Source organism: Streptomyces sp. NPDC048671 (assembly GCF_055587045.1).
The window spans coordinates 336,596-393,404 of sequence record NZ_JBVJHB010000009.1 but is presented as its reverse complement, the minus strand read 5'-3'; the positions used below and the strand labels follow the sequence as shown (position 1 = coordinate 393,404).

Below are 56,809 nucleotides of genomic sequence, written 5' to 3'. Positions count from 1 at the left end.
ATCAGGAGCACGGCGAGGGTCGCGGTGCCGGTACCGGGCTCGGCGGGCGGTGCGGGCAGCGGTACGGGCCCGCCGGGCGGCAGCTGGATGTGCCCGGTGGTCTCCCTGGAGACCGGCGCGGGCGCCTGGTGCGGTGCGGGCCCGCTCCAGCCCTGGTTCTGCCCCTGCCGGGCGGGCGGGGCCTGGAGCGGTGCGACGGGGTGGCCGGCGGGGGGCGGCGGGGCGGGACGGTTCGACGGGGGCGGGCCCGGGGGGCCGGCCGGGGGTGGGACCGGCGGGCCGGGATGGCCGGGGTGCTGGGCCTGGGGCGGCCGGCCGCCGGGCCCGTTTCCGGGTCCCTGGGGCGGCGGCAGCGGTGCCCCCACTGCGTGCTGCATCCGGTGGCACTCCGTCTCGTACAGGCAACTGGCGCTGGTGGAACGCCAACCGTACCGTCCCCGGCCGCCGCAGAGAGAACGGCCGGGGGCGGTGCGCAGTGCCCCGTCGGCCAAGTCGGCCGTCCGGTGCGACGGTTCGTCAGTCCGTCAGCTCGTCCGCGAGAGCGCGCAGGGCGAGCCGGTAGGAACCGATGCCGAATCCGGCCACGGTCCCGGTGGCGACCGGTGCGACCACGGAGTTGTGGCGGAATTCCTCCCGCGCGTACGGGTTCGAGATGTGCACCTCGATCAGCGGGGCGGTGCGCTGGGCGGCCGCGTCCCGCATTCCGTACGAATAGTGCGTGAAGGCACCCGGGTTGAGAACGACCGGAATTGAACCGTCCGCGGCCTCGTGGAGCCAGCGGATCAGCTCCCCCTCGTCGTTGGTCTCCCGGACGTCGACATCGAAGCCGAGCTCCTTGCCGAGGGTGCGGCAGGTGTCGACGAGTCCGGCGTACGAGGTGGCTCCGTAGACATCGGGCTCGCGGGAGCCCAGCCTGCCGAGGTTCGGCCCGTTGAGCACGAGGACCCGGCGGGTCACGCGGAGACCTCCCCGAAGGCGGCGAGCAGAACGGCCGGGTCGGGCCCCTCGAGGACGGTGGGCTTGCCGAGGGCGTCCAGGACGATGAAGCGCAGCAGGTCGCCGCGGGACTTCTTGTCGACCTTCATGTTCTCCAGCAGCTTGGGCCACTGGTCGCCGCGGTAGGTGAGCGGCAGTCCGACGGACTCCAGGACGGCGCGGTGCCGGTCGGCGGTCGCGTCGTCCAGGCGTCCGGCGAGCCGGCCCAGTTCGGCGGCGAAGACCATGCCGACCGAGACGGCCGCGCCGTGCCGCCACTTGTAGCGCTCGTTCTTCTCGATCGCGTGGGCCAGTGTGTGGCCGTAGTTGAGGATCTCGCGCAGCCCGGACTCCTTGAGGTCGCTGGAGACGACCTCGGCCTTGACCCGGATGGCGCGCTCGATCAGCTCGGAGGTGTGCGGTCCGGCGGGCGTGCGGGCGCCCTGCGGGTCCGCCTCGACGAGGTCGAGGATCACCGGGTCGGAGATGAAGCCGGCCTTGATGATCTCGGCCATGCCGCTGACGTAGTCGTTGACCGGCAGCGAGTCGAGGGCCGCGAGGTCGCAGAGCACTCCGGCCGGCGGGTGGAAGGCGCCGACGAGGTTCTTGCCCTCGGCGGTGTTGATGCCGGTCTTGCCGCCGACGGCCGCGTCCACCATGGCGAGCACGGTGGTGGGTACGGCGATCCAGCGCACCCCGCGCAGCCAGGTCGCCGCGACGAACCCGGCGACGTCCGTGGTCGCGCCGCCGCCCACCCCGACGATGACGTCGGTGCGGGTGAAGCCGGTCTGGCCGAGCGCCTTCCAGCAGTACGCCGCGACCTCGACGGTCTTGGCCTCCTCGGCGTTCGGCAGCTGGATGGCGATGGCCTCGTAGCCCTGGTCGGCGAGGTCCTGGCGGACCGCCTCGCCGGTGCCGGCGAGCGCCTCGGGGTGCAGGACCGCGACGCGCTTGACGCGGTCACCGATGAACGTGGGCAGCTCGCCGAGGAGCTGGCGCCCGATCACCACCTCGTACGGGTCGGTGCCCGCGCTGCCGGCGACCTGGATGCGGGTGGGGCCCTGATCGGTCATCGTTGCGTTCTCCCGGCCGGACGACGGCGCGTCCGGCAGTTCCAGTGCGTCGAGGACCGCCTGGGCGACCTCGTCCGGTGTGCGCTCGTCGGTCGCGACGACCGCGCGGGCCATGTCCGTGTAGAGGTGGCGGCGGGCCTCCATGAGTTCGCGCCACTGCCGGCGCGGATTCACGGCGAGCAGCGGACGCGCGGTGTTCAGCCCGACCCGCTTCACCGCCTCGTCGACGTCCATCGAGAGGTAGACGACGGCGTGGCCGGCCAGCAGGGCGCGCGTCGTCTCGTCGAGGACGGCGCCGCCGCCGAGCGAGAGCACGCCCGTGTGCTCGGCGACCGCGTCGCGGACGGCCCGGCTCTCCAGCTCGCGGAACCGCTCCTCGCCCTCGTCGTAGAAGATCTCCGCGATCGGCTTCCCGGCCGTGGCGACGACATCCGCGTCGGTGTCCCGGTAGGTGGTGCCGAGCCGTCCGGCGAGCAGCTCGCCGACGGTGGACTTGCCGACGCCCATCGGGCCGACGAGAACGACCAGCGGGGCGCTCATCGGATCTGCAGGTGGTCGAGGTACGACTGCACATTGCGGTGGGTCTCGGGGACGCTGTCGCCGCCGAACTTCTCCGCGACCGCGTCCGCGAGCACCAGCGCGACCATCGCCTCGGCGACGATCCCGGCGGCCGGAACGGCACAGACATCGGAGCGCTGGTGGTGGGCCTTGGCGGGTTCACCGGTCACCACGTCGACGGTGGCCAGGGCGCGCGGCACGGTGGCGATGGGCTTCATCGCGGCCCGCACGCGCAGCAGCTCACCGGTACTCAGCCCGCCCTCGGTGCCGCCTGCGCGGCCGGAGGCGCGCTTGATGCCGTCCTCGGTCACCAGGATCTCGTCGTGCGCCTGCGATCCGGGCACCCGGGCCAGATCGAAGCCGTCCCCGACCTCGACGCCCTTGATGGCCTGGATGCCCATGAGCGCGGCGGCGAGGCGGGCGTCGAGGCGGCGGTCCCAGTGCACGTGCGAACCGAGGCCGACCGGCACTCCGTACGCCAGCACCTCGACCACACCGCCGAGGGTGTCGCCGTCCTTGTGGGCCTGGTCGATCTCGGCGACCATCTGCTTGCTCGCGGCGGCGTCGAGGCAGCGCACCGGGTCCGCGTCGAGCTTCTCGACATCGGCGGGGACCGGGTAGACGCCGTAGGGCGCCTTGGCGGCGGCCAGCTCGACGACATGGCTGACGATCTCGATGCCGGCCGTCTCCTTGAGGTATGACCGGGCGACGGCCCCGAGGGCGACGCGCGCCGCGGTCTCCCGCGCGCTGGCGCGCTCCAGGATCGGCCGGGCCTCGTCGAAGCCGTACTTCTGCATGCCGGCGAGGTCGGCGTGACCGGGCCGGGGGCGGGTCAGCGGGGCGTTACGGGCCTGGGCGGCGAGTACGTCGGGGTCGACCGGGTCGGCCGACATGACCTGCTCCCACTTGGGCCACTCGGTGTTGCCGACCATCACGGCGACCGGCGAGCCCATGGTCAGGCCGTGCCGCACCCCGCCGAGGAAGGTGACCTCGTCCTTCTCGAACTTCATCCGGGCGCCGCGGCCGTATCCGAGCCGCCGCCGGGCGAGCGCGTCCGCCACCATCTCCGTGGTGACAGGGACACCGGCGGGTAGACCCTCCAGCGTCGCCACCAGTGCGGGGCCGTGCGACTCCCCCGCGGTCAGCCAGCGCAACCTGCTCAACGGTGCTCCTCATGCTCGCGCCTGAAAATCCAACGGCGCGACCGGGTGCGCGGCCCTGGCCCGCCGCCCCCGATCCTCCCACGGACGGGGACGCCGCCCGGCCGCCGGTCCAGCAGACGGACGGTTCCGGCCCGCCGGGAGCGGGGTCAGCGGGCGGCTAGTGCCCGCTCGCCGGCCTGCCGCATGGCGGCGAGAGGCGCCGGCGTACGGCCCGTCATCTGCTCGACCTGGAGGACGGCCTGGTGCACCAGGAGATCGAGACCTCCGACGACTGCACCGTCGCGGGCCGCCCAGGCGGCTGCGAGCCCGGTGGGCCAGGGCTCGTACAGCACGTCGAAAAGCGTGCCGGGAGCCTTCGGTACCGACTCCGTCAGCGCGTCGGTGGCCCCCGCCGGAGTGGTCGCGATGACCAGCGGGGCCCGCAGGGCCTGCTCGGCCTCTGCCCAGTCGGCGATGCGGACGTCGACGCCGAGCCGTTCGCCCCAGCCGCGCATCTCGTCACCGCGTTCCCGGCTGCGGACGTAGGCCGTGACCGGTCCCGTGCAGATCTCGGAGAGGGCGGCGAGGGCGGAGGAGGCGGTGGCTCCTGCGCCGAGGACGGCCGCGGACTCCGTCTTCTCGACGCCCCGCTCGCGCAGGGCGGCGATCATGCCGGGGATGTCGGTGTTGTCGCCCGTTAGCCGGCCGTCCTCGGTGAAGACGACCGTGTTCACGGCCTCGACCGAGGAGGCGGTCTCGCTGATCTCGTCCAGCAGGGGGATGATCGCCCGCTTGAGCGGCATGGTCAGCGAGAGCCCGGCCCAGGACCCGTCCAGCCCCTCGACGAACCCGGGCAGCGCTGACTCGTCGATCTCGAAGCGGTCGTAGGACCAGTCGTCGAGGCCGAGTGCGGCGTACGCGGCCCGGTGCAGGACCGGGGAGAGCGAGTGGGCGATGGGCGAGCCGAGAACGGCGGCGCGGTGGCGCCCGTCAGCCGATGCCATGGATTTCATTGAATTTCGCTGTGAGAATCGCATGCTCCGCAGCCGTCTTGGTGAACTCGGTCTTCTTGCCATCGAGCGAGATGAAGAACATCCATCCACCGGTAGTGGGACTGAGCGTCGCACGAAGGGCTTCGTCCCCGGGGTTACTGATGGGGCCGGGGGGAAGGCCGGCGTGGTAGTAGGTGTTATAGGGATCCGAATTGCTCCGGATCTTCTTGAGGTTAATCTTGATCTCGCTCTGCTTACTTAGGTAATTGAACGCGGAGTCGAATTCGAGCAACCGGTTCGTCGCCGTGTTGTCAGGCTTCAGGCGGTTGTAAACGACTTCGGCCATCTTGCGGAAGTCGTCATGCGTGAGACCTTCCGCCTGGACCAGACTGGCCACGGTCAGCACCTGCCAAGGACCGTCCAGCTTGTACTTCTTGGCGGTTCCTTCGAGGTCGAGCTTCTTGTACTCGTCGTTGGACCGCGAGACCATCTTCTCGAGAATTGTCTCCGGCTTGGATTCCTTCGTCACCGGATACGCGGCCGGGTAGAGGAATCCTTCCAGCGGGTCCTTGATGTCCTTGTTCTTACTCGCCCAGCCGGGCAGCCCCAGGTCGGACTTCTTGGACTTGGCGACGCCCTCGGTCGTGCCCTTCTTGAGGTGCAGCTTCTTGTCGATCATCGCGTAGACGGTGATGTTGCGGGTTCCCTCGGGAATCACCAGAAGGTTCTGGCTCTTCGGGTCGATCATCATCTTCAGGGCCTCGGCCGCGGACATCTTCTCGTGCAGGAGATAGACACCGGCCTGGATCGACTTCCCCTTGGGGTCCTTGCTCTGCGCGGAGACGAAGGCGTCGACGCTCTTGACCACACCCTGCTTCTTCAGGATGTTGGCGATGTCGTACCCGTACGAGCCCTTGGGGATCTCGATCTCGACGGTCCCCGAGCCGCTGCCCGCGTAGTCCTCCGCCGGGCCGAATTTGTCCTGGTAGTACGAGTAGCCGAAGTAGCCCACTCCGCCTACGCCGCCGACCATGACGAGCGAGATGACCAGGCAGGCGCAGCCGTTGCGCCCCTTCTTCTTCTTGCCCTTGCCCCGGCGCTCGTCCCCGCCTCCCCGGCGGGAGTCGCGGGGGTCATCGTCGTCGTCGTAGTCGTCGTCCTTGCCGTCGCTGTCGTCCACGCCCGTGAAGAAGGGGTGGGTCTCCTCCGGCTGGACCTCGGGGTCCCAGTCGGGGTTCTGCGCAGGCGTCTGCTCGGGTGCTTGTTCGGGTGTTTGTTCGGGTGCTGCCTGGCGGCGGCCCGGAGGCTGCGGAGGCGGGTAGGCCTCGGGGGTGCCGTAGTAGTCGTTCGTCTCGCCGTAGCCGTACCCGGCGGCGGGCTGGCCCTCGTACGGCATCGCGGCCGGCTGCTGGCCGGTGTCCCAGCCGCCGTTATAGGGAGGCTGCTGGGCGTACGGGTCCTGCTGGGCGCCGTACGGCTGCTGCTGCTGGTACTGCTGCTGGGCGTAGGGATCCTGCGGGTGCTGCTGCGGGTATGAGTCCTGCTGCTGCTGCTGTTGCTGCTGCGCGTACGGGTCGTGCTGCTGCTGCGGTTGGGCGTACGGGTCCTGCGGCTGCTGGTGCTGCTGGGCGTAAGGATCCTGTTGCTGGTGCTGCTGCTGCGCGTAGGGATCCTGCGGGTGCTGCTGCTGCGCGTACGGGTCCTGCGGCTGCTGCTGGGCGGCGTACGGGTCCTGCGGGTAGGGCTGCTGCTGGCCGCCGTACTGGCTCTGGCCGTGGGCAGGCTGCTGGCCTCCCCATCCCTGGTCCCCGTACAAGGGGTCCTCGGGATGCCACGGTTCGGAGCCGGGGCCCCGGCCATACTCAGTCATCGATCCCCTTGAGCCGCGAGACGACGTTCCGTCTCTTTGCTGTGCGGTGTTTGTTCGAACACCCGCCGCATCGCGCGGAACGTTACCGTATCGCGATCAGACAACCACTTCGACGCCCTCGCCGGGAGGATTACCCGAAGCCCGTTCGGACTCCAGAGCGTTCTGAAGGATCACCACAGCGGCAGCCTGGTCAATGACGGATCGGCCTTTTTTGGACTTCACGCCCGATGCGCGCAGGCCCTGACTCGCCGTCACTGTGGTCATCCTCTCGTCCACCAAACGCACCGGAATGGGTGCGACCGCGCGGGCGAACACGTCGGCGAAGGCGCGGACCTTGACCGCGGCCGGGCCCTCTCCACCGCCCAGGGACCGGGGCAGACCGACGATGACCTCGATCGGCTCGTACTCCGAGACGATCTGGCCGAGCCGCCGGTGGGCGGCCGGGACATCGCGTCCCGGCACGGTCTCCACCGGGGTGGCGAGGATCCCGTCGGGGTCGCACGAGGCGACCCCGATCCGGGCGTCCCCGACGTCGATCGCCAGCCGGCGACCGCGGCGCATCTGCGTCATGCCGGGCGTCACGCCGTCTCGGTGACGAGGCGTTCGACAGCGGCGACGGCGTCACCGATGGCGTCCGGGTTGGTGCCGCCGCCCTGGGCCACGTCCGGCTTGCCGCCGCCTCCGCCGCCGAGCGTCTTGGCGGCGGTGCGGACCAGGTCACCGGCCTTGAGGCCGCGCTCGCGGGCGGCCTCGTTGGTGGCGATGACGGTCAGCGGGCGGCCGTTGGCCGTGGTGAACAGGGCCACGACGGCCGGGCGGCCGCCCTGGATGCGCCCGCGCACGTCGAGGACGAGCCTGCGCAGGTCGTCGGCCGAGGTGCCGTCCGGGACCTGCCCGGTGACCAGGGCGACGCCCCGGACGTCAGAAGCGGATTCGACCAGTCCGGCGGCGGCCTGGAGGACCTTCTCCGCGCGGAACTTCTCGATCTCCTTCTCGGCGTCCTTCAGCTTGCCGAGCATCCCGGCGATCTTCTCCGGGAGCTCCTCGGAACGGCCCTTGACCAGCTCCTGGAGCTGGGCGACGACCGTGTGCTCCCTGGCGAGGAAGTTGTACGCGTCGACGCCGACGAGGGCCTCGATGCGGCGCACGCCGGAGCCGATGGACGACTCACCGAGCAGCTTGACCAGGCCGAGCTGGGCGGTGTTGTGGACGTGCGTACCGCCGCACAGCTCCTTGGAGAAGTCGCCGATGGTGACGACCCGGACCCGCTCGCCGTACTTCTCGCCGAACTCGGCGATGGCGCCCTGCTTCTTGGCGTCGTCGATGGACATGACCTCGGCCTGGACATCGAGCTCGCGGGAGAGCACGGCGTTGATCTTCTGCTCGACATCGGTGAGGACTGTGCCCGGCACGGCGGCGGGCGAACCGAAGTCGAAGCGGAAGCGGCCCGGGGAGTTCTCCGAACCGGCCTGGGCGGCCGTCGGGCCCAGGGCGTCGCGCAGCGCCTGGTGCGTCAGGTGGGTGGCGCTGTGGGCGCGGGCGATGGCGCGACGGCGGGTGTTGTCGATGGAGGCGAGGGCGGCGGCACCGACCGTCACCTCACCGACCTGGACGACGCCCTTGTGGACGTGGACGCCGGGAACCGGCTTCTGGACGTCGCGGACCTCGATCACCGCGCCGGTGTCGAGCCGGATCCGCCCGGTGTCGGCGAGCTGGCCGCCGCCCTCGGCGTAGAACGGGGTGCGGTCCAGGACGACCTCGACCTCGTCGCCCTCGGAGGCGGCGGGCGAGGGGACACCATTGACGAGGAGGCCGACGATCGTCGACTCGCCCTCGGTCGTGGTGTAGCCGGTGAACTCGGTGGCGCCGGAGTTGTCGGCGACCTCGCGGTAGGCGGACAGGTCGGCGTGACCGGTCTTCTTGGCCCGCGCGTCGGCCTTGGCCTTGTCCCGCTGCTCCTTCATGAGGCGGCGGAACCCGTCCTCGTCCACGGACAGGCCCTGTTCGGCGGCCATCTCCAGGGTGAGGTCGATCGGGAAGCCCCAGGTGTCGTGGAGCAGGAACGCCTTGTCGCCGGCGATGACCCGGCCGCCGGCGGCCTTGGTCTCGGTGACGGCGGTCTCAAGGATGTTGGTGCCGCCCTTGAGGGCCTTGAGGAAGGCGGCCTCCTCGGCTAGGGCGACGGTCTCGATGCGCTTGCGGTCGGTGATCAGCTCGGGGTACTGCAGCCCCATCGTGTTGATCACGACGTCGACCAGCTCGGTGACGACCGAGCCGGTGGCGCCCATCAGCCGCATGTTGCGGATGGCGCGGCGCATGATGCGGCGCAGCACGTAGCCGCGGCCCTCGTTGCCGGGGGTGACGCCGTCGCCGATGAGCATGACCGACGTACGGATGTGGTCGGCGACCACACGGAGCGAGACGTCCGTGGCCTGGGCGGCTCCGTAGCGCACACCGGTGAGCTCGGTGGCCTTGTCCATGACGACGCGCAGGGTGTCGGTCTCGTACATGTTCTGCACGCCCTGAAGGATCATCGCGAGGCGTTCGAGGCCGAGGCCGGTGTCGATGTTCTTGGAGGGCAGGTCGCCGAGGATCGGGAAGTCGTCCTTGCCGTCGCCGGCGCCGCGCTCGTACTGCATGAAGACCAGGTTCCAGATCTCCACGTACCGCTCGTCGTTGACGGCCGGGCCGCCCTCGGCCCCGAACTCGGGACCGCGGTCGTAGTTGATCTCGGAACAGGGACCGCAGGGACCGGGGACGCCCATGGACCAGAAGTTGTCCTTCTTGCCCAGGCGCTGGATGCGCTCGGCCGGCACACCGATCCTGTCGCGCCAGATCTGCTCGGCCTCGTCGTCGTCCAGATAGACCGTGATCCACAGACGCTCGGGGTCGAGACCGAAGCCGCCGTCCGCCACGGAGCCGGTGAGCAGCTCCCAGGCGTACTCGATGGCGCCTTCCTTGAAGTAGTCACCGAAGGAGAAGTTCCCGCACATCTGGAAGAAGGTGCCGTGCCGGGTGGTCTTGCCGACCTCTTCGATGTCCGGCGTACGGACGCACTTCTGCACGCTGGTGACGCGCGGGGCGGGCGGCTTGACCTCGCCGAGGAAGTACGGCTTGAAGGGCACCATGCCGGCCGGGACCAGCAGCAGAGTCGGGTCGTCCGCGATGAGCGACGCCGAAGGGACGACGGTGTGACCGCGCTCTTCGTAGAAGCTCAGCCAGCGGCGACGAATTTCAGCCGACTCCATCAGTGGTCCTCATTCCGGTTGTACGAGTTGTAGGGAAACTTGCGGTATCTGGCGGGCGTCTTGCGCGCGTCGGGCTCGGCCGCTTCGACGGCGAAGTGGCGCCGCACGGGGAGATCGGGGTCGACCGGGGCTTCGAGGCCCAGTGCCTCGCCCAGTTCGGCCTCGCGTCTGGCCATGCCGTCGCGGACGTCGAGGGCGAAGTCCTTGAGCTTGTGACCGGCCACGACCGCCTTGTCGGCGGCCTGCGCCGCAAGGCTCTCGGGGGTCAGCTGCTTGATCTTCCGGTTGACCTTGGCGGTGGCCCAGACCCCGGCGGCTGCGCCGGCGGTGAACCAGAACGTACGGCGGAACATCGCTGCGTCAGTCCTTCGATCCGCGGGAATTTCTGCCGTTGCGCTTCCTGCCACGCGCGGACGGCACGGTCCGGCCGACGATCACCGATCGCCGGGAACGCGCCTCCGGTTCGGGAGCGGCCTTGCGGCCGATGGCCTGCCGGACGCCGTAGCCGAACGCCGCGACCTTGACCAGCGGGCCGCCGAAGGCCGAGGCGACGGTGGTGGAGAGCGCGGAGGCGTTGGAGGTGACCTCCTGGACGTCCGTCGCGATCGCGTCGACCTTGTCGAGCTGGGTCTGCGCGGAACGTACGGTCGCGGAGGCGTCGGCGAGCAGCGGGACGGCCTGTTCGGTCACGTCCGCCACGAGTCTGGTGGTCGCCCTGAGCGTCTGGGCGAGCCTCACCAGCACGACGGCGAGGAACGAAACCAGGATCGCCCAGAAGACGGCCACCAGGATCCCGGCCACCTCACCACCGGACACAGTGCACCGCTCTCTCTCGCTTGTCGTCTGTCTCTGCGTTGTTCTCTGCGCAGTTCTCTGCGTGGTTCTCAGGTTGTTCTCTGCTTGCTCGGTGACGGCCTTCGTAGCAGCCCGTCACCGCCTCCGAGCCTATCGCGCCGGGCTCGTACCCCGTACCGCATTACCGTTGGGCACGGCGGGAGTTCCTGCTACAAGATTGTACGGAGTGCTTTCGGGCCAGTACTCTGCGTGTTTCATGCGACGCTCTCAGCGCCCCTTCCCCTCCTCCGACGGTCCGGGTCCGCCGGCCACCGCCCGCGGCGGACTCGTGCGTGGCTTTCCGGGCAATCTCCCGGCGGAACTGAACAGGTTCGTGGGACGTGACGACGAGTTGGCCGACCTCGCCGGACTCCTGGAGGAGTCCCGGCTCGTCACCGTCGTGGGGGTGGGCGGGGTCGGCAAGACACGGCTGGCCACCAGGGCCGCCGCTCTGTTGGAGAAACGGTACTGCGACGGGGTCTGGCTGGTGGAGCTGTCCACCGTCCACGATCCGGGGCTGCTGGAGCACGCGCTCGTCGACGCGCTGGGCCTCACCGATCACACCAACAGGCCGCCCCGCACGACACTCCTCGAACACTGCGCCGGGCGCCGGCTCCTGCTGGTGATCGACGGATTCGAACATCTCGTGGACGCCTGTGCGGAGTTGGTGCGGGATCTGCTGCGCCGGGCCCCCCGGCTCCGGGTGCTGGCGGCCGGCCGGCTGCCGCTGGAACTCGACGGCGAGGCCACCTACCCGCTCGCGACCATGACCGAGGAGGACGCGCTCCGGCTCTTCGCGGAGCGGGCCGCCGCGGTGCGGCCCGAGTTCCGGCTGACCGAGCACAACCGGGGCGCGGCCCGGGAGCTCTGCCGGCGGCTGGACGGGATTCCGCTCGCCCTTGAGCTGGCGGCCGGGCGGCTGCGGGCACTGTCGACCGAGCAGGTGCTGGAGCGCCTTGACGACCGCTTCCGGCTGCTGACCGGTGGCAGCCGCAGCGCGCTGGCCCGGCATCAGACGCTCCGCACGGCCATCGGCTGGAGCCATGAACTGTGCGCCCCGGAACAGCGGCTGCTGTGGTCGCGGCTCTCGGTCTTCGCCGGACAGTTCGACCTGGAGGCGGTCGAGTACATCTGCAGCGGTTCCGATCTGCCGGCCGACTCGGTGCTCGATGTGCTCTCCGGGCTGCTGTCGCAGTCCATCGTGCTGCGGGAGGACTCACCGGCCGGTACCCGCTACCGGCTGCTGGACACGGTGCGCGAGTACGGCGCCGAGTGGCTGGCGGCCACGGGTGAGACGGAGCGCCTGCGCCGGCGCCACCGCGACTGGTTCCTGGGGCTCGCGACCTGGTGCGAGCTGGACTGGTTCAGCCCGCGGCAGAGCGAGGTCGCGGCCCGGGTGGAGAGTGAACTGCCGAATCTGCGGCGGGCCATGGAGTGTTCGCTGGAGTGCCCGGACGAGGCGCATCTCGCCCAGTACCTGGCGGGCACGCTCTGGTTCCTGTGGGTCGGCTGCGGGCGGCTCTCGGAGGGGCGGCACTGGCTGGACCATGTACTGGAGGAGGAGACCCCGTACGACTCCTCGCGGCTGAAGGCACTGTGGGTGCTCGGCTATGTCGCGGTGCTGCAGGGAGACCCGGTGGGGGCGATCGCGGCGCTCACCGAGTGCCGGGACGAGGCGGAGCTGACAGGTGACGCCACGGCCTCGGCGTACGCGTTGCACCGCACCGGCTGCCTGGCACTCGTCACGGACGACACGGCGCGCGCCCAGGAACTGCTGCACGAGGCGCTCGGCCGCTACCGGGAGCTCGGGGAGCTGAACAGCAATGTGCTGATGGCCCAGGTCGAGCTGGCGATGTCGGTCGGGTTCCGGGGCGAGCTGGACCGTGCGGCCGCGATCTGCGAAGAGGTCAGGGACATCTGCGAGGACCACGGGGAGCGGTGGGCCCTCAGTTACGCGTTGTTCGTACTGGCCTTCACCACGCTGGAGCGGGGCCGTCCGGCCCGCGCGCGGGAGCTCCTCGGGGAGTCGCTGTCCATCAGCCACGCCTTCCACGACCTGCTCGGCACGGTGCTCTCGCTGGAACTGCTGGCGCTCGTCACGGCGGTCGAGGGCGACGCGGACGAGGCGGCGCTGCTCCAGGGGGCCGCCGCACAGATCTGGCCATCGGTGGGACTGCCCCTGTTCGGTTCGGCGCACTACGGGGCGCCGCGGGCCCGGTGCGAGGAACTGGCCCGTCGCGAGCTGGGCGAGAAGCGGTACATGTCGCAGCGGCGGGCCGGCGCGGTGCTGGGCGCGGACGCGGTGGTGGCCAGGGCGCTGGCGGGCCGCCCCGGACAGCGGCGGAACGACGCGGACACCGGCGCACCCGAGACGCCGGGCCCGCCCCTTCCCGATGCCGGGAAGACGCGAAAGCCCGCCGCCTCCCCGGCATCGGGAAGGGGCGGGCCTGAGCGCTGGTGAAGAGCGGCTACGCCTGAATCAGCGGGCGTAGTACTCGACGACGAGCTGCTCGTCGCAGATCACGGGGATTTCCTTGCGGTTCGGGTCCCGGTCAAGGCGGAAGGCCAGGGCCTTCAGGTTCACCTGCAGGTAGCGCGGGGTCTCACCGTCGGTGTCGTAACCACCCTCGCGGGCAACCTGGAAGGGGTACTTCTCGCGGCTGCGCTCGCGGACCATCACGATGTTGTCGGGACGGACACGGAAGGACGGCTTGTCCACCTTGTGGCCGTCGACCTCGATGTGACCGTGCACGACCATCTGGCGGGCCTGGTAGATCGTCTTGGCGATGCCCGAACGCAGAACCAGCGCGTCGAGACGGCGCTCCAGCTCGACGACGAGCGCCTCGCCGGTCTTGCCCTCGGCCTTCTTGGCGCGGTCGTAGGCACGCGCCATCTGGCGCTCGCTGATGTCGTACTGGGCGCGCAGACGCTGCTTCTCCAGCAGACGGACCTTGTAGTCCGAGTTCTGCTTGCGGCCGCGGCCGTGCTCGCCCGGCGGGTAGGGGCGGGCCTCGAAGTACTTGACGGCCTTCGGCGTCAGCGCAATGCCGAGCGCGCGGCTCTTCTTGACCTTGGGACGCGACTGATTAGGCACGTTCTCCAGACCTCCGTTGTAGGTTAGGTTAGGCTCACCTTACTCAAGGAGATCGCATGTCTCGCCCTGGGAACACCACACACGTCACGGACAGCACAGACAGCGGCAGCACAGAGAAAAGTGCTGCTACGACGGAAGGCCGATCTGATCGTGGTCAGCCGCGTCCCAGCGGGCTTGAAAACACTCGGATGCCGTCAGCAGCCGAGCGCACACGAACTCTCGTACAGAGTACCTGCTCCTCGGCACTGCTCATCCCCGGCCTCGACTCGGCGGGCCCGGACCAGCTGATGCCACTGTCGCGCAGCGTGGGTCCGGACGGGGATCTCTTCCTCGAATTCCCCGCGGATTCCCCGGCGGTACGGGCCGCGACGCGCGCAGAGGACGACGAGCTGACGGCTGTGCTGGAGATCACCGACGTGGCCCCGGTCTCCGTACCGCACCGCACCGCATCCGCGGCCGGGCGCTGAGGGGCCGGAGCCCCGGGGGCCCCGGCTAGGTACCGGACGGGCTCGCGTCGCCGTCGGTGTCCGTGCGGCCGAGCCGCTCGCGGACCCGGTCCGCCACGTCGGCGTACCGCGCCTCGGCTCCGTAGCGGGTGGGCTGGTAGTAGCGCTTGCCGCGCACGGCGTCCGGGGCGTACTGCTGGGCGGCGATACCGCCGGGGACGTCATGCGGATAGACGTAGCCCTGCGCGTGCCCCAGCTTGGCGGCTCCCTTGTAGTGCCCGTCGCGCAGATGGGCCGGAACGGGGCCGGCCAGGCCCTTGCGCACATCCTCCCGGGCGGCGGAGATCGCCAACGTCGCCGCGTTGGACTTGGGGGCGAGGGCCAGCGCGATCGTGGCGTGGCTGAGGGTGAGCGCCGCCTCCGGGAAGCCGATCATCGCGACGGCCTGGGCCGCCGCGACCGCGATGGGCAGCGCCGTGGGGTCGGCGAGACCGATGTCCTCGCTGGCCGAGATCATCAGCCGCCGGGCGATGAACCGGGGGTCCTCCCCCGCCTCGATCATCCGGGCCAGATAGTGCAGCGCGGCATCGACGTCCGAGCCGCGGATCGACTTGATCAGCGCACTCGCCACGTCGTAGTGCTGATCGCCGTCCCGGTCGTACTTCACGGCGGCGCGGTCGACGGTCTCCTCCAGGGTCAGGAGGGTGATCTCCTCGTCCCCCTTGGACAGCGCCGCGCCGGCCGCCGCCTCCAGCGCCGTCAGCGCACGGCGTGCGTCGCCGCCCGCGATGCGCAGCAGATGCTCCTCGGCGTCCTCGGGCAGCGTCACCGCGCCGCCGAGTCCGCGCTCGTCGGTCAGGGCCCTGTGCAGCAGATCACGCAGGTCGTCGTCGGTCAGCGACTCCAGGGTCAGCAGCAGTGAGCGCGAGAGCAGCGGGGAGATGATCGAGAAGTACGGATTCTCGGTGGTGGCCGCGATCAGCGTCACCCAGCGGTTCTCCACGGCCGGGAGCAGCGAATCCTGCTGCGCCTTGGAGAAGCGGTGGATCTCGTCCAGGAAGAGGACGGTTTCCTTGCCGTAGCCACCAGTGGCGCGGCGGGCGCCCTCGATGACCGCCCGCACCTCCTTGACCCCCGCGGTGATCGCCGAGAGCTCGACGAAGCGCTTGTTGGTGGCCTTGCTGACCACGTAGGCCAGGGTCGTCTTCCCGATGCCGGGCGGTCCCCAGAGGATCACGGACGAGGGGCCCGCCGGCCCCCCGCTTCCCTCGCCGACGAGGCGGCGCAGCGGCGAGCCCGGCTTGAGCAGATGCTGCTGGCCGACGACCTCGTCGAGGATACGCGGACGCATCCGGACAGCGAGGGGGCTGCTGGACGGGTCCTTCTCCTGGCGGTCTTCGGCTGCTGCGGTAAAGAGGTCGGGCTCCACGTTTTGAAGCCTATGTCACCGCACTGACATCCCTGCCGGGCCCCGGTGCGGCCCGGCGCCGGAGGAAGGGCCGGTCAGCTGGTCCAGAAGTCCCACCAGCGGGTCAGGATCAGCATGCCGATGATGCCGACCCACAGGATCGGCGGCACCCAGTGGAACTCGGTCAGCCCGTTGCGCAGCCAGTTCGGCGCGGGAATGATCCGGTGCTTGATGTTGTGCGTGGTGACGTAGCAGAACATGAGGATCGTGGCGACCCAGGCCAGGCAGCACCAGAGGCAGAGGGAGTTGATGTTGTACAGCGACTGGTACTGGAGCCAGGTGCAGAAGCCGACGCCGAACAGCGTGCCCGCGTTCATCCCCAGCCAGTACCAGTTACGGAAGCGCGCTCCGGCGAGCAGTGCCAGGCCGATGCCGATGATCACGGAGTAGGTGGCCAGGCCGAGCATCGGGTTGGGGAAGCCGAAGGCCGCCGCCTGGTCGCTCTTCATGATGTTGCCGCAGGCCACCACCGGGTTGAGACTGCAGCCCGGAACGAAGCTGGGGTCCTCCGCCAGCTTGAGCTTGTCGATCGTGATGACCCACGCGGCGAGGAGTCCGGCAGCGCCCGTGATCACCAGCAGCAGCGCGAACGCACGACTGCCGCCGATGGTCCTCTTCCCGCCGTCCTCGTCCTGGTCGGATGAGGGATGGTCAACCGCTGCAGTCGTCATATCGCCGTTCCGTCGCTGAGTAGCCTGCTGGGCACGGTCATTGTGCCGTACCGTTGCGCCGTTCTTCCGTTCGATGAACATAAAGAGGCGCGTAAAGACGCACGGCGCGCGGGCCGGACGCGGCCGGAAAGAACACGGTCGCGGGGCTTCCAGCGGGCTGTCCCGCCCGTGGCCGGGGGACGGCCGTCGTCGGCGCTGTTCGGCCGGAATCCTCCGGGAGGATGAATCCCCGCCCGCCGGGTTGACGCTACGGGCGGCCCTGGTGGAGCGGGCCGGGGCCGCGGACTCCGTCCGGTCGCGGGCGGGCGGGAGCACCGCCCGCCCGCGACCGGGAGGGGAAACTACGCGAGGCGCGTCCGGATCGTCTCGGTCACCTCGGCCAGGGCGACAGCCGTCTGCTCGCCGGACTCCATGTCCTTGAGCTGTACGACGCCCTCGGCCAGGTCGCGCTCGCCGGCCACGACGGTGAACCGCGCGCCCGACCGGTTGGCGCTCTTCATCGCGCCCTTGAGCCCGCGCCCCCCGAACGCGAAGTCCGCGGCCACGCCCTCGCGGCGCAACTGCGTGACGACGGCGAACAGCTCGCGCCGCGCCTCCTCGCCGAGCGGTACGGCGAAGACACTGGTGGTGGAGGGCAGTTCGAGCTCGATGCCCTCCGCCTCCAGGGCGAGCACGGTGCGGTCCACGCCGAGCGCCCAGCCCACCGACGGGAGCGCCGGGCCGCCGATCATCTCGGAGAGGCCGTCGTACCGGCCGCCGCCGCCCACCGCCGACTGCGAGCCCAGTCCGTCGTGGACGAACTCGAAGGTGGTGCGCGTGTAGTAGTCGAGCCCGCGGACGAGCTTCTCGTCGTCCTCGTACACCACGCCCGCGGCGTTGAGCAGGTCGCGGACCTCCTCGTGGTACGCCGTGCAGGCGTCGCAGAGGTAGTCGCGCAGCACCGGGGCGCCGGTCAGCTGCTTCTGGACCTCGGGGCGCTTGTCGTCGAGGACCCGGAGCGGGTTGATCTCGATGCGGCGGCGGGTCTCCTCGTCCAGGTCGAGCTCGCGCAGGAAGCCCTGGAGCGCGTCGCGGTAGACGGGCCGGCACTCCTTGTCGCCCAGCGAGTTCAGCAGGATGCGGAACTCGCGCAGGCCCAGGGTGCGGTACGCCTGGTCGGCCAGGATGATCAGCTCGGCGTCCAGCGCCGGGTCCTCGGCGCCGATGGCCTCGGCTCCGACCTGCGAGAAGTGGCGGTAACGGCCCTTCTGCGGACGCTCGTAGCGGTAGTACGAGCCGGAGTACCAGAGCTTCACCGGCAGGTTGCCGAGCTTGTGGAGGTTGGCCTCCAGGGCGGCGCGCAGCACGGACGCGGTGCCCTCGGGGCGCAGCGCCAGCTGGTCGCCGCCCTTGGTCGTGAGGGTGTACATCTCCTTGCTCACGATGTCGGTGGACTCACCGACGCCCCGGGAGAAGAGGGCCACGTCCTCGAAGCCGGGCGTCTCGATGTAGCCGTAGCCGGAGTTCTTCAGGGGTGCGGAGATCGCCTCACGCACCGCGAGGTACTTCGCGGAGTCGGGCGGGGTCAGGTCGTACGTGCCCTTGGGGGCCTTGAAGGTGCTCACGTTTCGCTCTCGTCACATTCCTCGTCGGGGCGCGTCCATACCGCTCAGATACGGATTGGTGGCGCGCTCGCGGCCGATGGTCGTCTGGGGGCCGTGGCCGGACAGCACCACGGTCGAGTCGTCGAGCGGCAGGCACACACGGGCCAGCGACTCGAGCAGCTCGGCGTGGTCGCCGCCCGGCAGGTCGGTGCGTCCGACGGAGCCGGCGAAGAGCAGGTCGCCCGAGAAGAGGACCTGCGGAACCTCCGCGGCCTCGGGCATCCTGAACGTCACCGACCCCTTGGTATGGCCGGGCGCGTGCGAGACACCGAACTCCAGACCGGCCAGCGTCAGCCGGGCACCGTCGGTCAGCTCCTTGACGTCGTCCGGCTCCCCCACCGTCAGCTCGCCCATGAGCGGCATCCCGATGGAGCGGCCGAGGGCCTTCTCCGGGTCGCTCATCATGTAACGGTCCTCGGGGTGGATCCAGGCTGGGACGTCATGCGCGCCGCACACCGGGACGACCGAGGCGACGTGGTCGATGTGGCCGTGGGTGAGCACGACGGCGACGGGCTTCAGCCGATGCTTCCTCAGCGCTTCCTCGACCCCGGAGGCGGCCTGGTGGCCCGGGTCGATGATCACGCACTCCTCACCCGCGGCGGGGGCGACCAGGTAACAGTTGGTCCCCCAGGCCCCGGCGGGGAACCCGGCAATGAGCACGATCGTCCTTAATGGTCGTCCGACGAGGGGTTGCGGCTATGAGGTCGCAGCAGTTCAGAGCCTACCGGCGCTCCTCATTCCACAGCTAACCCATATACGGTACGGGGCAACTCAGGCCCGATCACACGACGTACAAGGAGATCACCCGGTGGTCAGCAGCGATCAGCGGCGGCGGCAGCTCGCCAGGGAGAAGTTCGAGCGGCAGCAGCAGCGCCGGGAGGAGGCTCGCCACCGGACCCGGCGGCTGACGGTCATCATCACCTCCGCGGTGGCCGTGGTGGCCGTCATAGGCGGCGTCACGTACTTCGCCACCGGCGACGACGGCAAGAAGGACAAGACCGACGCGGCCGCGAGCGCGAGCCCGTCGGCGTCGGCGTCGGCGTCCCCGTCGGCGAGCGAGAAGAGTACGCCCGAGCCGGCGATGAAGATCGACAAGAAGGCGAAGTACTCCCTGTCGCTCAAGACGAGCCAGGGCGACATCGCGTTCACCATGGACGCGGCGAAGACCCCGCACACGGCGAACTCCTTCAAGTCACTCGCCGACAAGGGCTTCTTCGACGGCACGAAGTGTCACCGGCTGACCACGGAGAATATCTTCGTCCTCCAGTGCGGCGACCCCAAGGGCGACGGCACCGGCGGTCCGGGGTACACGATCCCGGACGAGAACCTGACCGCGCTGGGCAAGGCGGGCAAGGACGGCACGGTGACCTACCCGGCGGGCACGGTGGCGATGGCCAACACGGGCCAGGAGCACACCGGCGGCAGCCAGTTCTTCCTCGTCTACAAGGACAGCAAACTGCCGCCCACCTACGCGCCGTTCGGCACGATGGACCAGCCTTCGCTGAAGGCCGTCGAGGCCATCGGCAAGGCGGGTGTCACCGGCGGCGCCCCCGACGGTGCGCCGAAGAAGGCCGTGAACATCTCGAAGGCGGCCGTCGACAAGGCGTGAGCCCGGCGGGCCCGGCGTGATCCGCACGACAGGCACCCTGCGCGGGGCCGGATAATTTCGGCCGCGCGGAGTGCGGACAGCCGGGTGGCCCGTCGCCTAGATTGGCGTTGTGCAGGGCGGGCGCTGCCCGCCCAAGGAAACTGTGGACGATGCCAGGGGGGCGAACCCTCTCGCGGGCATCAGGTGGAGGAGGCGCTGTGAGCAGCGACCCGTGGGGCCGTGTCGATGAGACGGGCACCGTGTACGTGCGTACAGCCGACGGCGAGCAGGTCGTCGGATCGTGGCAGGCCGGTTCTCCGGCGGAGGCCCTGGCCTACTTCGAGCGCAAGTACGAGGGCATTGTGGTCGAGATCGGCCTCCTTGAGCGGCGGGTGAAGACCACCGATCTGTCCGCGAAGGACGCGACGACCGCCATCGAGCATCTGCGTGCGCAGGTCGACGAGCACCATGCCGTCGGCGACCTCGACGCGCTGCGCAAGCGGCTGGACGCCCTGGTGGCGACGGTCGACTCGCGGCGCGAGGAGCGCAAGGCCCAGAAGGCGAAGCAGACCGACGAGGCGAAGCTCGCCAAGGAGGCGCTGGTCGTCGAGGCCGAGGAGCTGGCGCAGAGCGAGCAGTGGCGTTCCGCGGGCGAGCGGCTCCGTGCGCTCGTCGACACGTGGAAGGGACTGCCGCGGCTCGACCGCAAGTCGGACGACGAGCTGTGGCACCGCTTCTCCCATGCGCGCTCGGCGTTCTCCAAGCGCCGCAAGGCCCACTTCGCCTCGCTGGACGCCCAGCGCGAGGAGGCCCGCAAGGCCAAGGAGAAGCTGGTCGTCGAGGCCGAGTCGCTGTCCCGCTCCTCGGACTGGGGCACGACGGCTGCCCGCTACCGCGACCTGATGACGGAGTGGAAGGCCGCGGGCCGCGCCCAGCGCGAGGCCGAGGACGATCTGTGGAACCGTTTCCGCGGTGCCCAGGACGTCTTCTTCGCCGCGCGCGGCGAGGTGTTCGCCGAGCGGGACGCGGAGCAGGGCGAGAACCTCAAGCTCAAGGAGGAGCTCGCGGTCGAGGCCGAGAAGCTGGTGCCCGTGAAGGACCTGAAGGCCTCCAGGGCGGCGTTCCGGGCCATCAACGAGCGCTGGGAGGCCATCGGCCATGTGCCGCGTGACGCCCGCCCGAAGATCGAGGCGCGGATGCACACGGTGGAGCGGGCGCTCCAGGAGGCCGAGGAGTCGGAGTGGCGCCGGACCAACCCGGAGGCACGTGCCCGTGCCGCGGGTCTGACCGGACAGCTCCAGTCGGCCGTGGACAAGCTGCGTACCCAGATCGACACGGCGCGCACCTCGGGCAACAACGCCCGTGCGGACAAGCTCGCCCGCGAGCTCGAGGGGCGGCAGGCACTCCTGGACCAGGCTCTGAAGGGCCTGGAGGAGTTCGGCGGCTGAGACGGGCCCGATCCGTCGTGAAGGGCCCCCTCCGCCGGTCGCGGAGGGGGCCCTTCACGTGGTGCGGGGGGCCGGCCCCGCGCACCACGGCCCCCCGCGTGGTCACGCGAGGGGCCGCAGGGGCGGTCTCAGGGTCCGGGTCAGGGCCGGCGGGCCGAGGTCACCCGGTAGACGTCGTAGACGCCCTCGACGCCGCGTACGGCCTTCAGGACATGGCCGAGGTGCTTCGGGTCGCCCATCTCGAAGGTGAACCGCGAGGTGGCCACCCGGTCGCGGGAGGTCTGCACGGCCGCGGACAGGATGTTGACGTGCTGGTCGGACAGGATCCGTGTGACGTCCGAGAGCAGCCTGGACCGGTCCAGCGCCTCGACCTGGATGGCGACGAGGAAGACCGAGGACTGGGTGGGCGCCCATTCGACCTCGAGGATCCGCTCCGGCTCCTGCGAGAGCGAGTCGACGTTGACGCAGTCCGCACGGTGGACGGAGACTCCGCTGCCCCGGGTGACGAACCCGATGATCGGGTCACCGGGAACGGGCGTACAGCAGCGGGCCAGCTTGACCCAGACGTCCTCGACGCCCTTGACGACGACGCCGGGGTCGGCGTTCGCGCGGCGCTTGTTGCGGCCGTGCGAGGGCGGCGAGCTCTCCGCGAGGTCCTCGTTGGCCTCGTCCTGGCCGCCGAGCGCCTGGACCAGCTTCTGCACGACGCCGGCCGCCGCGACATGTCCCTCGCCGATCGCGGCGTACAGGGACGAGATGTCGGGGTAGCGCATCTCGTGGGCGAGGGTGACCAGTGAGTCGCCGGTCAGGATCCGCTGGATCGGCAGGTTCTGCTTGCGCATGGCCCGCGCGATGGCGTCCTTGCCCTGCTCGATCGCCTCGTCGCGGCGCTCCTTGGAGAACCAGGCGCGGATCTTGTTGCGTGCCCGCGGCGACTTGACGAACCCGAGCCAGTCACGGGAGGGTCCGGCGCCGGCCGCCTTGGAGGTGAAGACCTCCACCAGATCGCCGTTGTCGAGCGTGGATTCGAGCGGTACGAGCCGCCCGTTGACCCGGGCTCCTATGGTCCGGTGGCCGACCTCCGTATGGACGGCGTACGCGAAGTCGACCGGTGTCGCCCCTGCCGGGAGCGCTATCACGTCGCCCTTCGGTGTGAAGACGAAGACCTCGTTGCGCGAGAGGTCGAAACGCAGGGACTCCAGGAACTCGCTGGGGTCCTCGGTCTCCTTCTGCCAGTCCAGGAGCTGGCGCAGCCACGCCATGTCGTTGACGGTGTCCTGGCCGCGGCCGGTGTTCTTGGGGACGTCGGTGCGCACCTTGGAGGCGCCCGCGACGGCCTCCTGCTTGTACTTCCAGTGCGCGGCGATGCCGTACTCGGCGCGGCGGTGCATGTCGAACGTACGGATCTGCAGCTCGACGGGCTTGCCGCTGGGACCGATCACCGTGGTGTGCAGCGACTGGTACATGTTGAACTTGGGCATCGCGATGTAGTCCTTGAACCGGCCGGGGACCGGATTCCACCGCGCGTGGACGGTGCCGAGCGCCGCGTAGCAGTCGCGGACCGTGTCGACGAGGACACGGATGCCCACCAGGTCGTAGATCTCGGCGAAGTCCCGGCCCCGCACGATCATCTTCTGGTAGACGCTGTAGTAGTGCTTCGGCCGGCCGGTGACGGTGGCCTTGATCCGGGCGGCGCGCAGGTCGGACTGGACCTCGTCGGTCACTATGGCGAGGTATTCGTCGCGCTTGGGCGCCCGCTCGGCGACGAGGCGGACGATCTCGTCGTACATCTTCGGGTAGAGGATCGCGAAGGCGAGGTCCTCCAGCTCCCACTTGATGGTGTTCATGCCCAGGCGGTGGGCGAGCGGGGCGTAGATCTCCAGCGTCTCGCGGGCCTTCTTCTCCTGCTTCTCCCGCTTGAGGTAGCGCATGGTGCGCATGTTGTGCAGCCGGTCGGCGAGCTTGATGACCAGCACCCTGGGGTCCTTGGCCATCGCGACGACCATCTTGCGCACGGTCTCGGCCTGCGCCGCCTCACCGAACTTGACCTTGTCCAGCTTGGTCACGCCGTCGACCAGCAGGGCGACCTGGTCGCCGAAGTCGCGGCGCAGGGTGTCCAGGCCGTACTCGGTGTCCTCGACCGTGTCGTGCAGCAGCCCCGCCATCAGAGTGGCCGGATCCATACCCAGCTCGGCCAGGATCGTGGTCACGGCGAGCGGATGGGTGATGTAAGGGTCGCCGCTCTTGCGCTTCTGGCCGCGGTGCCAGCGTTCCGCGACCTGGTAGGCGCGCTCGATCTGGCGCAGCGTGGCGGTCTCGATCTTGGCGTCGTTGCTGCGGACGGTACGCAGCAACGGTTCGAGGACCGGGTTGTACGGGCTGGAGCGCTGGACGCCGAGACGGGCCAGCCTGGCCCGGACCCGGTTGGAGGAGCCGCCGCCGGTACGGGCCACCGGGCCCGCGGGCGCCGCGGCGGGCTTCGCCGGGGGCTTCGGTGCCGTCGGGGGCGGCGAGGCGGGTGCGGCCGGCTGGGCGGGCGAATCGGGCGCGGGCCCGTTCGCCTCGGCGGGGGCCGGGCCCGCGCCGGGCTCCGGCGCCGGAGGCTTCGGCTTCTCCGCGGGCTGCTGCTTCGCGGGCGTGGCTGGGGCCGCCGCGGGCTTGTCGGGCTGCGGGGCGGCGACTGGCTGGGCCTCGTCTGGCAAGAGCGCTCCTCGTGCGGATCCGGACACCCGGAAAGGCCATCGTAACGACCCTGCGGCCGCTCCTCCCCCGGGGACCGTGAGAGCCCGCACAACGCGAAGCGGGCCCCCGGTTGTTCCCGGGTGCCCGCTTCGGTGCGTGTGACGCGGTGCCGCGTACGGTCCGCCGGCGCTCAGACCGTGATCAGGGCCTCCAGCGGAGCGCCTCGCAGGCTCTCCTCCAGACGGGCCCGGCCGGCCAGGAATCCCAGTTCCATGAGGACGGCGACGCCGGCGACCCGGGCCCCGGCCCGCCGGATCAGTTCCAGCGAGGCACCGGCGGTGCCGCCGGTGGCCAGGACGTCGTCGATGACCATGATCCGGTCGTCGGCGGACAGGTCCTCGGCGTGGATCTCGATCTCCGCGGTGCCGTACTCCAGCTCGTAGGACTGGCTGAGCGTGGCGCCCGGCAGCTTTCCGGCCTTGCGGACGGGGACGAAGCCGAGCCCGGCCCGGACCGCGACCGGTGCGGCCAGGATGAAGCCGCGGGCCTCCAGGCCGACGATCTTCGTGGCGCCGTGCCGTACGCACAGTTCCGCGAGGGCGTCGGTGAGGGCGGTGAAGGCCACCGGGTCCGCGAGCAGCGGGGTGATGTCCTTGAACATCACCCCCGGCTTCGGGTAGTCCGCCACGTCACGGATCCGGCTGAGCAGGAGGTCCCTCGTGCTCGAGGTGGTGCTGCTGGTCATCGACGCTTCCCCGGGGTCCGGCCGTGGCCCCTGGGGGGCTCCTGGCGCTGGCCGACGACCGCTGCGGCGGGTGCGACGTCAGCAGCGTCGTCGTCAGCGGCAGCGGGGAGGCCCTGCTCCGCCTCCTCCGCCTCGGAGAGCTCGCCCTTGGCGGCGGCTGCCGCGCGCTTGGCGAGAATCCGCTTCTTCAGGGCCTTGATCTGCGGGTCGCGTTCCTTGAGGTCGGCGACGAGCGGAGTGGCGATGAAGATCGAGGAGTAAGCACCGGCGGCGAGGCCGACGAAGAGAGCCAGGGAGATGTCGTTCAGCATGCCCGCGCCGAGGACACCGCCACCGATGAACAGCAGACCGGCGACCGGCAGCAGGGCGACGATCGTGGTGTTGATCGAGCGGACCAGCGTGCTGTTGATGGAGCGGTTGGCGATCTCGCTGTACGTCCACCGGGTCTGCTTGGTGATCCCCTTCGTGCCCTCCTTGAGGCTGTCGAAGACGACGACCGTGTCGTAGAGGGAGTAACCGAGAATCGTCAGCAGACCGATCACGGTGCCCGGGGTGACCTCGAAGCCGACCAGGGCGTAGACACCGACCGTGATGGTGATGTCGTGGATCAGCGCGACCAGGGCCGCGATGGCCATGCGCCATTCGAAGGCGATGGCCAGGTAGATCACGACGAGGACCATGAAGACGCCGAGTCCGGTCCAGGCCTTGTTGGCGATCTGCTCACCCCAGCTGGGGCCGACCAGGTCGGCGGCGATCTTCTCCTCGGAGACGTTGAGGCTCTTGGAGAGGTCAGCCTTGATCTCGTCCGACTTCGAGGTGTCGACCTCGGTGATCTGGATGCGCAGTCCGCCGTTGCCCAGCTTCTGGACGATGGCCTGGTGACCCGAGGACGTCGCCGCCAGTTCCTCCGCCTTGGCGACGGAGACGCTCGTCTTCGGGGTGGTGAAGACGGCGCCGCCCTTGAACTCGATGCCCATGTTCAGGCCGCTGACCGCCAGGCCGACGATGGCCGTGATGGTGATCAGGATCGAGATGCCGTACCAGATCTTGCGGTTGCCGATGAAGTCGTAGCCGACCTCGCCGCGGTAGAGACGGGCGCCGAGATTGCCGAGTCGCGACATCTCACGCCTCCTTCGGGTCGGTGGGGGCGTTGACACGGCGTGAACGACGCAGCGGCGGCTTGGCGCCGAGCCGCTTCGGGTCCAGTCCGGACCACGGGTGACCGCTCGCGAAGAACTTCTTGCGGGCCAGCAGCGTCATGACGGGCTTGGTGAAGAGGAACACCACGACCACGTCGAGCAGGGTGGTGAGACCCAGCGTGAACGCGAAGCCCTGGACCTTTCCGACGGTGACGACGAACAGCACCGCCGCGGCCAGGAACGACACGAAGTCGGAGACCAGGATGGTGCGCCGGGCGCGGGGCCAGGCCCGTGAGACGGCGGGACGGAGCGTACGGCCCTCGCGGATCTCGTCACGGATGCGTTCGAAGTACACGATGAACGAGTCCGCGGTGATTCCGATCGCCACGATGGCGCCGCACACAGCGGGCAGGTTCAGCGCGAATCCGATGGCCGGGCCGAGCAGCGACATGATCGTGTAGGTCAGGATGCCCGAGACCAGGAGGCTGAGGAGCGCGATGAACGCCAGCCCGCGGTAGTAGGCCACCAGGTAGATGATGACCAGGGCCAGGCCGATGGCACCGGCGATCAGGCCCGCTTTGAGCTGCTCCCCGCCGAGTGCGGCGGTGACGGTGGTGACGCTCTGCTCCTTGAAGGAGAGCGGCAGCGCACCGTAGGAGAGCACGTTGGCCAGGTCCTCGGCGGACTGCTGGGTGAAGTTACCGGAGATCTCGGCGTCGGCGCTCAGCGCCTCGCTCACGGAGGGCGCCGAGACCACTTCGTTGTCGAGCGCGATGGCGAACTGGTTCTGCGGGGACTGCTGCTGGGCGAGCGTGCCCGTGATCTTCTGGAACTTCTTGGCGCCGCCGCCGGTGAAGCCCATCTGAACGATCCACTGACCGTTGTTCTGGTTGATGGCCGCCTTCGCGGTCTTCACGTCCGTGCCGTCGACCTCGGCCGGGCCGAGCACGTACTTGGCGCTGCCGTCCTGCTCACACGCGATCACCGTGTCGGTGGCCTTGGAGCCCTGGGCCGCCTTGGAACGGCCGGCTTTGGTGGAGCAGTCGAGCGCCTCGAACCGCTTCTGCAGCTTGGCGGCCGCCGCCTGCTCCTCGGCGGACGCCGTGGGCGCGTCGCTCGCCTTCGGGGTGGGCGTGGAGTCGGCCTTCAGGGCGCCGGTGACCGCGCGGCCCTGGGTGGTGGCGCTCGGGCTCGGCTTGCCGGACGGGCTCGTCGCCTTGTCGGAGGCGGAGGAGGTCGGCGTCGCCGACGGGCTGGCCTTGTCCGAGGACGAGGCGCTGGGTTCCGGGGTGGGCGCCCCCTGGGCGACGGTCAGCACCGGCCGGAAGTAGAGCTTGGCGGTCGTGCCGACCTGCTCCCGGGCCTGGGCGGAGTCCGTGCCCTTGGGGATGTTGACGATGATGTTGCTCTTGCCCTGGGTCTGAACCTCTGCCTCGGAGACGCCAAGACCGTTGACGCGGCGTTCCATGATCTGGACCGCCGTGTCCATGTTGGTCTTGTTGACCGCCGACTCCTGGCCGGGCTCGGCCTTCGCCTCCAGCGTGATGGACGTGCCACCCGCCAGGTCGATGCCGAGTCGCGGCGTCGGCTGATCGGCGAGGAACATCCCGCCGGTCAGCGCGACCATGGCAATGAGGATCAGAGCCAGGGCACGGCCCGGCCTGTCCTGACCACCGGCCGAACCTCGGCCCTTCTTCGGTGCTGCCACCTTGTCGTTTCTCCCTGTCCAACCGCCCCGCGCCGGGTATGCGCCCAAGCGGCCACGAAGTGTAGTGGGGACCCGCCCCCGCAGAAGACCGCACGGTCCGGGGACAGCCGGATGCCTGTGGGCTCACGGCATCCCCGGGTCGTGTGCTACTTCGCGTCGGCCTCGCCGTCGGCCTTGCCGTCGGACTTCTTGTCGGCCTGGGTGTCGGCCGGCTCGGAGTCGTCCGCCTCGGTCTCGTCCGCGTCGGTGTCGTCCGCCTCGGCCTTCTTGCCCAGATCGATCTTCGCGTCGTCGGCGTCGTCGAGCTCGGTCAGCGAGGAGGCGTCGTCGGGCACGACAGCGCCGTCGACATCGAGCTCCTCCTCGTCACCGTGGACGATGCGGTTGTACTCCGCGTCGTCGAGGACGGCACCGATGGAGTTCTTGGCATAGACGGCATGGACGCCGGGAGCAATCTCAAGGAGGACCGAGTCGTCGTGAAGCTCCTTGACGGTGGCGTACATGCCCCCGATCGTCCGGACGCCGGTACCGGGCTGCATTTCATTGCGCATGTTCGCAGCCGCCGCCTGCTTCTTCTTGGCGGACCGCGTCATCAGGAACATGGCCCCGATGAGCACGATGAAGGGGAGGAGAGTCACGGGATTCACGGGACGAGTTTCCTTCGCACGACCGCGCTGGAAGGCGGCCTGATCTACGGGGGTGGGTACACCGACCTGTAAGGGCGGCATCGGCGGAGTCTAAGCGAGTCCGCATCGATGGAACAACGCCCAGCATGGCACCCGGGTTCCACTACAGGCCAACCTGTGATGCATCACGCCCCGAACAGGCCCTGTTGTCCCTTTCCGCCTTGCTGCGGCGGAACCAGCCCGAGGTGGGCCCAGGCAGCCGGTGTGGCGACCCGCCCGCGCGGCGTCCTGGCCAGCAGGCCCTCCCGCACCAGAAAGGGCTCGGCGACCTCCTCGACCGTCTCGCGTTCCTCACCCACGGCGACCGCGAGGGTTGACAGACCGACCGGACCGCCCCCGAAGAGTTTCATCAGGGCGCTGAGCACCGCCCGGTCCAGCCGGTCGAGTCCGCGGGCGTCGACCTCGTAGACCTGGAGGGCCGCCTCGGCGATGTCCCGGTCGATCCTGCCGTCGGCCTTGACCTGGGCGTAGTCCCGGACGCGGCGCAGCAGCCGGTTGGCGATACGGGGCGTCCCACGGGAGCGGCCGGCGATCTCCGCGGCGCCCTCCACGTCTATAGCGACGTCGAGGAGCCGGGCGGAGCGGTGAATCACCCTTTCCAGTTCGACGGGGGTGTAGAACTCCATGTGCCCGGTGAAGCCGAAGCGGTCGCGCAGCGGGGGCGGCAGGAGCCCGGCCCTGGTGGTGGCGCCGACCAGGGTGAAGGGCGGCAGCTCCAGCGGGATGGCGGTGGCGCCCGGCCCCTTGCCGACGATCACGTCGACCCGGAAGTCCTCCATCGCCATGTAGAGCATTTCCTCGGCGGGCCGGGACATCCGGTGGATCTCGTCGAGAAAGAGGACCTCGCCCTCCTGGAGCGAGGACAGGATCGCCGCCAGGTCGCCCGCGTGCTGGATGGCGGGGCCTGAGGTGATCCGGATCGGCGCGTTCATCTCGGCGGCGATGATCATGGAGAGGGTGGTCTTGCCCAGGCCCGGGGCGCCGGAGAGCAGCACGTGATCGGCGGTGGCGCCACGGGCGAGGGCCGCCTTGAGGACCAGGTCGAGCTGTTCGCGCACCGTCTCCTGGCCGACGAACTCGTCGAGGTCCTTGGGGCGCAGTGCCGCCTCGACGGCGGTGTCCTCGCCGTCCGCGCCGGCGTCGACGAGGCGCTCGTCGAGCAGCTCGTCGGTGTCGGGTCCGGTCTCGTCCCAGTTCATCTCGTCAGTCCCGCCTAGGGTGTTTCGGTGCCGGGCCGTGCGGTGCCCGGTCCGGGGTGGGGAAGGGTGCCCTCCGGGCTCGTGCTCAGCGCGCGCGGTTGAGGGTCTGCAGGGCGGCGCGCAGCAGCTGCGGGACGGGCGGCTGCGCGCCCTGCGCGAGGGCCGCCTCCGCCTGCGGGGCCACGGCGGACAGCGCCTCGTCCGCCTCGCGGGTCGCGTAGCCGAGGCCGATCAGGGCGGCCTGCAGCTGGTCCCGCCAGGAGGAGGAGACCGCGGTGCCGATGCCCTGCTGGCCGATGTGGGCGCCGACGGGCTCGCCGAGTCTGTCCTTGAGTTCGAGCAGGAGCTTCTGCGCGCCCTTCTTGCCGATGCCGGAGACCGCGGTGAGCGCCTTCTCGTCCCCGGTGGACACGGCGATGCGCAGGGCGTCCGGGCTGTGCGTGGCGAGCATGGCCTGGGCGAGCCGGGGTCCGACTCCGCTCGCGGTCTGGAGCAGCTCGAAGGTCTGCCGCTCGTCGTCGTCGGTGAAGCCGTAGAGCGTGAGGGAGTCCTCCCGTACGACGAGGGAGGTGGCGAGCTTGGCCTCCTTGCCGATACGGAGACCGGCGAGGGTGTTCGGCGCGCACTGGACGGCCATGCCGATGCCGCCGACCTCGATCACGGCTGTGGTCGGGGCGAGAGCGGCCACGGGGCCGCTGACGAAGGCGATCATCGGGGGACCTTCCGGACGGGAGCTGCTGCGGTGCGCGGGATGCGCGGGGTACGGGCCGCGGCCGCTGCCGCGTGTGCCTGCTGGAGGCGGTTGACCGCCGGGGCGCGCCAGATGTGGCAGATGGCGAGGGCGAGCGCGTCGGCGGCGTCGGCCGGTTTCGGCGGGGCGTCCAGCCGCAGGAGCCGGGTGACCATGGCCCCGATCTGGGCCTTGTCCGCGCGGCCGCTGCCGGTGACGGCGGCCTTGACCTCGCTGGGCGTGTGCAGGGCCACCGGGATGCCGCGGCGGGAGGCGCAGAGCATGGCGACCGCGCTGGCCTGGGCCGTGCCCATCACCGTACGGACGTTGTGCTGGGCGAACACCCGCTCGACGGCGACGTATTCGGGCCGGTGCTCGTCGAGCCACTCCTCGATGCCGCGCTCGATGGCCACCAGCCGGTGTCCGAGCTCCGCGTCGGACGGGGTGCGCACCACTCCGACGCCGAGCATCGTCAGAGGACGGCCCGCGACGCCCTCGACGACGCCGATGCCGCACCGGGTCAGCCCGGGGTCCACACCGAGTACCCGCACGGGTCGCCCCCTCCCTGCCGATCGGTCAACTGTTCCCGCAGGCTATCGGCTCGCACTGACAATGCGACGGGCCGACGGGGTGTGTCCCCGTCGGCCCGTCCACGGAAGCTGCGTCGCGAGGCGCGGCTCAGGCGTCCACCTTCTCCATGACCTCGTCCGACACGTCGAAGTTGGCGAAGACGTTCTGCACGTCGTCGCTGTCCTCCAGCGCGTCGATGAGCTTGAAGATCTTGCGGGCGCCCTCCTCGTCGAGGTCGACCTGCATGGTGGGCAGGAAGTTGGCCTCGGCCGAGTCGTAGTCGATGCCCGCCTCCTGGAGCGCGGTGCGGACCGCGACCATGTCGGTGGCCTCGCTGACGACCTCGTAGCTCTCACCGAGGTCGTTGACCTCCTCGGCACCCGCGTCCAGGACCGCGCCCAGCACATCGTCCTCGGACAGCTCGCCCTTGGGGACGATGACGACGCCCTTGCGGTTGAACAGGTACGAGACGGAGCCCGGGTCGGCCATCGAGCCGCCGTTGCGCGTCATGGCGACGCGTACGTCGGACGCGGCGCGGTTGCGGTTGTCGGTGAGGCACTCGATGAGCACCGCGACACCGTTCGGGCCGTAGCCCTCGTACATGATCGTCTGGTAGTCGACGCCGCCCGCTTCGAGACCGCCACCGCGCTTGACCGCGGAGTCGATGTTCTTGTTCGGGACCGAGCTCTTCTTCGCCTTCTGGATCGCGTCCACAAGGGTCGGGTTGCCCTCGGGGTCCACACCGCCGGTGCGGGCCGCGACCTCGATGTTCTTGATCAGCTTCGCGAAGAGCTTGCCGCGCTTGGCATCAATCACGGCCTTCTTGTGCTTCGTCGTAGCCCATTTAGAGTGGCCGGACATCTGCCTTCTCCTTCGCGTCACCAAATTCCGTACGAACCCGAGAGATCCTACCGGGGTCGAGTCAGCCCGATGCGCGCACCATGTCGACGAAGTACGCGTGAAGCCGGTGGTCGCCGGTCAGTTCGGGATGGAATGACGTGGCAAGGGCGTTTCCCTGCCGTACCGCCACGATATGGCCGCCGTGCTCCGCGATGACGCGGGCCGAGGCGCCCACGGATTCGACCCAGGGGGCCCGGATGAAGACGCCCTCGACCGGACCGCCGTCGATCCCGGCGACCTCGACGGCCGCCTCGAACGACTCGTTCTGCCGCCCGAAAGCGTTACGGCGCACGATCATGTCGATGCCGCCGATGGTCTCCTGGCCCGAGCGGGGGTCGAGGATCTTGTCGGCGAGCAGGATCATTCCGGCGCAGGTGCCGTAGACCGGCATCCCGGCGGACACGCGTTCGCGCAGCGGTTCCAGCATCCCGAACAGCGCGGCCAGTTTGGACATCGTGGTGGACTCGCCGCCGGGGACGACCAGGCCGTCGATCCCGGCGAGTTCCTCGGGCCGCCGGACCGGCCTGGCCAGGGCGTCCGCCGAGGCCAGGGCGATCAGGTGTTCCCGTACGTCGCCCTGGAGGGCCAGGACTCCGATCACAGGGGTGTCGCTCATCAGTGACTACCAGCCGCGGTTGGCGTAGCGCTCGGTCTCGGGCAGGGTGTCGCAGTTGATGCCGACCATGGCCTCGCCCAGGTTGCGGGAGGCGTCCGCGATGATCTTCGGGTCGTCGAAGAACGTGGTGGCCTTCACGATGGCGGCGGCGCGCTTGGCCGGGTCGCCGGACTTGAAGATGCCGGAGCCGACGAAGACGCCCTCGGCGCCCAGCTGACGCATCAGCGCGGCATCCGCGGGGGTGGCGACGCCGCCCGCGGAGAAGAGGACTACGGGCAGCTTGCCGAGCTCGGAGACCTCCTTGACCAGCTCGTACGGGGCGCGGAGGTCCTTGGCGGCGGCGTACAGCTCGTTGTTGTCGTAGCCGCGCAGCCGGGCGATCTCGTTCTTGATCTGGCGCAGGTGGCGGACGGCCTCGACGACGTTGCCGGTGCCGGCCTCGCCCTTCGAGCGGATCATGGCCGCGCCCTCGGCGATGCGGCGCAGGGCCTCGCCCAGGTTGGTGGCGCCGCAGACGAACGGGGTGGTGAAGGCGAACTTGTCGCTGTGGTTGACCTCGTCGGCCGGGGTGAGCACCTCGGACTCGTCGATGTAGTCGACGCCGAGGGACTGCAGGACCTGGGCCTCGACAAAGTGTCCGATGCGGGACTTCGCCATCACCGGGATGGAGACGGCCTCGATGATCTCCTCGATCATGTTCGGGTCGGACATCCGGGCCACGCCGCCGTCCTTACGGATGTCGGCCGGCACCCGCTCCAGGGCCATGACGGCCACGGCGCCCGCGTCCTCGGCGATCTTCGCCTGCTCGGCGTTGACGACGTCCATGATCACGCCGCCCTTGAGCTGCTCGGCCATGCCGCGCTTGACGCGGGCCGTGCCGGTCGCCGGGGAGTCAGCGGACTGCGGGGTGGTGGGAAGCGTGGACACGGATCGACCTCACTGGGAGAAAAGAAGCTGGGCGTGCATGGGGTGACGCACTGCTGAGCAAACTCTCCGGGACCGGTCCACAGCAAGGGCCAATAGGAGGCCGGTGGATCGTTTTGGGCCGGCGGCAAGCGGGCCGGGGCCGTTCTGCCGGGTCCCGCTCGCGCCGCGGACGTCAGCTGACCGGACGGGCGGCGAGGGCGACCGGCGGTTCGTCGTCCATCTCGAAGGCCAGCGGGAACGGGGCGTGACCGGCCAGCCGGAACCAGCGCACCGTGCGGTGGCGGCGCAGCGCTCGGGCGGCCCGCACGGCGTCGTTGTGGAAGCGGCGCGCCATCGGGACCCGGCGGACGGCGGCGGCCAGTTCGGACGCGGCCTCCTCGCCGCCCGGGATCTCCTTCACCGCCTCCACCTGCGCCGGTTCGCCGAACACCGCGCGCAGGGCGGTGCTCAGTTCGCTCTCGGCGACCTCGCGGTGCTCCTCCTCCGCCTGACGGGCGGCGTGCGCGGCCTCGTACAGGACGATGGAGGCGGCCGGGTCCAGGACACCGGACGTGGCGAGTTCCTGGGTGACCGAGGCGCGGCGCAGCAGTTGTGCGTCGAGCGCGGCGCGGGCCGCGTCGATACGGGTGTGCAGCCGGTCGAGCCGGCCGGCGGTCCAGCTGAGGTAGAGGCCGATCGCGACGAGCACGACGACGGTCCAGATGAGGGTTTCGGTCACGGGCCGAAGGCTACCGGTGACCGGGCACCGTACGGCCTCCTCGGCCGGCGGGAGAGCCTGCGGGAGAACCGCCGGGGAACGGCGGACGGCTCAGGGCCGCCGGGCGGCCCGACGGCCGCTCAGTCCCGCGCCAGCCCGAACCTGGCCCGCAGCCCGGTGCGTTCGTCCGCCGCGACCGAAGCGGCCCCGTCCGCCACCGTCTCGTACACCGCGAGGATGTCCGCCCCCACGGTCGACCAGTCGAAGCGCCGCACATGGGCGCTGCCGCGCTCGCGCAGCTCCGCGCGCCGCTCCGGGTCGCCCAGCAGCCGGACGGCTGCCGCCGCCAGCGCGTCCGCGTCCTCGTTGGCGAACAGTTCGCCCGCCGCGCCCAGGTCCAGGACCTGCGCGAAGGCGTCCAGGTCGCTGGCCAGGACCGGCGCGCCCGCCGACATGGCCTCGACCAGGATGATGCCGAAGCTCTCGCCGCCGGTGTTGGGCGCGACGTACACGTCGACGCTGCGCAGCAGCCGCGCCTTGTCCTCGTCGCTCACCATGCCGAGGAACTCGACCCGCTCGCGCATCTCCTTCGGCAGCGAGGCGACGGCCTCCTCCTCGTCGCCCCGGCCGGCCACCAGCAGCCTGGTGTCCGGGCGGGCGGCCAGGATCGCGGGCAGCGCCCGGATCAGGACGGGCAGGCCCTTGCGGGGCTCGTCGATGCGCCCGATGAAACCGATCGTGCCGCCCTGCCACTCGGGCCTGGGCTCGGCCGCGGCGAAGAACCCGACGTCGACGCCGTTCGGGATGACCACGGCGTCGCCGCCCAGGTGCTCGACCAGGGTGCGCCGCGCGTACTCGCTGACCGCGATGCGCGCGCTGATCTTCTCCAGCGCCGGCTGGAGGATCGGATAGGCGGCGATCATCGCCCGGGAGCGCGGATTGGACGTGTGGAACGTGGCGACGATCGGCCCCTGCGCGGCCCAGCAGGTCAGCAGCCCCAGCGAGGGCGAGGTCGGCTCATGGATGTGGATCACGTCGAAAGTGCCGTCGTGCAGCCAGCGCCGTACCCGTGCCGCGGACAGGAAACCGAAGTTCAGCCGGGCCACGGAACCGTTGTACGGGACGGGCACGGCCCGGCCCGCGGACACCACGTACGGCGGGAGCGGCGTCTCGTCGTCGGCCGGGGCCAGCACGGACACCTGGTGACCGAGCCGGATCAGGTGCTCGGCCAGGTCACGGATGTGGAACTGCACTCCGCCCGGTACGTCCCAGGAGTACGGGCAGACGATGCCGATCTTCACTGCTGGTCTCCGAGCTGGTCTCCGAGGGGTTCGAGGTCGGCGAGCCAGAGCCGTTGCAGCATGTGCCAGTCCTCCGGGTGCTCGGCGATTCCCAGGGCGAAGGCGTCGGCCAGCGCCTGTGTCATGACAGACGTCCGCTGCTCGCGGTCACCTGAGCCGGGAACCTCGACGGGTGGATGAATCCGCGCCTTCATCACCGGTGTGTCGTCGTAATTGAGCGTGACCGGCAGCAGCAGCGCCCCGGTCTGCTGGGCGAGCAGCGCCGGACCGGCCGGCATCCGGGCCGTGTCGCCGAAGAACGTCACCTCGACGCCGGAGGCCGACAGATCGCGGTCGGCGACCAGACAGACCAGGCCGCCCGCACGCAGCCGCTGCGCCAGTGTGCCGAACGCGGTCCCGCCGTTGTGCGCCAGGACCTCCATGCCCAGTCCCTCGCGGTAGGCCACGAACCGGTCGTACAGCGACTCCGGCTTCAACCGCTCGGCGACCGTGGTGAACGGGACCTTCAGATCCGTGGTGACCCACGCACCCGCCAGGTCCCAGTTCCCCAGGTGCGGCAGGGCGATGATGACGCCGCGCCCGGCGTCGAGGCCCTCGCTCAGCCGGTGCGCGTCCGTCACGTCGATGGAGTCCTTGATCCGCCGCGCACTCCAGGTGGGCAGCCGGAACGACTCCATCCAGTACCGCATGTACGAGCGCATCCCGGCCTTGGACAGCTCGGCGAGGCGGGCCGGGCTCGCGTCCGGCACGACCCGCGCCAGGTTCGACTCCAGCCGCAGCACGCTCTTGCCGCGCCGCTTCCACACCTGGTCGGCGATGGTGCGGAAGAGCGCCCGCGCGGCCGGTTCGGGAAGCTTCTTGACCGCGGCCCAGCCGAGGCCGTACAGCCCGTCGCTGATCCGTTCCTTGGGACCGGGCCTCGCGTCCCCGAGGGCGCGGCTCACTGAGTGGCCTCGCTCCCCCGGTCCGCCGCGGCCGACTCGGCGGCGGCGGCGTCGGCCTCCGCGGACTCGCGGCGCACCGTCACGACTCGCTGGACGAGCGTCACCAGGCTGCCCGCCGCGACGAACCAGAGCGCGATCGGGAGGAGGATCTCGATCCACGGCACTCCGAACTTGTGCAGTCCGGCGAGCCCGGCCGCCACGAGGGAGATCACCAGCCGCTCGGCCCGTTCCACGAGCCCGTTGACCGCGACCGGCAGCCCGATCGACTCACCGCGTGCCTTGGTGTACGAGACCACCTGGCCGCTGGCGAGGCAGAAGATCGCGACCGCGCACAGGACGTTGTCGTCGCCGCTGCCCGCGTACCAGAGGGCGAAGCCGGCGAAGATCGCCCCGTCGGCCACCCGGTCGAGCGTCGAGTCGAGGAACGCGCCCCACCGGCTGGAGATGCCGGCCTGCCGCGCCATGTTCCCGTCGACGAGGTCGGAGAAGACGAAGATCGTGATGACGATCGTGCCCCAGAAGAACTCCCCCATCGGGAAGAAGACCAGCGCACCTGCCATCACCCCGGCCGTGCCGATCAGAGTGACCGCGTCAGGACTCACGCCGAGACGGAGCAGAAGTGCGGCGAACGGCGTGAGGACACGCGTGAAGAATGCACGCGCGTACTTGTTCAGCATGGCCTTCCCGAGGGTTCGGTGGGCCGCATGGCCCCATCGGCCACCGGCTGGCCCATCGTAGTCACGACCGCCGCGGTCCACCGTCCGGGCACCCCCGAGCACCCCCGGGCTTCCGCGGCTCGGCCGCTCGAATCGTGCCGCTGCGTGCGACATATGGACGCGACTCGCAGACAGTGGAAAGCTCGGAAGTACCGCGGGCGTCGCCGAAGCCGCCGCGGCGGCTCCCCTCCGCCCGTGCCCCACTCCCCATCCCGCGCCCGGTGGTTCTCCCGCCCCGCGCCATCATCTGGGAGGAACGCATTATGGGCGACAAGGCACACGCACACACCGGGGCCGCCGGAAGAGCGGCGACGGCCGGCCACCCCTCCTCCATACGGAACGTGGTGCTGGTCGGCCACAGCGGCTCGGGCAAGACCACTCTCGTCGAGGCCCTCGCACAGACCGCGGGCGCGGTCAACCGGGCCGGCCGGGTCGAGGACGGCAGTACGGTCTCCGACCACGACGGGATCGAGCACCGGCAGCAACGCTCCGTGCAGCTCTCCCTGATCCCCGTCGAATGGGGCGGGGTCAAGATCAATCTGCTGGACACCCCCGGCTACGCGGATTTCGTCGGGGAACTCAGGGCCGGTCTGCGGGCGGCGGACGCGGCCCTCTTCGTCGTCTCGGCGGCCCAGGAGGCCGACGCCGTGGCCGGTGCCACCCGTGCTGTCTGGGAGGAGTGCGCCGCCGTCGGTATGCCGCGCGCCATCGTCGTCACCCACCTCGACACCGCCCGCACCCCGTTCGACGCGATGACGCGGATCTGCGGCGAGATCTTCGGCGGCGACGACCCCGACGCCGTGCTCCCGCTCCACCTGCCCGTGTACGGCCCCGAGGGCTCCGACGGCCACGCCCCGCTGACCGGGCTCACCGGACTGCTCTCGCAGCGGATCTTCGACTATTCCGGGGGCGAGCGGAAGGAGAACCCGCCCGCCGAGGCCCAGCGGGCCCCCCTGGCCGACGCCCGCGACCGGCTCATCGAAGGGATCATCGCCGAGAGCGAGGACGAGACCCTGATGGACCGCTACCTGGGCGGCGCGGACATCGACATCAAGACACTCGTCGACGACCTGGAGCGCGCCGTCGCACGCGGCACCTTCCACCCCGTCCTCGCGGCCGCCCCCGCCGCCGAGGGCGCCCGTCAGGGCGTCGGCACCGTCGAACTCCTCGACCTGATCACCGGCGGCTTCCCGACCCCGCTCGAACATCCGCTGCCCGCCGTCACCACCCTGCACGGCGCCCCGCTCCCCGCCCTCGGCTGCGACCCCCGGGGACCGCTGGTGGCCGAGGTCGTCAAAACGGCCTCCGACCCCTACGTCGGCCGGCTCTCCCTGGTACGCGTCTTCTCCGGCACCCTGCGCTCCGACGACACCGTGCACGTGTTCGGCCACGGGCTCACCGACCCCGGCCACGAGGACCGCCCCTTCCACGAGGCCGAGATCCGCGTCGGCGCGCTCTCCTCACCGTTCGGCAAGCAGCAGCGCCCGCTCACCGAGTGCGTCGCCGGGGATCTCGCCTGCGTCGCCCGGCTGGGCACCGCGGAGACCGGCGACACCCTGTCCGCCCCGGACCGTCCGCTGCTGATGGAACCCTGGACCATGCCCGACCCGCTGCTGCCGCTCGCCATCGAGGCACGCGGCAAGGCGGACGAGGACAAGCTCTCCGAGGGCCTCGCGCGGCTCGTCGCCGAGGACCCCACCATGCGCCTGGAGCAGAACCAGGACACCCGTCAGGTGGTCCTGTGGTGCCTCGGCGAGGCCCATCTGGACGTGGCGCTGGACCGGCTGCGCAGCCGGTACGCGGTCCAGGTCGACACGGTCCCCCACCGCGTCGCCCTGCGCGAGACGTTCGCGGGCCCGTCCACCGGACGCGGCAGGCACGTCAAACAGTCCGGCGGCCACGGCCAGTACGCCATCTGCGAGATCGACGTCGAGCCCCTGCCGCCGGGTTCCGGCATCGAGTTCGTCGACAAGGTGGTCGGCGGATCGGTACCGCGCCAGTTCATCCCGTCCGTCGAGAAGGGCGTCCGCACGCAGGCCGCCCACGGCGTCGCCACCGGACACCCGCTCGTCGACCTGCGGGTCACCCTGCGGGACGGGAAGTCCCACTCGGTGGACTCCTCCGACGCCGCCTTCCAGACCGCCGGCGCCCTGGCCCTGCGCGAGGCGGCCGCCGACACCCGTATCCAGCTGCTCGAACCCGTCGCCGAGATCCGCGTCCTCGTCCCCGACGAATGCGTCGGCCCGGTGATGAGCGATCTCTCGGGCCGCCGCGGCCGGGTGGTCGGCACCGAGCAGTCCGGGCCCGGACGCACCCTCGTACGGGCCGAGGTGCCGGAGCTGGAGATCGGCCGGTACGCGGTCGACCTGCGCTCCCTGTCCCACGGCGCCGGCCGCTTCGACCGCTCGTACGCCCGCCACGAAGCCATGCCCGCACACCTCTCGGACCGGATGCGCGAACAACAGCACAACGGTACGAACGGTACGTAGCCCCCGCGTCCCCCACGGTTGTCCACAGGGCCGGACAGCGTATCGATCCGGACGATACGCTGTGGTCCCAGCTCAGAAAGTGTGCCGGGCACGGCAGTTGGGAAACAGCCGCAAGAGCGGTTCCTTGGCGGGCGAGTGGGGGCGACAGTGGCCAACGACGGATTCGATTTCTCTCCTGGAGCGCAGATTCCGCTCCAGGGGGCGGCGGGAGCGGCGGTGGCGACGAACGCCCTCGCCTCTGCCGCGTACCGCGACAGCCCGGTGGACGAGATCCTCAAGGCCAACAGCGAGTGGCACAAGTCCGAGGTGAAGGCCGGCCGGTCCAAGCTCTTCAAGTCCGACTACTTCAAACCCAACCTCGGCGAGGCCTTCTCCCGCGCCGTTCAGGAACGGACGCTGGGCGGCGCCCGCAAGGCGCTCATCCAGTCCTTCGGCAGCGATCCCCAGACCGTTGTCGAGCACTGCCTGTCCGCGTCCCGGCTCCGCAAGACGCGCGACACCAAGCTCACCGCCGTGACCGCCCTGTTCGGCTTCCTCTTCCTGCCGGGGATGCTGCTGTGGGTCATCGCGTTCCGGCTGCGCGACGTCCTCGCCAACACCAAGGACAAGGCGCTCTCCGCCGTCGGCAACGCCCTGTTGCCGATCATCGGGATCGCGGCGGTGTTCCTCCTGATCAAAATGCCCCTCAACGGATTCCTGGGGCTCTACGTACGGGCCATGGTCGTCGCCCCCGTGATCGGATGGCTGATCGCCAAACGGATCGCCGAGACCTCCGCCCGGGACATGCGCGTCCGCTGGGAGGGGCTCCTCTCCGGCGGCGGTGTCGTCGCCAAGATCCCCGAAGCCGTACCGAAGAACCCGAGCGAGACCGCCCGCGAGGCACTCCGGCAGGGCCTGGAGAAACTCTCGGCCGAGCAGCAGTCCAACTCGGTCTTCTACGCCGGTCCCAAGGGCATCCTCGGCATGGGCACCCGCTGGGGCAGCTGGCAGCTCGCCGAGGACCTCGTCCCCAAGGAAGCCGGCAAGGAGTTCCACCAGTTCCGCAGCTGGGACCTGATACGCGTCATCCACGACCAGCTCAAGATGCTGGAGCGCGGTCCGCTGAACACGGGCGGCTTCCCCAAGCCCTCGGTCACCCACTGGATCGTGTCGCCCGTCGGCGAGAACGCCGACTCGGTCTCCCGCCCGGCTGGCGAGGACGTCGCCACCTTCCAGGTGAAGCCGCACGAGATACAGCGGATCTGCAACCACCAGCAGTTCGGCGGCGGCGACCGCCACTACCTCGGCGTCCAGTTCACCCTCTGGGACGGCCAGCTGGTCATCACCATGATGATCACCGTCACCGTGCTCTTCGAGACCCTGCGCATCGAGGTCACCGGACACGCCCTCGGCCCGGTCCACTCCCTCTTCACCAGCAAGCCCGCAGCCAAGACGAAGACGGTCAACAAGACCGTCAAGTTCTGGGAGACCCGCAGCATCACGCTGGCGCTGGTCGAGTCGAGCGAGGTAGTCCGCCTCGCCCTGCGCGCCCCGTTCACCTGGTACCCGCCGCTGCTCGACTACCTCGGCGGCAAGATCGCGCTGCCGGAACCCTTCGGGCTGCGGCACGCGTGGGCCGAGAAGCCGTGGCGCCACCGCTTCATGGCGGACGACGCGATGCGTGCGGCCACGCCCGTCCTGCGGGTGGTGCACAACGCCGTCATCAAGGTGCTCGACGAGAACGGTGTCGACACCGAACGCTTCGGCAACCGCTCGTCGATACTGAGCGGAATGGTCCAGGACCCGACCCCGCGCAAGGCCGACCTGTACGACGCGTAGACACCACCCGCTCGAACCGCGCAGGGCGCCCCGGGGAACCGGGGCGCCCTGCGCGGAAGCCGAGGGGGATGCCCGACCAGACGGATCAGACGGATCGGACAGATCAAGCGGATCAGACGGATCAGACGGGCCAGGCGTCGGCCAGCATCTTCCGGGTGTCGGCCAGCAGTTGCGGCAGCACCTTGGTGTGGCCCACCACCGGCATGAAGTTGGTGTCACCGCCCCAGCGGGGCACCAGATGCTGGTGCAGGTGCGCGGCGATGCCTGCGCCGGCCACCGCGCCCTGGTTCATACCGATGTTGAATCCGTGCGCCCCCGACGCCGCACGCAGCGCGGTCATCGCACGCTTGGTGAAATCGGCGAGCTCCACCGTCTCCGGACCGTCCAGCTCGGTGTAGTCCGCGACGTGCCGGTACGGCACCACCATCAGATGCCCGCCGTTGTACGGGTAGAGATTCAGCACGGCGTAGACCTTCTCGCCGCGCGCGACGACGAGCCCGTCCTCGTCCGACATCGACGGAATCGCACAGAACGGACAGCCGTCGCCGGCCTCCGGACCGGTCGGCTTGTTCTCGCCCTGGATATACGCCATCCGGTGGGGCGTCCACAGGCGCTGGAACGCGTCGGGCGTCCCCACTCCGATCTGCTGCTCCGGCTCACTCGTCATGCCGATCAGCATATTGCTTACCCCGTGCGGAGCGTGTCGCCGGGGCCGGACGCGTCCCCGCACCGCGATGCTTGGCCGATGAGCGACCGCGCCACGGCCCAGTCCACTCCCGCTCTGACCCGATGGGAGCAGCGCGTCGAGGCGCCGCTCTTCGTCGCCTCGATGCTGTTCCTGCTCGGCTTCGCGACCCGTGTTCTCGCCCCGCACGACGCCGAGCCCTGGCGCGACATCTCCCTCGTCCTGGTCGGCGCCACCTGGCTGCTCTTCGTCATCGACTACGCCGTCAGGATCCGGCTCAGCGGTCTCGGCCACCGCTTCGTCCGGGTGCACTGGCTGGACACGCTGGTACTCCTCCTGCCGCTGCTGCGGCCGCTGCGGGTGGTCAAGGTGTACACGGCCGTCCAGCAGCGCCGCGACGAGCCCCGGCTGAGCCTGTACGCACGCGTGATTTCGTACGCCGGCATGACGTCCGTGCTGCTGGGCGTCTCGGCCGCCCTGGCCGTCTACCGCCTGGAGCGCGATGCCCCGGGTGCCTCGATCCGGACCTTCGGCGACGCGGTCTGGTGGGCGTGCGCGACGCTCACGACGGTGGGGTACGGGGACGCCGTACCGGTGACGCCGCTCGGCCGGGTCGTGGCAGCGGGCCTGATGGCCTGCGGGCTGGCGCTGCTGGGAGCGGTGACGGGTTCGTTCTCGTCGTGGCTGATCCAGGCGTTCCGCCGGGAGGACGAGAAGGGGCCCCCGGCGAGCGGATAGCTCGCCGGGGGCCCCTTCCCTGGCCGATCAGACCTGGACGCGGTCCTCGACGGCCTTCGCGATCTTGGCGAGGGCGTCCTCGACCGGGACGCCGTTCTCCTGCGAACCGTCGCGGTAGCGGAAGGAGACGGCGCCGTTGGCCATGTCCTCGTCGCCCGCGATGATCATGAACGGCACCTTGGCCCGCTGCTGGTTGCGGATCTTCTTCTGCATCCGGTCCGACGAGGCGTCCACGTCGACCCGGAGCCCCCGCTTGCGGGCCTTGGCGGCGAACTCCTGGAGGTACGGGATGTGCGCGTCGCCGATCGGGATGCCGACGGCCTGGACGGGCGCCAGCCACACCGGGAACGCACCCGCGTAGTGCTCGAGCAGCACCGCGAAGAAGCGCTCGATGGAGCCGAACAGGGCGCGGTGGATCATGACCGGGCGCTGCTTGGTGCCGTCGGGGCCGGTGTACTCCAGGTCGAAGCGCTCCGGCAGGTTGAAGTCGAGCTGGACGGTCGACATCTGCCAGGTCCGGCCGATGGCGTCCTTGCACTGCACCGAGATCTTCGGGCCGTAGAACGCGGCGCCGCCCGGGTCCGGGACCAGCGGCAGCCCCTGCTTCTCGGCGACCAGGCGCAGCGTCTCGGTGGCCTCGTCCCAGGCCTCGTCCGAGCCGACGAACTTCTCCGGGTCCTTGGTGGAGAGCTCCAGGTAGAAGTCGGTCAGACCGTAGTCGCGGAGCAGGTTCAGGACGAAGGTGAGCGTCCGGTCCAGCTCCTCGGCCATCTGCTCCTTGGTGCAGTAGATGTGCGCGTCGTCCTGCGTGAAGCCGCGCGAGCGGGTCAGGCCGTGCACGACCCCCGACTTCTCGTACCGGTACACCGTGCCGAACTCGAAGAGCCGAAGGGGCAGTTCACGGTACGAACGGCCGCGGGCGTCGAAGATCAGGTTGTGCATCGGGCAGTTCATCGGCTTGAGGTAGTAGTCCACCCCGTCGTCGAGCTGCATGGGCGGGTACATGCCGTCGGCGTACCAGTCCAGGTGGCCGGACTTCTCGAAGAGCTTGCCCTTGGTGGCGTGCGGCGAGTAGACGAACTCGTAGCCCTCCTCCTCGTGGCGGCGCCGCGAGTAGTCCTCCATGGCCCGGCGGATGACGCCGCCCTTGGGGTGGAAGACCGCGAGGCCGGGGCCGATCTCGTCCGGGAAGGAGAAGAGGTCCAGCTCGCTGCCGAGCTTGCGGTGGTCGCGCTTGGCGGCCTCCTCCAGGAACTCCAGGTGCGCCTTCAGCTCGTCCTTGGTGGGCCAGGCGGTGCCGTAGATGCGCTGGAGCATGGGGTTCTTCTCGCTGCCGCGCCAGTAGGCGGCCGCGTTGCGCATCAGCTTGAACGCCGGGATGAACCGGGTGGTCGGCAGGTGCGGACCCCGGCAGAGGTCCTTCCAGCAGAGGTCCCCGGTCTTCGGGTCGAGGTTGTCGTAGATGGTCAGCTCGCCGCCGCCCACCTCGACGTCCGCGCCGTCGTCCGAGGAGGCGGAGCCCTTGATGCCGATGAGCTCCAGCTTGTACGGCTCGTCGGCCAGCTCCTCGCGGGCCGCCTCGTCCGTCACGACCCGGCGGGAGAACCTCTGGCCCCGCTTCTGGATCTCCTGCATCTTCTTCTCGATGGCCTTGAGGTCCTCGGGCGTGAACGGCTTCTCGACGTCGAAGTCGTAGTAGAAGCCGTCCTTGACCGGCGGGCCGATGCCGAGCTTGGCCTCGGGGTGCAGCTCCTGCACGGCCTGCGCCATGACGTGCGCGGTGGAGTGCCGGAGGATGTCCAGGCCGTCCTTGGACGAGATCAGGACGGGCTCCACGGTCTCGCCGTCGGCGACCACGTACGCGAGGTCCTTCAGTTCACCGGCGATGCGGGCGGCGACGACGGTGCGCTCGCCGGGGAAGAGCTCGGCTGCCGTAGTGCCCGTCGTCACCACGCGTTCTTCCCGCTCGGAATCGCGCTGGATGATCACACGGACGTCTGACACCGGTCTCTCCTGACTCAGGGGCGCACCGCATTCCTCTTGCGTGTGCAAGAGGAATCGTACCGAGCCGGCGGCCCTCTTAGCGAAAGGGCCGGATTCGGCGGCCTCCGCCCGGCCACTCGTCCCCTTCCCCCGCCCCGGCACCGGATGGGCGGCCCGCGAACGGCGTACCAGGCAAAGGGTGCGGGTATCACCGAACCGGGCAGGGGAATCACGCCATCTGCCGCTCGGGCGCGAGGAGTTCGGGGATGACTCACTGGTACGAGGGGCCACTGGCCGCATTTGACACCGAGACGACGGGAGTGGACGTGGAGGGGGACCGGATCGTTTCGGCCGCCCTCGTCGTCCAGGACAGCGCCGGCGGGCGGCTGCGCGTCACCCGCTGGCTGGTGAATCCGGGGGTGCCGGTGCCCCCGGATGCGACGGAGATCCACGGGCTGACCGATGACCACCTCCAGCACAACGGGCGGTGGCCCGCGCCGGTGGTGGAGGAGGTGGCGAGGGCGCTGGCCGAGCAGAGTGCGGCGGGCCGTCCGCTGGTGGTGATGAACGCGCCGTTCGACCTGACGCTGCTGGACCGGGAGCTGAAGCGGCACCGGGCGTCGTCGCTGACCGGCTATCTGGGGAACACGCCGCTGTGCGTGCTGGATCCACGGGTGCTCGACAAGCATCTGGACCGCTACCGCAAGGGCCGGCGCACGCTCACGGATCTGTGCGAGCTGTACGGGGTGGCGCTGGAAGGGGCGCATGACGCGGCGGCCGACGCGGCGGCCGCGCTGGAGCTGGTCCGGGCGGTGGGGCGGCGGTTCGCCACCCGGCTGGAGCGGCTGACCCCGGCGGAGCTGCACACGCTCCAGGCGGTGTGGCACGGCGCCCAGGCGCGCGGTCCGCAGGCCTGGTTCAGCAAGAGCGGCACGCAGGAGACGGTGGACCCGGCGTGGCCGTTGCGTCCGGAGCTGCGCGCCGCCGCGTGAGCGGGGGTGCGACCGGCGCTCCACGAGAAACGGTCGCGGAGCCGGACACGCGGAGGCCGGTCCGTCGGTGTTGCTGACGGACCGGCCTCTCCCGGGGTGGGCGATACTGGTTTCGAACCAGTGACCTCTTCGGTGTGAACGAAGCGCTCTCCCACTGAGCTAATCGCCCGGGAACGGGTTGAACCATACAGGGCTCTGCGGGTGTGGTTCAAACCGCTTCCAGCCGCGCCGCGAACCCCCGGCGTCCGGCCCGCATCATCAGGGCGTGATTGGCCCGGAACACCGGGCGTCCCGGCAGCGCGAGCAGCCGCATCAGCCTCTTGCGCACCTCGACCTCCTGTTCGTACGTGGCACGGCTCCCGGTCCCGTGCGCGGTGACGGTCCAGCGGGCCCAGCCTTCGAGATCGCCGGTGATGGCGACTTCGAGGATCCCGGCGAGCGGGTCGTGGCAGCGCTCGCGGACCGTGATGACGAGGTCGTACGGGAGCAGGGAGCGGATGCGGGTGGTGCCGGAGGTGTCGTCGACCGGGGTGACCTCGCGGATCTGCGGCCACCATCGCGGGTACTGCTCCACCTGTTCCAGGAGCCGGTACACGGCGCCGGGCGGGGCATCGAGGTCCCAGATGCTTACAAAACGGTAGTGACTCCAGTCCATGTGTCCAGGATGCGCGTACTCAGCCGGGGAACTGAGTATCCGTGCGCATGTCCGAACGCGTGACCGCCGCCACACTCGCGTCCATGGAACATCTGCCGCCGCCTGCCGAGGAATTGGCGCTCCTCGACCGCGAGCTCGCCGGGCTGGACCTGCGCCGGTCCCAGCTGCTGCACCGTCGTACCTGGCTGCTGAGCGTCCTGCGGACGCCCGGCCCGCTGCCGGCCGCACCACCCCCCGCGCCTTCGTTCCCGCCGCCGTCATTCCCGCCGCCCGTGGGCCGCCCCCCGGCGCCGTTCGCCGCTCCGGGCGGGCCTGCCGTTCCCGCGGTCCGCACCCGTGGTGCACAGAATGTGCTGCTCACCCTCGGCGGACTGCTGCTGACGGTCGCGGCGATCGCGTTCACCCTGGTCGGCTGGGGCCAGATGGGGATCGGCGGCCGCTCGGCGGTTCTGGCGACCGTGACGGCGGCAGCCCTGGCCGCGCCCGCGGTGCTGCTGCGCCGGGGGCTGTCCTCGACGGCGGAGTCGCTCGCGGCCCTCGCGTCGGTGCTGATGGTGCTGGACGCGTACGCGCTGCATGAGGTGGCGCTGCCGGACACGGGCGGCCTGGGCTACGCGGCGGCCGCTTCGGCGGTGCTGGCCGTGCTGTGGGCGGCGTACGGGCTGCTGCTCGGCGGGCTGCGGCTGCCGCTGCCCGCCGCAGTGCTCGGCGCGCAGTTGCCGCTGCTGCTGTGGGCGTGGGCGGAGCGGGCGGACGTCCTGGTGTTCGCGGGTGCGCTGCTGGCGACGGCGGCGCTGGACTGTGCGATCGCGGTGCGGGGCAAGGGAGTCGCGGTACGCGTGACGGCCTGCTCCGGCCTCTGGGTGACCGGTGGTGCGGGGCTGTTGCCGGCCCTGGTGAAGTCGCTGGTGGCCGATACGCCGGCGGGCGCGGTGGCGCCGGGAGCGCTGCTGCTGGCGGGTGCGGCGATCGCGCTGTGCGGGGCGCGGCGGGCGCCGGCGGCGGTCGCGGTGGCCGGTGGCCTGGTGGCCGGTCTGGCGGCCGTGGCCGGCGTCGCCGGAGTGGTGGTCGCGGGAGTGCCCGGCGGCTGGGCGGTGCCGGTGTATCTGCTGTGCGGCGGGGCGCTGCTGGCCGGTGTACGGGCTCCGCTGGGGCGTCCGGCCGGGCAGGGGCTGGTGTGGGCGTCGGGGGTGGTGACGGCGGGGTCGGTGCTGTTCTCGCTGCCGCCGGTCGCGGTGTCGCTGACGGGTCCGGTGGTGCAGCTGGGCCAGGTGTGGGCGGGTGCGCCGCACGGCGGTGCCCGGGGTGCGACGGGTGCGGCGGGGCTGCCGTGGACGGAGATGGCCTCGGCCCCCGTCGTACTGCTCGTGGTGGCCGCGGTGCTCGCGGCGGCGTACCGGTCGTGGGAGGGCGTGCTGCGGTGGGCCGGTCCGGCGCTCTCCCCCGGGCCCTCGGCGCGGGGCGCTGTCGGGGCGACGGCTCCGGTGCTCGGCTGGGCGGGGCTGGCAGTGCTGCCGGCCGCTCTGGACGCCTCGTACGCGGTGGCCGTCTCGGTGCAACTGGTGCTGGTCGCAGGTGTGTTCGCGGTGGCGGTGGCCGGGCTGCGGCGCGGGATGACGGGGGTGGCGCTGACGGCGTCGGTGTGCGGGGCGGTCGGTGCGGTGGACGTGACGCTGCTGTCGCTGGGCACGGAAGCGGCCACGTACGCGGTGTTCGGGACGTTGCTGGTGGTGCTCGTGGCGGCCGCGGTCGCACTGGACGTTCCCGTGGCCCCGGCGTCGCGGCCGGACCGGGTGCCGGCGACCGTGCAGGCGGTGGCGGCGTGCGCGGCGGTGCTCTGCGCCGTGGTGCTGGCCGGTGCGTGCGGTGCCTCGCTGGGGCTGGCCGCGCATCGGGCGGCTCCGCTGCTCCTGGCCGTGCCGGCGGTGACCGTGCTGCTGGGCGCCCGGCTGAAGGCGCACGCGGTGGCGCTGCCGGTCGAGCTGACCGGCGGTGCGGCGGCGCTGCCCGCCGTGGGCATGGCGCTGGGCGACCTGCCGTTCCTGGCTCTGGTGCTGGCCCTGTGCGCGGTGCTGGCGGCGGGCACGGCGTTGCGCCCGGAGCGGCGGCCGGTGGCCGGATACCTGGCGACGGCGCTGTTCGTGACGGCGGCCTGGGTCCGGCTGTCGGCGTCCGGGGTGTCGTCCCCGGAGGCGTACACCCTGCCGGTATCCGTCGCGGCGCTGGCGATCGGCGTGCTGCGCCGGCGCCGTGATCCCGCGGCGTCGTCGTGGACGGCGTACGGGGCGGGTCTGGCCGCGACGCTGGTGCCGTCGCTCCTCGCCGCCTGGGCCGATCCGCACTGGCTGCGGCCGCTGCTGCTCGGTGCGGCGGCGCTGCTGATCACGCTGCTGGGGGCGCGGTGGCGGCTCCAGGCCCTTCTGGTGTTGGGCGGTGCGGTGCTGGCGCTGGACGCCTTGCACGAGCTCGCGCCGTACGTGGTCCAGGTGGTGGGTGCGATGCCGCGCTGGGTGGCTCCGGCGCTGGCCGGGGTGCTGCTGCTGGCGGTCGGAGCGACGTACGAGAAGCGGCTGCGCGACGCCCGGCGGCTGAGGGACGCCCTGGGCCGGATGCGGTGACGCGGCCGCGTGGCCAGGACGACAATCGTCGAAACGCCTGAACAGCGCACGCGAGAACGCCGACGGCCCGGAAGCTTCGAGAAGCTTCCGGGCCGTCGGTCCGGGGTGGGCGATACTGGGTTCGAACCAGTGACCTCTTCGGTGTGAACGAAGCGCTCTCCCACTGAGCTAATCGCCCCGGGCGCACGCCAAACATTACCCCATGTCAGCGGCGCGCCCCGACCGGCTCCGGGTCACTCGTGGATCTTCCACGGCATGACGATTCCGAACTTCCACACATAGATCCCCACCAGCACCGCGATGATCACCAGACCGATCACGGTGAGCGCGACATTGCGCCGCCGGACCTTGGGATCCAGGGCCCGCCTGGCGGCCTCGGTGACCTTCCGCCGCGTCCAGCGCAGCACCAGCTGCGCCCAGACGAACTCGGTAGCCCAGATCGCCATGCCACCGAAGATCACCAGCCAGCCGGGGCCGGGCAGCGGCAGCATGATGATGCCCGCCACCACCACGGCGAGGCCGACCAGGAACACGCCGACCTGCCAGCTCAGGTGCAGCGCTCTGGAAGCCTTGATGAACCCGGGCGCCCTGGAGCCGAGCTCCGGGCCCTCCTGCGTCACATCCCGCGGGACGTCCCCCGTCCCGGCGCCCGTCACGTCCCCCGTCGCGGGCGCCGGATCCGCCGGTGCGGCGGATCCGTCCCGGTCGTCACTCTCCGCATTCATGGGGGTCAACCTACCGGAACGGCTTTCGTCACTGGAATGGCCGCATGACCCAAAGTTACACACCGCTGTACGAGCTACCTGAAGGATCACAAAACGGTCAGAGGGGTTTACAACGCCACCGTAGGTGGCATGTCGATTTCGCCGACGTGCGAATCCCCGAGCGCACACTGAGCGAAAGGCCCTGGCGCTTATGAACACCACGGTCAGCTGCGAGCTGCACCTGCGCCTCGTTGTGTCGAGCGAGTCCTCACTGCCTGTACCCGCGGGCCTGCGGTATGACACGGCCGATCCGTATGCCGTGCACGCCACCTTCCACACCGGAGCGGAGGAAACGGTCGAGTGGGTTTTCGCCCGCGACCTCCTTGCCGAGGGGCTGCACAGGCCCACCGGCACCGGAGACGTCCGCGTCTGGCCATCCCGTAGTCACGGCCAGGGCGTCGTCTGTATCGCGCTGAGCTCCCCGGAGGGCGAAGCCCTGCTCGAGGCCCCGGCACGGGCCCTGGAGTCGTTCCTGAAGAGGACCGACGCCGCGGTTCCGCCGGGTACCGAGCATCGTCACTTCGATCTCGATACGGAGCTCTCACACATCCTGGCGGAAAGCTGAGCCAGGCCGAGAACTGCACGACGCCGTCCGACTCGGGGAGACGGCGTCGCGCGGACAACCTCATACGGCAGAAACCGGCGCCGTCACCACGGAATCCACCGTGGTGACGGCGCCGGTCCGCGTTCACGGGCTCCCTGCCCCGCGGACCGGGGGCGGGGCGGGTAAGCGCCCCCGGGCCTCCGGAGGCCTTCCCGGCCCCCTGGGGGCGACGCGGCCGAGCCAGTAGAGTCAGCCGGCATCGGCGGGCGCCCCGCCCGCCGGAGGCCAGGGAGCGAAGCGTGCTGATCCCACACGACACCCGGATCGCCCTCGACACGGTGGTCGATCTGGTGAACACCGCGCCCGAGAGCGCGCGGCCGGAGGACGGGACGCCGGCCGACGGGCTCGCCGGCATCCCCGCGCTCTACGCGTTCGCCGGGCACCACCGCCTGAGCGGGGTGAACGAGCTCGACGAGAAGGACCTGCGGGCCGTGCACGACGTGCGGGCCCGGTTCGCGGCGGTCTTCGCGGCCTCCGACGCACGGGTCGCCGCCTCGCTCGTCAACTCCCTGGTGGCCGCCGCGGGCACCACGCCGCAGCTCAGCAACCACGACGGCTACGACTGGCACGTGCACTACTTCGCGCCGGACGCCTCGATCGCCGACCACCTGGCGGCCGACTGCGGAATGGCCCTCGCGTTCATCATCGTGGCGGGAGAGACGGAGCGGCTGCGGCGCTGCGAGGCGCCGGACTGCCGGCACGCCTTCGTCGACCTCTCCCGCAACCGCTCCCGCCGCTACTGCTCCAGCCGCACCTGCGGTAACCGCTTGCACGTCGCCGCGTACCGGGCGCGCCGCAGGGAGGAAGCGGCCGGCGAGCCGTTCACAGCACGAACAGATCATGCAACGCGGCCATCAGCAGCAGGCCGCCGATCACCGTGAGGAAGATCATCAGAGGGGGCTGGGAAAGCGCGAAGAGGCAGCCACGCGGCTCTTCGGCGGGGGGTGCGGGGGCATCGCCCCGGGAGGTGTCCACCATCTCCGGACGATCATGACGCAGACCGGCCCCTGTTGGTGATCAACACGGTTTTTTACCACGGGAGTTCACCCCCTGCGTGGTGATCGCAATCGCTCCGGCGTCCGATCCTCCGTCACGTATTCGGGAACGCCCCGCACTCCCCCGCCGCGTCGCCGGTCAGCCCAGGTCGCGCAGCATACGCAGCTGCACCCCTCGGTGGGCCGAGCCGCCGCCCTCGTGGTTGTTCCAGGGATAGACCTCGATCTCCTTGGGGCCCGCCCAGTGGTTGTAGGCGGCGAAGACGGTGGACGGCGGGCAGACGTTGTCCATCAGGGCCACCGAGTAGAGCGCGGGCACCGTCGCCCGGACGGCGAAGCTGATGCCGTCGAAGTACGAGAGGGTCCGGAACACCTGCTCGCCGACGCCGTGCTGGGCGGACAGGAAGCGGACGATCTCCTGGTACGGCTCCCGGTCGGTGATCTCCACGGCGCGCCGGAAATGCGTCAGGAACGGTACGTCGATGAGCGCGGCCCTGACGTGGGGGCTGAGGCCCGCCACCGCCTGCGCGATGCCGCCGCCCTGACTGCCTCCGTGCACGACGATCCGCTCGGGGTCGACGGCCGGGTGGGTACGGGCCACCTCGACGGCGCGCACCGCGTCGGTGAACACCCGCCGGTAGTAGTACTCGTCGGGGTCCAGGATGCCTCGGGTCATGAAGCCGGGAGACTGCGGATTGCCGCCGCCGTGCGGGTCCGGGGTGGAGCCCGGCGAGTTGTTGTTGACGGCGCCCTGGCCCCGGGTGTCCACGAGCAGGGTGGCCCAGCCGGCGGCGGGCCACACCAGGTGGTCGTGCGGCAGCCCGCGCCCGCCGCCGTATCCCAGGTAGTGGACGACGGTGGGCAGGGGGCCCTCGGCACCGGCGGGCACGTTCAGCCAGGCCCGTATGCGGTGCCCGCCCCAGCCGGCGAACGACACGTCATGGGCGACGACCTCGCTCAACGCCGCGTCGTGCACCGTGAACTCGGCTTCCAGCGGGTGCGCGGACGCCTCTTCCAGGGTGCGCCGCCAGAAGGCGTCGAAGTCGTCGGGCTCACCGGGCTCGGGCCGGTAGGAGCGGAGTCGGTCCAGGGGCAGGTCGAACAGGGGCACGGCGTCTCCGTTTCGGGCAGGCGGAAGGGAACGGCAGGAGGGAACGGCAGGAGGGAACGGCAGAGGGAACGGCAGAGGGAACGAAAGGCCCGAGCATGCGTGCCGGACGCCGCACGGCAGACGGCAGCTCGACGACAGGCCCTAGCGGGGGGTGGAGCTCGATGCGCGCACGACGAGTTCCGGCTGGAGCACCACGCTGCGGTGCTCGTGGTGGCCGTCGTCGTCGTCCGCCTCCTCCAGCAGGAGTTCGGCGGCCATCCGGCCCATCACTACCGCCGGCTGGCGGACCGAGGTGAGCGGTACGGCGGCGGCGGCGGCGAATTCGATGTCGTCGTATCCGACGATGGCGATGTCCTGCGGCACCCGCACCCCGGCCGCGTACAGGGCCTGCAGCACGCCGAGGGCGAGCAGGTCGTTCGCACAGAACACGGCCGTGGGGCGGGGCACCAGGCCGAGCAGCCGGGCCCCCGCGTCGCGTCCCGCCGCGACGTCCAGCCGGTCGGAGGGGATCTCGACGAGTGCCTCGGGCTCCAGCCCCGCCTCGGCCAGCGCGGACAGCGCACCCGTGCGGCGGTCCCTGATCTGGTGCAGGTCGCCCGGTCCGCTGACGTAGGCCACCGAGCGGTGCCCGGCCGAGATCAGGTGTCCGACGGCCAGGGCGCCGCCCCGCACGTCGTCCACGGAGACCGCGCAGGTCCCGGTGCCGGACGCGACCCGGTCCACCAGGACGTAGGGAATCCGGTGGCGGCTGAAGGATTCGAGGTTGCGGCCGGTCGCGTCGGCCGGTGTGACCAGTACGCCGCACACCCGCTGCTCCGCGAAGAGGCCGAGGTACTCGGCCTCTTCCGCGGGGCTCTGGCCGCTGTTGCAGACCATCACGCCGAGCCCCGCCCGCCGCGCGGCGCGCTCGGCCCCGCGGGCCACGTCGACGAAGAAGGGGTTGCCCATGTCCAGGACGAGGAGGGCCATGATCCGGCTGCGTCCCGCCCTCAGCTGGCGGGCCGATTCGCTGCGCACGTAGCCGAGGTCCTCGATGGCCGCCAGCACCCGCGCACGCGTCTCGGGGAGTACGGCCTCCGGCCGGTTGATCACATTGGAGACCGTGCCCACGGAGACCCCGGCCTGCCGGGCCACATCCTTGATCCCTGCCACACGCGCCACTTGTCCTGCCCCACTGGTGCCCTTGGCCGCACTGGTCCAGCGGCGTCACCCCATCGTACGGACGGGCGTGAGTGAATTGATTCAATCCGTTCGGGACGCTAGCCCCATCCCCGAACACCGTCAAGGATCATGCGTGAATCGATTCATACGGGCCGGATCCCCGCGCTACGGGGCGTGCGGGCCTGCTCACATGGCGCGCGCCGCATACGCCGCTCCGGACGCGGCGCTCCGGGCGCCGCGCCTCAGATTCAGATGCCGTGCTTCTTCAGGATGGCCTCGATGTCGCTGAAGTCGTCGCCCGACCCGTTCGCGGCGGCCTGCCGCTTCGGCTGCTTCTCCCGCTGCTGCGGCTGGACTGCCGGGAGGCCCGCCCCCAGCGAGGGGGCCGAGGCGGCCGGCGCCACCGCGCCGTCCCGCGCGGCACGGGCGGCCGCCTTGCGTTCCTTGCGGGTACCGCCACCGCGCCGTTCGACCGCGCGGGTCGTGATGAACAGCAGCCAGGCCACCCCCAGCAGGCCGAAGCCCAGCCAGACGCTCGGCTTGAACGCGATGTCCGTGACCCACTGGACGACACCGGTCAGCACCAGGCCGATCGGGACCAGGGAGTAGGCCGCGATCCTGGTCGCCGCGAGGAAGCGCTTCCGGTAGGCGGTCACGGCGGCGATGCCCAGGCCCGCCGCGGACGCCGCGGAACAAATGGTCTCGGCAAGCATCGGTGCCTCCAGGCGCAGGGGAAACGTCCCTTCCATCCTGCACCTCCCGACGTGCTCGGGGCCATGCCCGGGGACCACATCAGGGACATATCAGGGCCGGGATCCTCCGCAGGTGCCGTGCGGGCGGGCTCCGGGCCGTACGCACCGGGCCGGTACCGGTGCCGGTCGGGGCTCTCCCGCGCGCCCTGGGAGACTGGTCCCATGAGTGATTCCACCCCAGCAGCGCCGGTCGTCCTCGACCTCTGGTGCGAGCTCCAGTGCCCCGACTGCCACCACGCCCTCACCGATGTGCACGCTCTGCGGGCACGGTACGGCGACCGGATCGAGGTACGGCTGCGACACTTCCCGCTGGAGAAGCACAAGCACGCCTACGCCGCCGCGCAGGCCGTCGAGGAGGCCGCCGCGCAGGGCAAGGACTGGCCGTACATCGAGGCGGTACTCGCCCGCACCGCCGACCTCGCCCGCACCGGCGAGCCGCTGCTGATCGAGGTGGCGGAGGAACTCGGCCTGGACGCCGAGGAGTTCGACACCGCCCTGATCGACGGCCGGCACCTGCTGATCGTCGACGCCGACCAGGCCGAGGGCAAGGCGATCGGGGTCACCGGCACCCCCACGTATGTGATCGGCGGAGAGCTGCTGGACGGCGGCAAGAGCCAGGAGGGTCTGCGCGGGCGGATCGAGGAGATCGCCGACCGGCTGCTCGCCGGACAGGGCTGAGACCCCGGGGCCGGCGGAGGGCCTACAGCTGCTTGGTCAGGTTGTACTGCGTCGGTTCGTAGCCGAGTGACTCGTACAGCCGGAGGGCGGGTGTGTTGGCCGTGACCACGTGCAGCCCCAGCCGCTCGTCGCCCGCCGCGAGAGCGATCCGCTCCGCCTGGAGCATCAGCGCCCGCCCGTATCCCCGGCCCCGGAACTCCTCGCGCACCTCCACGTCGAACACATAGCCGACGAGCAGGCCGGGGTGCATCTCGAAGCGGGACACCCAGGCGTACCCCGCGCTCTCGCCCTCGTGGATCAGGAAGTGCAGATGGGCGCCCTCGGTGGCCAGGCCGTCCGGGAGGTGCCGGGAGTGGGAGGTGCGGGCGAGCTGGAGGGCGGTCTCCTCCGGGATGCTCCGGGTGATCAGGCTCTCCGCGTAGGCGGCGACGGCCCCGTCCTCCCACCGCGCGTACTCCCCGGGTGTCATCGGGCGTGCGGTCAGTCCGTCCGGCAGTGCCGGGGGAACCGGTGGCAGCGACTTGATCATGTTCCTGCTGCGCTCGGTGTAGCCGAGTGCGGAGGTGAGCCGCCGCGCCGCGGTGTCGGCGGCGGGCACCTCCGTACGCACCTGGGTGCAGCCCCAGCCGCGCAGCACCTCTTCGGCCGCCAGGGCGGCGATGGTCCCCCGGCCGCGCCTGCGGACGGGTTCGTCGATCCGCAGGGACCGCAGCAGGCCCGCCGCACCGGCCGACCGCGGCTCCATGCCGATCTCGACGGCGCCGACGGGCCGCCCGTTGTCGCAGACGTCGTACGCGCGGTGCTGTGCGCCGTCGGCGCCTTGCTGGATCGGCCCGGAGGGCCGGAGTGTCGTGGTCATCAGGGGATTTCTATCCCCCGCACGCCGAACCGTCATCCGCTTTTACGGTTATCCCTCGTATTTTCGCGGGCGACGAAGGCAGTTCGACGACAGGTCCTACGGGTCCAGGTCGTTGCCGGCCCGCTCGTCGAAGATGCTCATGGCCTTGGTGGTCACCGGTCCGGGGCCGCCGGTCAGCTCCCTGCCGTCGACCCGGTGGACGGACTGGATGTCGCGGAGGGTGGAGGTCAGGAAGATCTCCTCGGCCCGTTCCAGGACGTCGAACGGCAGCTCGGTCTCCTGCGCCCCGGTCCACTCCACCGCCAGCGCGCGGGTGATCCCGGCCAGGCAGCCGGAGGCGACCGGCGGGGTGTGCAGCTGCCCGTCGAGGACGACGAAGACATTGGACCCGGTGCCCTCGCAGAGCTGTCCGACGGTGTTGGCGAAGAGCGCCTCGGTGGCGCCCCGCTCGTGGGCGCGGGCGAGCGCGACGACGTTCTCCGCGTACGAGGTGGTCTTGAGCCCGGCGAGCGCGCCGCGTTCGTTGCGCGTCCAGGGGACGGTGATGACCGCCGTGGTGTCCGGGCGGCGCTTCACCTCCCCGAGGGCGACGACCAGACCGGGGCCGGCCGTGCCGCGGTCGGAGCCGAGCGGCGAGATCCCTCCGGTGTAGGTGATCCGCAGCCGGCCGAGGGCGGCCGGGTTGGCCTCGATGACGGCGGCGCAGGCCCGGCGTACCTCGTCCTGGTCGGGCGCCGGCAGACCGAGGCCACGGGCGGAGCGGGCCAGCCGGTCGAGATGCCGGGTGAGGGCGAAGGGCCGGCCGTCGGTGGTCCTGACCGTCTCGAAGATGCCGTCGCCCACGGTGAGCCCGTGGTCGAGCACGGACACCCGGGCGTCATCGGCGGCGCGCAGTTCGCCGTTGACCCAGATCTTCATGGTGCGGTCCTTCCGGTTGCTTCGTATGCGCCCGACGCTACCGCGAGCAGCCTGGACGCCTTGAGTTCGGTCTCGTCCCATTCGCGTTCCGGATCCGAGCCCCAGGTGATGCCGGCGCCGGTGCCGAAGCGCAGGACCGGGGTGGCCCCGGTGCGGTCGGTCCAGAAGGTGCGGATGCCCACGGCGAGCGAGGCGGTGGCGCGGTCGGCGTCCACCCAGCCGATGCCGCCGCAGTACGGGCCGCGCGGGACGGTCTCCAGTTCCGCGATGATCCTCAGCGCACTGGATTTCGGGGCGCCGGTGACCGAGCCGGGCGGGAAGGCGGCGGCGAGGAGCTCCGGCCAGCCGGCCCCCTCGGCCAGCACGCCGCGCACCGTGG

General features: G+C 70.7%; 50 protein-coding genes, 2 tRNA genes and 2 pseudogenes (2 of these 54 cut by a window edge). 12 read left to right on the top strand and 42 right to left on the bottom strand.

Annotated elements, in window-relative coordinates; translation table 11 throughout:
- The 10 genes from ACZ6S6_RS20730 to ACZ6S6_RS20685 form a co-directional block, all read right to left on the bottom strand.
- On the bottom strand, nt 1–377 hold the 5' end (the start) of the coding sequence (locus ACZ6S6_RS20730) for a Pro-rich N-terminal domain-containing protein (RefSeq protein WP_469706495.1). Its footprint begins 532 nt before the window's first position; 377 of the gene's 909 nt are visible here — the first part of the coding sequence; the start codon lies at nt 375–377; the stop codon falls past the left edge of the window.
- 139 nt (nt 378–516) lie between these two features.
- Nucleotides 517–957 (bottom strand): type II 3-dehydroquinate dehydratase, encoded by a 441-nt coding sequence (aroQ, locus tag ACZ6S6_RS20725; RefSeq protein WP_329617346.1) that lies wholly within the window; start codon nt 955–957, stop codon nt 517–519.
- The gene (gene aroB, locus ACZ6S6_RS20720) at nt 954–2,588 is read right to left on the bottom strand and encodes a 3-dehydroquinate synthase (RefSeq protein ID WP_469706494.1); all 1,635 of its coding nucleotides are present in this window, start codon (nt 2,586–2,588) and stop codon (nt 954–956) included. Before aroB ends, aroQ begins: the two co-directional genes overlap by 4 nt.
- Nucleotides 2,585–3,769: a chorismate synthase gene (gene aroC / locus ACZ6S6_RS20715; RefSeq protein WP_362964873.1), complete on the bottom strand. Its 1,185-nt coding sequence runs from the start codon at nt 3,767–3,769 to the stop codon at nt 2,585–2,587. The genes aroB and aroC overlap by 4 nt, the downstream gene beginning before the upstream one ends.
- Nucleotides 3,770–3,915: 146 nt before the next feature.
- Complete coding sequence (locus ACZ6S6_RS20710) at nt 3,916–4,752, bottom strand: shikimate dehydrogenase (RefSeq protein ID WP_469706493.1); 837 nt, start codon at nt 4,750–4,752, stop codon at nt 3,916–3,918.
- A complete protein-coding gene (gene mltG / locus ACZ6S6_RS20705) occupies nt 4,739–6,610 on the bottom strand; it encodes an endolytic transglycosylase MltG (RefSeq protein ID WP_469706492.1) in 1,872 nt (623 codons plus the stop codon). The genes ACZ6S6_RS20710 and mltG overlap by 14 nt, the downstream gene beginning before the upstream one ends.
- 96 nt (nt 6,611–6,706) lie before the next feature.
- Nucleotides 6,707–7,180: a Holliday junction resolvase RuvX gene (ruvX, locus tag ACZ6S6_RS20700; RefSeq protein ID WP_362964879.1), complete on the bottom strand. Its 474-nt coding sequence runs from the start codon at nt 7,178–7,180 to the stop codon at nt 6,707–6,709.
- An 8-nt stretch (nt 7,181–7,188) separates the two neighbouring features.
- Nucleotides 7,189–9,858, bottom strand: coding sequence for an alanine--tRNA ligase (gene alaS / locus ACZ6S6_RS20695; RefSeq protein ID WP_469706491.1), 2,670 nt, complete (start codon nt 9,856–9,858; stop codon nt 7,189–7,191).
- Nucleotides 9,858–10,211, bottom strand: coding sequence for a DUF6167 family protein (locus ACZ6S6_RS20690; protein WP_469706490.1), 354 nt, complete (start codon nt 10,209–10,211; stop codon nt 9,858–9,860). Before ACZ6S6_RS20690 ends, alaS begins: the two co-directional genes overlap by 1 nt.
- 7 nt (nt 10,212–10,218) lie before the next feature.
- Complete coding sequence (locus ACZ6S6_RS20685; protein WP_469706488.1) at nt 10,219–10,659, bottom strand: DUF948 domain-containing protein; 441 nt, start codon at nt 10,657–10,659, stop codon at nt 10,219–10,221.
- A gap of 250 nt (nt 10,660–10,909) precedes the next feature.
- On the opposite strand from ACZ6S6_RS20685, the gene ACZ6S6_RS20680 reads away from it, so the two are divergent.
- On the top strand, nt 10,910–13,153 hold the full coding sequence (locus tag ACZ6S6_RS20680) for an ATP-binding protein (protein ID WP_469706486.1): 2,244 nt from the start codon (nt 10,910–10,912) through the stop codon (nt 13,151–13,153).
- Nucleotides 13,154–13,171: 18 nt separating this feature from the next.
- Here ACZ6S6_RS20680 and rpsD read toward each other — a convergent pair whose 3' ends face one another.
- The gene (gene rpsD, locus ACZ6S6_RS20675) at nt 13,172–13,786 is read right to left on the bottom strand and encodes a 30S ribosomal protein S4 (RefSeq protein WP_073737536.1); all 615 of its coding nucleotides are present in this window, start codon (nt 13,784–13,786) and stop codon (nt 13,172–13,174) included.
- Nucleotides 13,787–13,974: 188 nt separating this feature from the next.
- Between rpsD and ACZ6S6_RS20670 the strand changes: the two are divergent.
- A pseudogene (locus ACZ6S6_RS20670) lies at nt 13,975–14,244 on the top strand (DUF2470 domain-containing protein); the annotation flags it as partial.
- A 34-nt stretch (nt 14,245–14,278) separates the two neighbouring features.
- Here ACZ6S6_RS20670 and ACZ6S6_RS20665 read toward each other — a convergent pair.
- From ACZ6S6_RS20665 to ACZ6S6_RS20650, 4 genes are all read right to left on the bottom strand, one after another.
- Nucleotides 14,279–15,661, bottom strand: a complete 1,383-nt coding sequence (locus ACZ6S6_RS20665; RefSeq protein WP_469706484.1) for a replication-associated recombination protein A — start codon at nt 15,659–15,661, stop codon at nt 14,279–14,281.
- Between the two features lie 74 nt (nt 15,662–15,735).
- Nucleotides 15,736–16,371 carry a vitamin K epoxide reductase family protein gene (locus ACZ6S6_RS20660; RefSeq protein WP_469706483.1) on the bottom strand — a complete coding sequence of 212 codons (636 nt, stop codon included), beginning with the start codon at nt 16,369–16,371 and terminating at the stop codon, nt 15,736–15,738.
- 341 nt (nt 16,372–16,712) lie between these two features.
- On the bottom strand, nt 16,713–17,975 hold the full coding sequence (gene hisS / locus ACZ6S6_RS20655) for a histidine--tRNA ligase (protein WP_469706482.1): 1,263 nt from the start codon (nt 17,973–17,975) through the stop codon (nt 16,713–16,715).
- Nucleotides 17,976–17,987: 12 nt separating this feature from the next.
- Nucleotides 17,988–18,674, bottom strand: coding sequence for an MBL fold metallo-hydrolase (locus ACZ6S6_RS20650; RefSeq protein WP_362964895.1), 687 nt, complete (start codon nt 18,672–18,674; stop codon nt 17,988–17,990).
- Nucleotides 18,675–18,822: 148 nt separating this feature from the next.
- Here ACZ6S6_RS20650 and ACZ6S6_RS20645 point away from each other — a divergent pair, with 148 nt between their 5' ends.
- Nucleotides 18,823–19,623 carry a peptidylprolyl isomerase gene (locus ACZ6S6_RS20645; RefSeq protein WP_469706480.1) on the top strand — a complete coding sequence of 267 codons (801 nt, stop codon included), beginning with the start codon at nt 18,823–18,825 and terminating at the stop codon, nt 19,621–19,623.
- A 197-nt stretch (nt 19,624–19,820) separates the two neighbouring features.
- On the top strand, nt 19,821–21,050 hold the full coding sequence (locus tag ACZ6S6_RS20640) for a DUF349 domain-containing protein (protein ID WP_469706478.1): 1,230 nt from the start codon (nt 19,821–19,823) through the stop codon (nt 21,048–21,050).
- A gap of 140 nt (nt 21,051–21,190) precedes the next feature.
- Here ACZ6S6_RS20640 and ACZ6S6_RS20635 read toward each other — a convergent pair whose 3' ends face one another.
- From ACZ6S6_RS20635 to pgsA, 15 genes are all read right to left on the bottom strand, one after another.
- The gene (locus ACZ6S6_RS20635; RefSeq protein ID WP_469706477.1) at nt 21,191–23,752 is read right to left on the bottom strand and encodes a RelA/SpoT family protein; all 2,562 of its coding nucleotides are present in this window, start codon (nt 23,750–23,752) and stop codon (nt 21,191–21,193) included.
- A gap of 170 nt (nt 23,753–23,922) precedes the next feature.
- On the bottom strand, nt 23,923–24,477 hold the full coding sequence (locus ACZ6S6_RS20630) for an adenine phosphoribosyltransferase (RefSeq protein WP_469706475.1): 555 nt from the start codon (nt 24,475–24,477) through the stop codon (nt 23,923–23,925).
- The gene (secF, locus tag ACZ6S6_RS20625) at nt 24,474–25,598 is read right to left on the bottom strand and encodes a protein translocase subunit SecF (protein WP_469706474.1); all 1,125 of its coding nucleotides are present in this window, start codon (nt 25,596–25,598) and stop codon (nt 24,474–24,476) included. The genes ACZ6S6_RS20630 and secF overlap by 4 nt, the downstream gene beginning before the upstream one ends.
- 1 nt (nt 25,599) lies before the next feature.
- On the bottom strand, nt 25,600–27,324 hold the full coding sequence (gene secD, locus ACZ6S6_RS20620) for a protein translocase subunit SecD (RefSeq protein WP_469706472.1): 1,725 nt from the start codon (nt 27,322–27,324) through the stop codon (nt 25,600–25,602).
- 146 nt (nt 27,325–27,470) lie between these two features.
- On the bottom strand, nt 27,471–27,971 hold the full coding sequence (gene yajC / locus ACZ6S6_RS20615; protein WP_469706471.1) for a preprotein translocase subunit YajC: 501 nt from the start codon (nt 27,969–27,971) through the stop codon (nt 27,471–27,473).
- A gap of 164 nt (nt 27,972–28,135) precedes the next feature.
- A complete protein-coding gene (gene ruvB / locus ACZ6S6_RS20610) occupies nt 28,136–29,209 on the bottom strand; it encodes a Holliday junction branch migration DNA helicase RuvB (protein WP_469706470.1) in 1,074 nt (357 codons plus the stop codon).
- 85 nt (nt 29,210–29,294) lie between these two features.
- Nucleotides 29,295–29,921: a Holliday junction branch migration protein RuvA gene (gene ruvA / locus ACZ6S6_RS20605; protein ID WP_469706469.1), complete on the bottom strand. Its 627-nt coding sequence runs from the start codon at nt 29,919–29,921 to the stop codon at nt 29,295–29,297.
- A complete protein-coding gene (gene ruvC, locus ACZ6S6_RS20600) occupies nt 29,918–30,490 on the bottom strand; it encodes a crossover junction endodeoxyribonuclease RuvC (protein WP_469706468.1) in 573 nt (190 codons plus the stop codon). The genes ruvA and ruvC overlap by 4 nt, the downstream gene beginning before the upstream one ends.
- A 127-nt stretch (nt 30,491–30,617) precedes the next feature.
- Entirely contained in the window at nt 30,618–31,370 is a 753-nt protein-coding gene (locus ACZ6S6_RS20595) for a YebC/PmpR family DNA-binding transcriptional regulator (protein ID WP_123468415.1), read from the bottom strand.
- 61 nt (nt 31,371–31,431) lie between these two features.
- Entirely contained in the window at nt 31,432–32,025 is a 594-nt protein-coding gene (pdxT, locus tag ACZ6S6_RS20590) for a pyridoxal 5'-phosphate synthase glutaminase subunit PdxT (protein ID WP_469706467.1), read from the bottom strand.
- A 6-nt stretch (nt 32,026–32,031) separates the two neighbouring features.
- Nucleotides 32,032–32,952: a pyridoxal 5'-phosphate synthase lyase subunit PdxS gene (gene pdxS, locus ACZ6S6_RS20585; RefSeq protein ID WP_469706466.1), complete on the bottom strand. Its 921-nt coding sequence runs from the start codon at nt 32,950–32,952 to the stop codon at nt 32,032–32,034.
- Between the two features lie 172 nt (nt 32,953–33,124).
- Nucleotides 33,125–33,670 carry a LemA family protein gene (locus tag ACZ6S6_RS20580; RefSeq protein WP_362967061.1) on the bottom strand — a complete coding sequence of 182 codons (546 nt, stop codon included), beginning with the start codon at nt 33,668–33,670 and terminating at the stop codon, nt 33,125–33,127.
- A gap of 119 nt (nt 33,671–33,789) precedes the next feature.
- The gene (locus ACZ6S6_RS20575; RefSeq protein WP_362967059.1) at nt 33,790–34,950 is read right to left on the bottom strand and encodes a glycosyltransferase family 4 protein; all 1,161 of its coding nucleotides are present in this window, start codon (nt 34,948–34,950) and stop codon (nt 33,790–33,792) included.
- Nucleotides 34,947–35,894, bottom strand: coding sequence for a phosphatidylinositol mannoside acyltransferase (locus ACZ6S6_RS20570; RefSeq protein ID WP_469706465.1), 948 nt, complete (start codon nt 35,892–35,894; stop codon nt 34,947–34,949). The genes ACZ6S6_RS20575 and ACZ6S6_RS20570 overlap by 4 nt, the downstream gene beginning before the upstream one ends.
- Nucleotides 35,891–36,571, bottom strand: a complete 681-nt coding sequence (gene pgsA, locus ACZ6S6_RS20565) for a phosphatidylinositol phosphate synthase (protein WP_362967055.1) — start codon at nt 36,569–36,571, stop codon at nt 35,891–35,893. Before pgsA ends, ACZ6S6_RS20570 begins: the two co-directional genes overlap by 4 nt.
- A gap of 302 nt (nt 36,572–36,873) precedes the next feature.
- Here pgsA and ACZ6S6_RS20560 point away from each other — a divergent pair, with 302 nt between their 5' ends.
- Together ACZ6S6_RS20560 and ACZ6S6_RS20555 are read left to right on the top strand one after the other, a co-directional pair.
- The gene (locus ACZ6S6_RS20560; protein WP_469706462.1) at nt 36,874–39,099 is read left to right on the top strand and encodes an elongation factor G-like protein EF-G2; all 2,226 of its coding nucleotides are present in this window, start codon (nt 36,874–36,876) and stop codon (nt 39,097–39,099) included.
- 147 nt (nt 39,100–39,246) lie between these two features.
- Nucleotides 39,247–40,917 (top strand): hypothetical protein, encoded by a 1,671-nt coding sequence (locus ACZ6S6_RS20555; protein WP_469706461.1) that lies wholly within the window; start codon nt 39,247–39,249, stop codon nt 40,915–40,917.
- Between the two features lie 121 nt (nt 40,918–41,038).
- Here ACZ6S6_RS20555 and ACZ6S6_RS20550 read toward each other — a convergent pair whose 3' ends face one another.
- Entirely contained in the window at nt 41,039–41,596 is a 558-nt protein-coding gene (locus ACZ6S6_RS20550; RefSeq protein WP_145762438.1) for an HIT family protein, read from the bottom strand.
- Nucleotides 41,597–41,662: 66 nt separating this feature from the next.
- Here ACZ6S6_RS20550 and ACZ6S6_RS20545 point away from each other — a divergent pair, with 66 nt between their 5' ends.
- Nucleotides 41,663–42,340 (top strand): potassium channel family protein, encoded by a 678-nt coding sequence (locus tag ACZ6S6_RS20545; protein WP_469706460.1) that lies wholly within the window; start codon nt 41,663–41,665, stop codon nt 42,338–42,340.
- A gap of 27 nt (nt 42,341–42,367) precedes the next feature.
- On the opposite strand, the gene thrS is transcribed toward ACZ6S6_RS20545, so the two are convergent.
- A complete protein-coding gene (gene thrS / locus ACZ6S6_RS20540; RefSeq protein ID WP_469706459.1) occupies nt 42,368–44,344 on the bottom strand; it encodes a threonine--tRNA ligase in 1,977 nt (658 codons plus the stop codon).
- A 245-nt stretch (nt 44,345–44,589) separates the two neighbouring features.
- Between thrS and ACZ6S6_RS20535 the strand changes: the two genes are divergently transcribed.
- Nucleotides 44,590–45,315 (top strand): 3'-5' exonuclease, encoded by a 726-nt coding sequence (locus tag ACZ6S6_RS20535; protein ID WP_362963364.1) that lies wholly within the window; start codon nt 44,590–44,592, stop codon nt 45,313–45,315.
- Between the two features lie 97 nt (nt 45,316–45,412).
- Here ACZ6S6_RS20535 and ACZ6S6_RS20530 read toward each other — a convergent pair.
- Nucleotides 45,413–45,484 (bottom strand) — tRNA-Val (locus ACZ6S6_RS20530).
- A 39-nt stretch (nt 45,485–45,523) separates the two neighbouring features.
- A complete protein-coding gene (locus ACZ6S6_RS20525; RefSeq protein ID WP_469706457.1) occupies nt 45,524–45,970 on the bottom strand; it encodes an SRPBCC family protein in 447 nt (148 codons plus the stop codon).
- A gap of 47 nt (nt 45,971–46,017) precedes the next feature.
- Here ACZ6S6_RS20525 and ACZ6S6_RS20520 point away from each other — a divergent pair, with 47 nt between their 5' ends.
- Nucleotides 46,018–48,588 carry an SCO7613 C-terminal domain-containing membrane protein gene (locus tag ACZ6S6_RS20520; protein WP_469706456.1) on the top strand — a complete coding sequence of 857 codons (2,571 nt, stop codon included), beginning with the start codon at nt 46,018–46,020 and terminating at the stop codon, nt 48,586–48,588.
- Between the two features lie 106 nt (nt 48,589–48,694).
- Here ACZ6S6_RS20520 and ACZ6S6_RS20515 read toward each other — a convergent pair.
- Together ACZ6S6_RS20515 and ACZ6S6_RS20510 are read right to left on the bottom strand one after the other, a co-directional pair.
- Nucleotides 48,695–48,766 (bottom strand) — tRNA-Val (locus ACZ6S6_RS20515).
- Between the two features lie 55 nt (nt 48,767–48,821).
- Nucleotides 48,822–49,313 (bottom strand): TIGR02611 family protein, encoded by a 492-nt coding sequence (locus tag ACZ6S6_RS20510; protein ID WP_362963358.1) that lies wholly within the window; start codon nt 49,311–49,313, stop codon nt 48,822–48,824.
- A 190-nt stretch (nt 49,314–49,503) separates the two neighbouring features.
- Between ACZ6S6_RS20510 and ACZ6S6_RS20505 the strand changes: the two genes are divergently transcribed.
- Nucleotides 49,504–49,917 (top strand): SsgA family sporulation/cell division regulator, encoded by a 414-nt coding sequence (locus ACZ6S6_RS20505; RefSeq protein ID WP_003959770.1) that lies wholly within the window; start codon nt 49,504–49,506, stop codon nt 49,915–49,917.
- Between the two features lie 278 nt (nt 49,918–50,195).
- Nucleotides 50,196–50,765 (top strand): annotated as a pseudogene (locus ACZ6S6_RS20500) (CGNR zinc finger domain-containing protein); the annotation flags it as partial.
- A 325-nt stretch (nt 50,766–51,090) separates the two neighbouring features.
- Here the strand turns inward: ACZ6S6_RS20500 and ACZ6S6_RS20495 are convergent.
- The 3 genes from ACZ6S6_RS20495 to ACZ6S6_RS20485 form a co-directional block, all read right to left on the bottom strand.
- Complete coding sequence (locus ACZ6S6_RS20495) at nt 51,091–52,062, bottom strand: acetylxylan esterase (RefSeq protein WP_469706455.1); 972 nt, start codon at nt 52,060–52,062, stop codon at nt 51,091–51,093.
- A gap of 141 nt (nt 52,063–52,203) precedes the next feature.
- Entirely contained in the window at nt 52,204–53,223 is a 1,020-nt protein-coding gene (locus tag ACZ6S6_RS20490; RefSeq protein WP_469706454.1) for a LacI family DNA-binding transcriptional regulator, read from the bottom strand.
- A gap of 248 nt (nt 53,224–53,471) precedes the next feature.
- Nucleotides 53,472–53,936 (bottom strand): hypothetical protein, encoded by a 465-nt coding sequence (locus ACZ6S6_RS20485; RefSeq protein ID WP_362963352.1) that lies wholly within the window; start codon nt 53,934–53,936, stop codon nt 53,472–53,474.
- Between the two features lie 201 nt (nt 53,937–54,137).
- Here ACZ6S6_RS20485 and ACZ6S6_RS20480 point away from each other — a divergent pair, with 201 nt between their 5' ends.
- Nucleotides 54,138–54,653: a DsbA family protein gene (locus ACZ6S6_RS20480; protein ID WP_469706453.1), complete on the top strand. Its 516-nt coding sequence runs from the start codon at nt 54,138–54,140 to the stop codon at nt 54,651–54,653.
- Between the two features lie 22 nt (nt 54,654–54,675).
- Here ACZ6S6_RS20480 and ACZ6S6_RS20475 read toward each other — a convergent pair whose 3' ends face one another.
- The 3 genes from ACZ6S6_RS20475 to ACZ6S6_RS20465 all read right to left on the bottom strand — a co-directional run.
- The gene (locus tag ACZ6S6_RS20475; RefSeq protein WP_362963348.1) at nt 54,676–55,512 is read right to left on the bottom strand and encodes a GNAT family N-acetyltransferase; all 837 of its coding nucleotides are present in this window, start codon (nt 55,510–55,512) and stop codon (nt 54,676–54,678) included.
- A gap of 96 nt (nt 55,513–55,608) precedes the next feature.
- Entirely contained in the window at nt 55,609–56,430 is an 822-nt protein-coding gene (locus ACZ6S6_RS20470; protein ID WP_469706452.1) for an aminotransferase class IV, read from the bottom strand.
- Nucleotides 56,427–56,809, bottom strand: partial view of a chorismate-binding protein gene (locus tag ACZ6S6_RS20465; protein ID WP_469706527.1) — the 3' portion only. 655 nt of this gene lie beyond the right edge of the window; the window shows 383 of its 1,038 coding nt (coding positions 656–1,038); the start codon falls outside the window, past its right edge; the stop codon is at nt 56,427–56,429. The genes ACZ6S6_RS20470 and ACZ6S6_RS20465 overlap by 4 nt, the downstream gene beginning before the upstream one ends.

Excerpts from the sequence above, each read along its gene's own strand:
- secF (WP_469706474.1), bottom strand. The coding sequence starts at position 25,598 with ATGTCGCGACTCGGCAATCTCGGCGCCCGTCTCTACCGCGGCGAGGTC.
- ACZ6S6_RS20520 (WP_469706456.1), top strand. The coding sequence starts at position 46,018 with ATGTCCGAACGCGTGACCGCCGCCACACTCGCGTCCATGGAACATCTG.
- ACZ6S6_RS20480 (WP_469706453.1), top strand. The coding sequence starts at position 54,138 with ATGAGTGATTCCACCCCAGCAGCGCCGGTCGTCCTCGACCTCTGGTGC.
- aroB (WP_469706494.1), bottom strand. The coding sequence starts at position 2,588 with ATGAGCGCCCCGCTGGTCGTTCTCGTCGGCCCGATGGGCGTCGGCAAG.
- ACZ6S6_RS20545 (WP_469706460.1), top strand. The coding sequence starts at position 41,663 with ATGAGCGACCGCGCCACGGCCCAGTCCACTCCCGCTCTGACCCGATGG.
- ACZ6S6_RS20680 (WP_469706486.1), top strand. The coding sequence starts at position 10,910 with ATGCGACGCTCTCAGCGCCCCTTCCCCTCCTCCGACGGTCCGGGTCCG.
- mltG (WP_469706492.1), bottom strand. The coding sequence starts at position 6,610 with ATGACTGAGTATGGCCGGGGCCCCGGCTCCGAACCGTGGCATCCCGAG.
- ACZ6S6_RS20690 (WP_469706490.1), bottom strand. The coding sequence starts at position 10,211 with ATGTTCCGCCGTACGTTCTGGTTCACCGCCGGCGCAGCCGCCGGGGTC.
- ACZ6S6_RS20510 (WP_362963358.1), bottom strand. The coding sequence starts at position 49,313 with ATGAATGCGGAGAGTGACGACCGGGACGGATCCGCCGCACCGGCGGAT.
- ACZ6S6_RS20475 (WP_362963348.1), bottom strand. The coding sequence starts at position 55,512 with ATGACCACGACACTCCGGCCCTCCGGGCCGATCCAGCAAGGCGCCGAC.
- ACZ6S6_RS20485 (WP_362963352.1), bottom strand. The coding sequence starts at position 53,936 with ATGCTTGCCGAGACCATTTGTTCCGCGGCGTCCGCGGCGGGCCTGGGC.
- ACZ6S6_RS20630 (WP_469706475.1), bottom strand. The coding sequence starts at position 24,477 with ATGACCAGCAGCACCACCTCGAGCACGAGGGACCTCCTGCTCAGCCGG.
- ACZ6S6_RS20595 (WP_123468415.1), bottom strand. The coding sequence starts at position 31,370 with ATGTCCGGCCACTCTAAATGGGCTACGACGAAGCACAAGAAGGCCGTG.
- ruvB (WP_469706470.1), bottom strand. The coding sequence starts at position 29,209 with ATGAACTGGGACGAGACCGGACCCGACACCGACGAGCTGCTCGACGAG.
- ACZ6S6_RS20710 (WP_469706493.1), bottom strand. The coding sequence starts at position 4,752 with ATGGCATCGGCTGACGGGCGCCACCGCGCCGCCGTTCTCGGCTCGCCC.
- ACZ6S6_RS20535 (WP_362963364.1), top strand. The coding sequence starts at position 44,590 with ATGACTCACTGGTACGAGGGGCCACTGGCCGCATTTGACACCGAGACG.
- ACZ6S6_RS20550 (WP_145762438.1), bottom strand. The coding sequence starts at position 41,596 with ATGCTGATCGGCATGACGAGTGAGCCGGAGCAGCAGATCGGAGTGGGG.
- ruvA (WP_469706469.1), bottom strand. The coding sequence starts at position 29,921 with ATGATCGCCTTCGTCAGCGGCCCCGTGGCCGCTCTCGCCCCGACCACA.
- ACZ6S6_RS20505 (WP_003959770.1), top strand. The coding sequence starts at position 49,504 with ATGAACACCACGGTCAGCTGCGAGCTGCACCTGCGCCTCGTTGTGTCG.
- ACZ6S6_RS20660 (WP_469706483.1), bottom strand. The coding sequence starts at position 16,371 with ATGACGACTGCAGCGGTTGACCATCCCTCATCCGACCAGGACGAGGAC.
- ruvX (WP_362964879.1), bottom strand. The coding sequence starts at position 7,180 with ATGACGCAGATGCGCCGCGGTCGCCGGCTGGCGATCGACGTCGGGGAC.
- pdxT (WP_469706467.1), bottom strand. The coding sequence starts at position 32,025 with ATGAGCGACACCCCTGTGATCGGAGTCCTGGCCCTCCAGGGCGACGTA.
- alaS (WP_469706491.1), bottom strand. The coding sequence starts at position 9,858 with ATGGAGTCGGCTGAAATTCGTCGCCGCTGGCTGAGCTTCTACGAAGAG.
- ACZ6S6_RS20525 (WP_469706457.1), bottom strand. The coding sequence starts at position 45,970 with ATGGACTGGAGTCACTACCGTTTTGTAAGCATCTGGGACCTCGATGCC.
- ACZ6S6_RS20470 (WP_469706452.1), bottom strand. The coding sequence starts at position 56,430 with ATGAAGATCTGGGTCAACGGCGAACTGCGCGCCGCCGATGACGCCCGG.
- ACZ6S6_RS20560 (WP_469706462.1), top strand. The coding sequence starts at position 36,874 with ATGGGCGACAAGGCACACGCACACACCGGGGCCGCCGGAAGAGCGGCG.
- pgsA (WP_362967055.1), bottom strand. The coding sequence starts at position 36,571 with ATGCTGAACAAGTACGCGCGTGCATTCTTCACGCGTGTCCTCACGCCG.